The sequence below is a fragment of the Cyanobium sp. Aljojuca 7A6 genome (assembly GCF_024346455.1).
Taxonomy (GTDB): Bacteria; Cyanobacteriota; Cyanobacteriia; order PCC-6307; family Cyanobiaceae; genus Cyanobium.
The window spans coordinates 1-40,461 of record NZ_JAGQCY010000023.1 but is presented as its reverse complement, the minus strand read 5'-3'; the positions used below and the strand labels follow the sequence as shown (position 1 = coordinate 40,461).

The 40,461-nt window shown below is 68.3% G+C and carries 49 protein-coding genes and 1 pseudogene; 20 read left to right on the top strand and 30 right to left on the bottom strand.

All coding sequences use genetic code 11. The features are described 5' to 3' along the window. Positions 1-127: 127 nt before the first annotated feature. Together KBY95_RS15355 and KBY95_RS15345 are read right to left on the bottom strand one after the other, a co-directional pair. Positions 128-394 carry a hypothetical protein gene (locus tag KBY95_RS15355; RefSeq protein ID WP_254966160.1) on the bottom strand — a complete coding sequence of 89 codons (267 nt, stop codon included), beginning with the start codon at positions 392-394 and terminating at the stop codon, positions 128-130. Positions 395-858: 464 nt separating this feature from the next. Next, a complete protein-coding gene (locus tag KBY95_RS15345; protein ID WP_254966158.1) occupies positions 859-1,155 on the bottom strand; it encodes a hypothetical protein in 297 nt (98 codons plus the stop codon). Positions 1,156-1,266: 111 nt separating this feature from the next. Here KBY95_RS15345 and KBY95_RS15340 point away from each other — a divergent pair, with 111 nt between their 5' ends. The 3 genes from KBY95_RS15340 (at position 1,267) to KBY95_RS15330 (ending at position 2,710) form a co-directional block, all read left to right on the top strand. Then, entirely contained in the window at positions 1,267-1,788 is a 522-nt protein-coding gene (locus KBY95_RS15340) for an AbrB family transcriptional regulator (protein ID WP_254966157.1), read from the top strand. Positions 1,789-1,851: 63 nt separating this feature from the next. Then, the gene (locus KBY95_RS15335; protein ID WP_254966156.1) at positions 1,852-2,304 is read left to right on the top strand and encodes a DUF6554 family protein; all 453 of its coding nucleotides are present in this window, start codon (positions 1,852-1,854) and stop codon (positions 2,302-2,304) included. A 100-nt stretch (positions 2,305-2,404) separates the two neighbouring features. Further along, positions 2,405-2,710 carry a hypothetical protein gene (locus tag KBY95_RS15330; protein ID WP_254966155.1) on the top strand — a complete coding sequence of 102 codons (306 nt, stop codon included), beginning with the start codon at positions 2,405-2,407 and terminating at the stop codon, positions 2,708-2,710. Between the two features lie 16 nt (positions 2,711-2,726). Here KBY95_RS15330 and KBY95_RS15325 read toward each other — a convergent pair whose 3' ends face one another. Beyond that, positions 2,727-4,313 (bottom strand): DEAD/DEAH box helicase, encoded by a 1,587-nt coding sequence (locus KBY95_RS15325; RefSeq protein WP_254966166.1) that lies wholly within the window; start codon positions 4,311-4,313, stop codon positions 2,727-2,729. A 96-nt stretch (positions 4,314-4,409) separates the two neighbouring features. On the opposite strand from KBY95_RS15325, the gene KBY95_RS15320 reads away from it, so the two are divergent. Then, positions 4,410-4,847 (top strand): HNH endonuclease, encoded by a 438-nt coding sequence (locus KBY95_RS15320; protein ID WP_254966154.1) that lies wholly within the window; start codon positions 4,410-4,412, stop codon positions 4,845-4,847. Here the strand turns inward: KBY95_RS15320 and KBY95_RS15315 are convergent. Further along, positions 4,793-5,035, bottom strand: coding sequence for a serine protease inhibitor (locus tag KBY95_RS15315; RefSeq protein ID WP_254966153.1), 243 nt, complete (start codon positions 5,033-5,035; stop codon positions 4,793-4,795). The genes KBY95_RS15320 and KBY95_RS15315 overlap by 55 nt on opposite strands. Before the next feature lie 34 nt (positions 5,036-5,069). Between KBY95_RS15315 and KBY95_RS15310 the strand changes: the two genes are divergently transcribed. Continuing rightward, positions 5,070-6,005: an NAD-dependent epimerase/dehydratase family protein gene (locus KBY95_RS15310; RefSeq protein WP_254966152.1), complete on the top strand. Its 936-nt coding sequence runs from the start codon at positions 5,070-5,072 to the stop codon at positions 6,003-6,005. Here KBY95_RS15310 and KBY95_RS15305 read toward each other — a convergent pair. After that, positions 5,963-6,145: a hypothetical protein gene (locus KBY95_RS15305; protein ID WP_254966151.1), complete on the bottom strand. Its 183-nt coding sequence runs from the start codon at positions 6,143-6,145 to the stop codon at positions 5,963-5,965. The genes KBY95_RS15310 and KBY95_RS15305 overlap by 43 nt on opposite strands. A gap of 27 nt (positions 6,146-6,172) precedes the next feature. Here KBY95_RS15305 and pdxA point away from each other — a divergent pair, with 27 nt between their 5' ends. Further along, a complete protein-coding gene (gene pdxA, locus KBY95_RS15300) occupies positions 6,173-7,168 on the top strand; it encodes a 4-hydroxythreonine-4-phosphate dehydrogenase PdxA (protein ID WP_254966150.1) in 996 nt (331 codons plus the stop codon). On the opposite strand, the gene accB is transcribed toward pdxA, so the two are convergent. Then, the gene (gene accB / locus KBY95_RS15295; protein ID WP_254966149.1) at positions 7,165-7,659 is read right to left on the bottom strand and encodes an acetyl-CoA carboxylase biotin carboxyl carrier protein; all 495 of its coding nucleotides are present in this window, start codon (positions 7,657-7,659) and stop codon (positions 7,165-7,167) included. The genes pdxA and accB overlap by 4 nt on opposite strands. Before the next feature lie 5 nt (positions 7,660-7,664). Next, positions 7,665-8,225, bottom strand: coding sequence for an elongation factor P (gene efp, locus KBY95_RS15290; protein WP_254966148.1), 561 nt, complete (start codon positions 8,223-8,225; stop codon positions 7,665-7,667). Between the two features lie 111 nt (positions 8,226-8,336). On the opposite strand from efp, the gene KBY95_RS15285 reads away from it, so the two are divergent. Together KBY95_RS15285 and thiL are read left to right on the top strand one after the other, a co-directional pair. Next, positions 8,337-9,428 carry a peptidylprolyl isomerase gene (locus KBY95_RS15285; protein ID WP_254966147.1) on the top strand — a complete coding sequence of 364 codons (1,092 nt, stop codon included), beginning with the start codon at positions 8,337-8,339 and terminating at the stop codon, positions 9,426-9,428. Beyond that, complete coding sequence (gene thiL / locus KBY95_RS15280) at positions 9,421-10,443, top strand: thiamine-phosphate kinase (protein ID WP_254966146.1); 1,023 nt, start codon at positions 9,421-9,423, stop codon at positions 10,441-10,443. The genes KBY95_RS15285 and thiL overlap by 8 nt, the downstream gene beginning before the upstream one ends. Before the next feature lie 15 nt (positions 10,444-10,458). On the opposite strand, the gene KBY95_RS15275 is transcribed toward thiL, so the two are convergent. After that, on the bottom strand, positions 10,459-11,481 hold the full coding sequence (locus KBY95_RS15275; RefSeq protein WP_254950126.1) for a type I glyceraldehyde-3-phosphate dehydrogenase: 1,023 nt from the start codon (positions 11,479-11,481) through the stop codon (positions 10,459-10,461). Between the two features lie 180 nt (positions 11,482-11,661). Between KBY95_RS15275 and murC the strand changes: the two genes are divergently transcribed. Genes murC through KBY95_RS15260 form a run of 3 tightly spaced genes read left to right on the top strand, consistent with a single transcriptional unit; the run spans position 11,662 to position 14,389 of the window. Then, positions 11,662-13,122, top strand: coding sequence for a UDP-N-acetylmuramate--L-alanine ligase (gene murC, locus KBY95_RS15270; RefSeq protein ID WP_254966165.1), 1,461 nt, complete (start codon positions 11,662-11,664; stop codon positions 13,120-13,122). 4 nt (positions 13,123-13,126) lie between these two features. Then, positions 13,127-14,020 carry a UDP-N-acetylmuramate dehydrogenase gene (gene murB / locus KBY95_RS15265; protein ID WP_254966145.1) on the top strand — a complete coding sequence of 298 codons (894 nt, stop codon included), beginning with the start codon at positions 13,127-13,129 and terminating at the stop codon, positions 14,018-14,020. Positions 14,021-14,047: 27 nt separating this feature from the next. Beyond that, entirely contained in the window at positions 14,048-14,389 is a 342-nt protein-coding gene (locus tag KBY95_RS15260; RefSeq protein WP_254950123.1) for a YbaB/EbfC family nucleoid-associated protein, read from the top strand. Here the strand turns inward: KBY95_RS15260 and rsgA are convergent. From rsgA to grpE, 4 genes are read right to left on the bottom strand one after another with little or no spacing between them, the layout of a single operon-like run. Further along, on the bottom strand, positions 14,364-15,437 hold the full coding sequence (gene rsgA / locus KBY95_RS15255; protein ID WP_254966144.1) for a ribosome small subunit-dependent GTPase A: 1,074 nt from the start codon (positions 15,435-15,437) through the stop codon (positions 14,364-14,366). The two genes, KBY95_RS15260 and rsgA, sit on opposite strands and share 26 nt — an antisense overlap. Continuing rightward, on the bottom strand, positions 15,427-15,672 hold the full coding sequence (locus tag KBY95_RS15250) for a sulfurtransferase TusA family protein (RefSeq protein ID WP_254966143.1): 246 nt from the start codon (positions 15,670-15,672) through the stop codon (positions 15,427-15,429). The genes rsgA and KBY95_RS15250 overlap by 11 nt, the downstream gene beginning before the upstream one ends. After that, positions 15,669-16,793 carry a molecular chaperone DnaJ gene (dnaJ, locus tag KBY95_RS15245; protein ID WP_254966142.1) on the bottom strand — a complete coding sequence of 375 codons (1,125 nt, stop codon included), beginning with the start codon at positions 16,791-16,793 and terminating at the stop codon, positions 15,669-15,671. Before dnaJ ends, KBY95_RS15250 begins: the two co-directional genes overlap by 4 nt. Further along, positions 16,793-17,512, bottom strand: a complete 720-nt coding sequence (grpE, locus tag KBY95_RS15240) for a nucleotide exchange factor GrpE (RefSeq protein ID WP_254966141.1) — start codon at positions 17,510-17,512, stop codon at positions 16,793-16,795. The genes dnaJ and grpE overlap by 1 nt, the downstream gene beginning before the upstream one ends. A 109-nt stretch (positions 17,513-17,621) precedes the next feature. Here grpE and KBY95_RS15235 point away from each other — a divergent pair, with 109 nt between their 5' ends. The 3 genes from KBY95_RS15235 to KBY95_RS15225 are packed head-to-tail and all read left to right on the top strand — an operon-like array spanning position 17,622 to position 21,422. Beyond that, positions 17,622-19,079 carry a GspE/PulE family protein gene (locus KBY95_RS15235; RefSeq protein ID WP_254966140.1) on the top strand — a complete coding sequence of 486 codons (1,458 nt, stop codon included), beginning with the start codon at positions 17,622-17,624 and terminating at the stop codon, positions 19,077-19,079. Positions 19,080-19,083: 4 nt separating this feature from the next. Then, positions 19,084-20,163: a type IV pilus twitching motility protein PilT gene (locus KBY95_RS15230; protein ID WP_315858945.1), complete on the top strand. Its 1,080-nt coding sequence runs from the start codon at positions 19,084-19,086 to the stop codon at positions 20,161-20,163. Between the two features lie 8 nt (positions 20,164-20,171). Further along, a complete protein-coding gene (locus tag KBY95_RS15225; RefSeq protein ID WP_254966138.1) occupies positions 20,172-21,422 on the top strand; it encodes a type II secretion system F family protein in 1,251 nt (416 codons plus the stop codon). On the opposite strand, the gene KBY95_RS15220 is transcribed toward KBY95_RS15225, so the two are convergent. After that, entirely contained in the window at positions 21,404-22,690 is a 1,287-nt protein-coding gene (locus tag KBY95_RS15220) for an NAD(P)/FAD-dependent oxidoreductase (protein ID WP_254966136.1), read from the bottom strand. The two genes, KBY95_RS15225 and KBY95_RS15220, sit on opposite strands and share 19 nt — an antisense overlap. 39 nt (positions 22,691-22,729) lie before the next feature. On the opposite strand from KBY95_RS15220, the gene dusA reads away from it, so the two are divergent. After that, entirely contained in the window at positions 22,730-23,719 is a 990-nt protein-coding gene (dusA, locus tag KBY95_RS15215; RefSeq protein WP_254966134.1) for a tRNA dihydrouridine(20/20a) synthase DusA, read from the top strand. 28 nt (positions 23,720-23,747) lie between these two features. On the opposite strand, the gene KBY95_RS15210 is transcribed toward dusA, so the two are convergent. The 7 genes from KBY95_RS15210 to KBY95_RS15180 form a co-directional block, all read right to left on the bottom strand. Continuing rightward, a complete protein-coding gene (locus KBY95_RS15210; protein WP_254966132.1) occupies positions 23,748-24,278 on the bottom strand; it encodes an RNA-binding protein in 531 nt (176 codons plus the stop codon). Between the two features lie 104 nt (positions 24,279-24,382). Further along, a complete protein-coding gene (gene argH / locus KBY95_RS15205; protein WP_254966131.1) occupies positions 24,383-25,783 on the bottom strand; it encodes an argininosuccinate lyase in 1,401 nt (466 codons plus the stop codon). Between the two features lie 38 nt (positions 25,784-25,821). Beyond that, positions 25,822-27,231: a PP2C family protein-serine/threonine phosphatase gene (locus KBY95_RS15200; protein ID WP_396095036.1), complete on the bottom strand. Its 1,410-nt coding sequence runs from the start codon at positions 27,229-27,231 to the stop codon at positions 25,822-25,824. Between the two features lie 45 nt (positions 27,232-27,276). Further along, entirely contained in the window at positions 27,277-28,821 is a 1,545-nt protein-coding gene (gene ftsY, locus KBY95_RS15195) for a signal recognition particle-docking protein FtsY (protein ID WP_254966130.1), read from the bottom strand. An 11-nt stretch (positions 28,822-28,832) separates the two neighbouring features. Continuing rightward, positions 28,833-29,459, bottom strand: coding sequence for a transcription antitermination factor NusB (nusB, locus tag KBY95_RS15190; protein ID WP_254966129.1), 627 nt, complete (start codon positions 29,457-29,459; stop codon positions 28,833-28,835). Next, positions 29,459-30,190, bottom strand: coding sequence for a DUF502 domain-containing protein (locus tag KBY95_RS15185; protein WP_254966128.1), 732 nt, complete (start codon positions 30,188-30,190; stop codon positions 29,459-29,461). The genes nusB and KBY95_RS15185 overlap by 1 nt, the downstream gene beginning before the upstream one ends. Before the next feature lie 54 nt (positions 30,191-30,244). Further along, positions 30,245-30,895: an HpsJ family protein gene (locus KBY95_RS15180; protein WP_254966127.1), complete on the bottom strand. Its 651-nt coding sequence runs from the start codon at positions 30,893-30,895 to the stop codon at positions 30,245-30,247. 39 nt (positions 30,896-30,934) lie between these two features. Between KBY95_RS15180 and queG the strand changes: the two genes are divergently transcribed. The 3 genes from queG (at position 30,935) to KBY95_RS15165 (ending at position 35,367) form a co-directional block, all read left to right on the top strand. Continuing rightward, complete coding sequence (gene queG, locus KBY95_RS15175) at positions 30,935-31,906, top strand: tRNA epoxyqueuosine(34) reductase QueG (RefSeq protein WP_254966126.1); 972 nt, start codon at positions 30,935-30,937, stop codon at positions 31,904-31,906. 48 nt (positions 31,907-31,954) lie between these two features. After that, entirely contained in the window at positions 31,955-32,836 is an 882-nt protein-coding gene (locus KBY95_RS15170) for a tetratricopeptide repeat protein (protein ID WP_254966125.1), read from the top strand. Between the two features lie 62 nt (positions 32,837-32,898). Continuing rightward, entirely contained in the window at positions 32,899-35,367 is a 2,469-nt protein-coding gene (locus KBY95_RS15165) for a DNA topoisomerase (ATP-hydrolyzing) subunit A (RefSeq protein WP_254966123.1), read from the top strand. A gap of 16 nt (positions 35,368-35,383) precedes the next feature. Here the strand turns inward: KBY95_RS15165 and KBY95_RS15160 are convergent, their stop codons facing one another. The 5 genes from KBY95_RS15160 to KBY95_RS15140 form a co-directional block, all read right to left on the bottom strand. Further along, a complete protein-coding gene (locus KBY95_RS15160) occupies positions 35,384-35,752 on the bottom strand; it encodes a hypothetical protein (protein ID WP_254966119.1) in 369 nt (122 codons plus the stop codon). Then, positions 35,749-36,237 (bottom strand): GNAT family N-acetyltransferase, encoded by a 489-nt coding sequence (locus KBY95_RS15155; protein WP_254966117.1) that lies wholly within the window; start codon positions 36,235-36,237, stop codon positions 35,749-35,751. The genes KBY95_RS15160 and KBY95_RS15155 overlap by 4 nt, the downstream gene beginning before the upstream one ends. A 148-nt stretch (positions 36,238-36,385) precedes the next feature. Continuing rightward, positions 36,386-37,000: an AAA family ATPase gene (locus KBY95_RS15150; protein ID WP_254966115.1), complete on the bottom strand. Its 615-nt coding sequence runs from the start codon at positions 36,998-37,000 to the stop codon at positions 36,386-36,388. A 49-nt stretch (positions 37,001-37,049) separates the two neighbouring features. Beyond that, a complete protein-coding gene (locus KBY95_RS15145) occupies positions 37,050-37,277 on the bottom strand; it encodes a dihydrofolate reductase family protein (protein ID WP_254966113.1) in 228 nt (75 codons plus the stop codon). Further along, positions 37,258-37,749 (bottom strand): AAA family ATPase, encoded by a 492-nt coding sequence (locus KBY95_RS15140; RefSeq protein WP_254966111.1) that lies wholly within the window; start codon positions 37,747-37,749, stop codon positions 37,258-37,260. Before KBY95_RS15140 ends, KBY95_RS15145 begins: the two co-directional genes overlap by 20 nt. Positions 37,750-37,836: 87 nt before the next feature. Between KBY95_RS15140 and KBY95_RS15135 the strand changes: the two genes are divergently transcribed. Then, complete coding sequence (locus KBY95_RS15135) at positions 37,837-38,085, top strand: hypothetical protein (RefSeq protein WP_254966109.1); 249 nt, start codon at positions 37,837-37,839, stop codon at positions 38,083-38,085. Here the strand turns inward: KBY95_RS15135 and KBY95_RS16545 are convergent. The 5 genes and pseudogenes from KBY95_RS16545 to KBY95_RS15110 form a co-directional block, all read right to left on the bottom strand. Beyond that, positions 38,045-38,320 (bottom strand): annotated as a pseudogene (locus KBY95_RS16545) (GNAT family N-acetyltransferase); the annotation flags it as partial. The gene KBY95_RS15135 and the pseudogene KBY95_RS16545 overlap by 41 nt on opposite strands. A gap of 87 nt (positions 38,321-38,407) precedes the next feature. Beyond that, a complete protein-coding gene (locus tag KBY95_RS15125; protein ID WP_396095035.1) occupies positions 38,408-38,761 on the bottom strand; it encodes a cupin domain-containing protein in 354 nt (117 codons plus the stop codon). A gap of 129 nt (positions 38,762-38,890) precedes the next feature. Further along, complete coding sequence (locus KBY95_RS15120; RefSeq protein ID WP_254966161.1) at positions 38,891-39,175, bottom strand: GNAT family N-acetyltransferase; 285 nt, start codon at positions 39,173-39,175, stop codon at positions 38,891-38,893. A gap of 21 nt (positions 39,176-39,196) precedes the next feature. Beyond that, positions 39,197-39,415 carry a hypothetical protein gene (locus KBY95_RS15115; protein WP_254966107.1) on the bottom strand — a complete coding sequence of 73 codons (219 nt, stop codon included), beginning with the start codon at positions 39,413-39,415 and terminating at the stop codon, positions 39,197-39,199. Between the two features lie 346 nt (positions 39,416-39,761). Next, positions 39,762-39,962 carry a hypothetical protein gene (locus tag KBY95_RS15110; RefSeq protein ID WP_254966105.1) on the bottom strand — a complete coding sequence of 67 codons (201 nt, stop codon included), beginning with the start codon at positions 39,960-39,962 and terminating at the stop codon, positions 39,762-39,764. A 93-nt stretch (positions 39,963-40,055) separates the two neighbouring features. Here KBY95_RS15110 and KBY95_RS15105 point away from each other — a divergent pair, with 93 nt between their 5' ends. Beyond that, a complete protein-coding gene (locus KBY95_RS15105; protein WP_254966104.1) occupies positions 40,056-40,352 on the top strand; it encodes a type II toxin-antitoxin system VapC family toxin in 297 nt (98 codons plus the stop codon). The last annotated feature ends 109 nt before the right edge of the window (positions 40,353-40,461 follow it).

Genomic DNA, 40,461 nt, shown 5'->3' with positions numbered 1-40,461 from the left:
GCCTTGGGGATGCGCTCCTCCGTGGAGATGTAGGAGAACAGGGGGCCGGTCCTCTCCTGTTGGCCGCGCATCTGCTCAGTGCCGTTACTCCATTCTCTCGCGGCTGGCCAGGTTTTTCATCAGTCTCTTAGGCCCGGGGTTTGATCAACTGCAGAACCTGCAGACCTAGACCCCCTGCACGCCGTTCGCAGTCGAGCGCCTCAAGGATCGCCCGGGCTGAAACGTCGAGTTCACCTTCCAGGGCCGCCATCCGCGCCTGTTCGTTGAGGGTGGCCGCCTTGAGCAGCAGGCGCTGACGAGCGCTGGGGTCGGACAGCGGCGAGACGCTGGACCTTGGACGTACAGAAGCGTCCAGCGTCAGGGTGACGGGAGCAGAAGGGCTAGAGACAATCATGATCAGCGAGGATTTCGCACTATCGAAAACATTCACAACGGGTCAGTTGGCAACCAACGGATCCCTTCGTTTTGAGATCTTACTCCACAACATATCGATGACGCCCGTTTGGACGGAACTGAGCGTCAAAACGTGAGGAAGGGATGGGATGGCCCCGACTTGTCAGGTGCCGGGTTCCTCGTGATTACCCCCTAGGGCGGCAATCTGGCAGCGCAGCTGGTCCGAGCGCTGCTCGTCACCCCGGGTGAGGGCGACAGCGAGGGCGAACTCAAGTTTCTCGAGCTGATGATCGCCTTCTTCCTGGGAATGGCTGCGTAACTGGCAGTGAGGCGCAGGGCTGGCCGCACGTGAAGCCGAGTTCTGCCCGTGAACGGGGCTGGAAGAGGACTGGTAAGGGGAGGTGGGGAAAGCCATGGCCCGCTTTCTTTTCATTTTGACACCCCTGACCAGGGGGGTGCGTGGACTCAGGCGGCGGAGGGGTAGGGGACGTCGTCGGGGCTTTCATAGACAGGGGGCGCCTCGGAGGGCGCCTCGGAGCTGACGCCGATCTCCAGCAGATGGCGGCAGTCCTGCAGCAGCCGCTCGACGTTGTCGAGGCTGGCCAGTTCTTCCGGCTCCGGGCGGGCCTGGTTTGACGCCTGCAGTTCCACCGCCGCCAGACGCTGCTCCAGGGTCACCAGGCGCTGGGAGAGGGCATGGATGGTTTCGGCGAGATCTTCGGCATTGCGGCTGATGCGGAACGACACCGAGGCGGGGGCCATGACAAGGAGAGCGACTGTTCTGAGCCGCATGACAACACACCCGGGCGAGCCTCTCAAGCACCAGTGGCAGGGATCTCCCAGAGTGGGCCCTGTTGATCAGGCTCAGCGGCGATGAACCATCCCTGGCATCTCTTGCTTTATGTGATGGCGGGACTCACCGGTGGTCTGCTGGCCCTGCGCACCGGCATTCCGGCAGCTCCCCTGGCCGGGGCCCTGCTGGGGGCCGCCCTGGTCAGCGTGACGGGCCGGCTCGAGGTGGCCCAATGGCCGCTCGGGTCCCGCACCCTGCTGGAAATCGGCATCGGCACGGTGATCGGTACCGGCCTCACCGGCACGGCCCTGATGGAGCTGCGTCAGCTGTGGCGGCCCGCCCTCCTGATCACCTTCACCCTGGTGCTCACTGGCCTGGTGGTGGGCCTGGGCTGCAGCCGACTGATGGGCGTTGACCCGGTGGTGGCCCTGCTGGGGGCGGCCCCGGGGGGCATCAGCGGCATGAGCCTCGTGGGGGCGGAGTTCGGCGTGGGGGCGGCCGTGGCCACCCTGCACGCGGTGCGACTGATCACCGTGTTGGTGATCCTGCCGCTGGTGGTGCGGCTGGTGCTCCCCGCCGCTGCCGCTCCACCGGGCGGCTGACCACCCTGGACAGGAGCGCAGGGGTCGATACGTTGGGCCACCTTGTTCTTCCCTTGCGGTCCGATGGCCACTCGCCACTTTCTCCCACGCCGACTGGGCCCCCTCGTCCTGGGGGCGGCAGTCGGCCTGCTGGCCGCCAACGGCACCGCCCAGAGCGCCCACGCCGGCAACAACATTGACGGGCCCGGGGGCAAGGGCGCCCAGGTGTATTGCTTCATGCGCAACAACGGCAATGTCCACGAAGTCAGCTGGACGGCCTCCTACGCCCTGATCAAGCGCCAGAGCGCCGGGATGTTCAAGACATCCCCCGAACATGCCGCGGTGATGATCACCGAGGCGGTGGTCCAGAACCCCAGCACCTTCCCCGATTGCGGCCGGTTCCTCGGGGATCTGTATGCACCGCGCTCCTCCGGCACGACCGCCACCAGCCCCGAACCCAGCCCGACCTCCATCTCGGTCGTCGGCGGTGGTAAGGCTGGTGACAGCGGCATGACCCGGAGTGAGCGTTACAACTGAGCGGCCCGGCCGGAACGCCTCCAACGCACCCCAGCAGAGCCGACGGCCGCCTCTGGTGCTGCTGTTGGCCCTTCTGCTTGCTGGCTGCGTTGAGCAGCCCTTGCCCCAGCGGCCCATCACCCGCGAGGACTGCCTGCGCTCGGTGAACCTGGAGGATCTCCCCAGCGCCCTGCAGCAGTGCGACAAGGTGGTGTCCGCCTTCCCGAAAGATCCCGGCCCGCTGAACGAGCGGTTCCTGCTGCACACCCTGGCCGGTAACACCGCCGCCGCGTGCCGGGACATCGCCCAGGCCATCACCCTGACGGCCGGGGTGCCCAAGACCAACCTGGACCCGATCCTGCGCCAGGACCTGGAAGTTCGGCAGCGCAGCTGCAGCGAAGACGGCCCCGCCGGTCAAGGCGGCTGAGGAGCCGCGGCACGGCCTAGCCGCGCTCGAGCCACTGGCGCACCAGCGCCGGCAGGGCCTGCTGGCGGCGCAGGGCGTCACGACCCTGCAGCAGCAGGGAAATCCGCTCGGCCTTGCTGGCGATCAGATCGTCCACCAGCCGATCGGCGACGCCCAGCTGCAGCCAGTGGCTGGTGAGCGCGGCCCCCATGCCGATCCGGTGGCAGCGGTCCTCGGCCTGCTCGGCGTCGCCCGGGGTCCAGGGTCGCTCCACCAGCACCACGTGCCGGGCCCGGTGCAGGGTGAAGCCCAGGCCCCCGGTGCCATAGGTGGCGATCAGCACGGGGCTGCGGCCCGACTGAAAGGCGTCCACCAGCCTCTGCCGTCGAGCCGGGGGCACGGCGCCGACCAGGGGACCAGCGTCGTCCCCCTGGCCCAGCTGTCGGTGCAGGGCCAGGGCGGTGGCCACGAAGGCCGTGAACACCACCACCGCTTCACCGCCGCCCAGCAGCGCGGCCACCAGCTCGGTGGTGGCCGCCAGCTTGTGATAGGAGGCGATCTGGCGCAGGGCCGTGAACACGGCCAGGGCTTCGGCATCGCGGCGCACCTCGCCGGCCCAGGCCCGGCGGCGGTAGTCGTCGATCCGCTCCTGCAGGGCCCGCTCGAAGGCTTCGGCGGCCTCGGCGTCGAGGCTCACGGGCCGCTCCAGCCGCTGCTTGGGCGGCAGGTCGAGGCACTGCCCCTTGCGCCGATGCAGCACCAAGGGCCGCACCAACCGCTGCAGCTCCTCCAGCTGGCTGGCACCACTGGCCTGCCAGATCCGCCGCCCCCCCTGCTCTCGCCAGTGCCCCTGGCAGTAGCGCTCCTCAAAGTGGCGCTGGTCGGCCCCGAGGGGGTGGCCGATGGCCGCCAGCAGGGGAAACAACTGGACCGGCCGCCCATTCTTCATCGGCGTACCGGTGAGCAGCCAGATCGCCCGCAGGCGCGGATGGCGGGCCAGCCGCAGGAACGCCTGGGTGCGGGCGGCGTGGAGGGTCTGGGCGAAATGGGCCTCATCAGCGATCAGCACCGTGCCGGCGGCCGGCAGCTCGGCGGGCAACCGGGCCCAGCTGTGCACCTCCAGGCGCAGACCCAGCCCCGCCGCCTCCTGCCGCCAGTGGTGGTGCAGCCCCGCCGGGGCCACCACCACCAGCCGGCAGTCGGCCAGGCGCACCAGGGCACGACCGGCCACCAGGGCCGTGAGGGTCTTACCGAGGCCCATCGCATCGGCCAGCACAGCCCCGCGCCGGGCCAGCAACCAGCGCACCGCTTGCCGCTGGTGGCGGAACAGCCGGCGGCCATCGGGCAACGCCTCGTCGGCGGCGGCCGCCGCCACCAGGGCCCGGTGCGGGGGCAGAGGGGGCAGGGGCTGCCCCAGCCAGGTGAACCACTGGTCCAGTTCCGCCGTGACCGGAATGCGACCGGCGCACTGCCGCTGCAGTGCCGCGGCCGCCTCCAGGGGGAACTGCCAGCAGCCACGGCGGCTGAGCCAATGCCCACGGGGGCGGATGGCCCGCAGCTGCGCCTGGGTCACCGCATCGAAGGGGCTGACGACTTCGATCAGACCCGAGGCGCCCAGGCGCATCTGCACCAGGGGGGAGACCAAAGCGGCAAAAAGCAATCAAGAACACATTGACACCCGGGGCGCTGAGGGCAAACTTCCGCCAACCGAGGCGCGCTGATGCAGGCCAGGGATGGAGTCTTTCTCGAAGATCTCTGCCCCAAGCTGCGAGCGCGACGATGGCGACAGTCGCTGCACCGGATGACCGGGCGCCGCTGCCTCTATTGCGGCGAGGCCTCGGAATCCATCGACCACGTGCATCCGCTCAGCCGCGGCGGCGAGAGCATCACCGAAAACTGTGTGCCGGCCTGCCTGGGTTGCAACGGCCGCAAGGGCGACAGCGACGCCTTCACCTGGTACCGGAGCCAGACCTTCTACGACCCACGCCGGGCGATGGCCCTGCGGGCCTGGACCGATGGCGACCTGCGCCTGGCCCTGCGCCTGCTCCAGTGGGTGGCGCCCGTTGAACCGGAGACGGCCACGGCGGCCGAAGCTGAAGTGACTCACCAGACCCGGCAGGCCTCCACGCCGTTGTGGCGGTGGCAGATGGCCTCCTGATCGCGGGGCTGCTCCGGCGCCAGCAACACCGCCCCCAGCACCAGCCCCACGGCCAGCAGCAGGGGGGTGGCGGCCCGCGAGCGAGGCACCGAGGCCAGACGGGGGCTGCCATTGAGGGGGCTGCCGTTGAGAGGTCGCGCCGGTGCGAGGCCGACAGGGAGACTGGCTCCGAATGACGAGGTGGTCACGGGATGGGAAACAGACAGTGATACAGATGTACTGATGACGACGCCAATTGTCAACCCGGTTACCGTTGCCGATCAAATCGATCACCCGGCGCTGCCCGCTGCTGCTGCCTCCATCAGCCGACTTCTGGTGCTCGGCGGGGGCTACACCGGGCGGCGTGTGGCCCAGGCGCTGGAGGCGGCCGGCGTGCCGGTGCTGCTCACCCACCGCCAGCCCTCCCCCAGCGGCCACGACCCGGGCTGGCTGCACTTCGATCCCGACCAGGGGGCGCTGCCCACCCAGGCGGACCTGGCCGGGGTCAGCCATGTGCTGGTGACGATCCCACCCAATGCCGGCGGCCGGGATCCGGTGCTGGAGTCGCTTGAAGCCCAGCTGCGGCGCCTGGAGCCGGCCTGGGTGGGCTACCTCTCCACCACCGGGGTCTACGGCGACACCGGTGGTGCCTGGGTGGACGAAACGAGCCCCACCCAGCCGCTGCTCGAGCGGAGCCGGGCCCGGCTGGCCTGCGAGCAGGCCTGGCGGCGCAGCGGCCTGCCGGTGCAATTGCTGCGGCTGCCGGCCATCTACGGACCGGGCCGCAATCCGATGCTGAGCCTGCGCAACGGCACGGCGCGGCTGATCCACAAACCGGGCCAGGTGTTCTCCCGGGTGCACGTCGACGACATCGTCGGTGCGGTGCTGCACAGCATCGCCCTGGCGCCCCAGGCCCGGCCGGACACCCTGATCCTGGCGGACACCTTCCCGTGCCCCTCCAGCGAGATCCTGGGCCTGGCCGCCCACCTGCTGGGCTGCCGGCTGCCGGAGGTGCAGCGCTACACGGACGTGGAATCCAGCCTGGGATCCATGGCCCGCAGTTTCTGGAGCGAGAATCGACGGGCCAGCAGCCGGCTTCTCCGTGAGGACCTCGGCTACCGCCTCCTCTACCCCACCTACCGGGAGGGCCTGTCGTCCTGCAGCGGCGACTTCTTCTGAGCACCGAACATCTCTGGATCCAGCAGGTTGGAAGCGCCCGTGTCCTTGCCCATCTTCTGCCAGTCCACCACGATCCATTCGTTGCGGAAGGCGACCCCACCACCCAGCAGCAGCGCCCCCAGGATCAGCAAGCGGAACATGGACCGACCCCGACAACGTCCGATGGCATGAAAACTACAGCGGATCGCCTTGTCATCGCCCTGGGGGATCCCGCCGGCATCGGCGCCGAAGTGACCCTCAAGGCCCTCGCCCGGCCGCGCCCCGCCGGCCAGAAGGTAGTGCTGGTGGGTTGTGCCAGCTGGCTGCGCGACTGTCATCGCCAGCTGCTTGCGTGCAGCGACGCCCCCCTGGCCGAGCCCGACGACTTTGCCCTGGAAGATGTCCCCCTGGAGCAGCCGGTCGTCCCCGGGGTCAGCAGTCCCGCCGCCGGCGCTGCCAGCTTCGCCTGGTTGACACGGGCCGTGGAGCTGGTGGGGGCCGGCGGCGGCCGGGCCCTGGTGACCGCCCCGATCGCCAAGGCCAGCTGGCAGGCAGCCGGCCATGCCTATCCCGGCCAGACGGAGCGGCTGGCGGAGCTCACCGGCAGCGCCGACGCCGGCATGCTGTTCACTGCCCTGGCTCCCGGGGGCGGCTGGCGGCTCAACACCCTGCTGGCCACCACCCATATCCCCCTGGCCGAGGTGAGCGGCCGGCTCACAGCGGAGCTGGTGGTTCGTCGGCTGGAGGCCCTGCTGGCCTTCTGCCAGCGGTTTGAGGCCCAGCCGCGGCTGGTGGTAGCGGGCCTCAACCCCCATGCAGGGGAAGGGGGCCATCTGGGCCGAGAGGAGCAGGACTGGCTGATCCCCGCCCTGCGGCACTGGCAGGATCTGCATCCGGAAGTGCGGCTGCAGGGGCCCATGCCCCCGGACACCTGCTGGTTGGAAGCGGCGGCGGCCTGGAGAGGCGAAGGCGAGGGGGCGGACGGCTACCTGGCGCTCTACCACGACCAGGGGCTGATCCCCGTGAAGCTGCTGGCCTTCGACGCCGCCGTCAACACCACCCTGGGGCTGCCTTTCCTGCGCACCTCCCCCGACCACGGCACGGCCTTCGGGATCGCCGGCCGGGGCGTGGCCCGGGCCGACAGCATGGCGGCGGCGATCCGCACCGCCTGGGACCTGGGTTAGCCCGTCTTGATCCGCATCAGCACCTGGCCGAATTCCACCGGGGTGCCGTTCTCCACCAGGATCTCCACCACTTCGCCGCTGAACTCACATTCCAGCTCGTTCATCAGCTTCATCGCCTCAAGGATGCAAATCGGCTGACCGGCGCTGATGCGGCTGCCCACCTCCACGAAGGCGGCTTCGCCCGGTGCCGAGGAGCGGTAGAAGGTGCCCACCATCGGGGCGGTGACGGCCTGCAGGTCGCTGCGCACCGAGGCGGCCGGGGGCGGCGGCGCCGAGGGGCCTGGGACGACGCCGACCGGGGCGGCGGGCCCAGGCTCCAGCGGTGGCGGCCCTGCCGGGGCCTGCACCATGGTCACCGTGGCCGGTGCGGGGGACGGCAGGTTGCGGCGCACCTCCAGACGGAAATCGTCGCCCTCGAGCTTGAGCTCCTGGATGTCGCTCTCGCCGAGAAGGGCCAGCAACTGACGCAGTTGGTCGTGATCGAGCTGCATGGCGATCAGGTCTCCCGGCCCAGGTAGCTGTCGGTGCGGGTGTCGACCTTGATCTTCTCGCCGATGGTGATGAACAGGGGCACCATCACCTGGGCGCCGGTCTCGACGATGGCGGGCTTGGTGCCACCGGTGGCGGTGTCGCCCTTGACGCCGGGGTCGGTCTGGGTGACTTCGAGCACCACCGAATTGGGTAGCTCCACCTCCAGGGGCTTGCCGTTCCAGGAGACGACGCTCACCTCCATTCCTTCCTTGAGGTATTTGCGGCCGTCACCAATCTGCTTGGCGGTCAGACGCGTCTCCTCGTAGGAGGCCATGTCCATGAAGACGTAATCATCACCTTCCATGTAGGTGTGCTGAAGGGTCGCCTTCTCCAGCTGGGCCTGGGGCATGGTCTCCCCGGCGCGGAAGGTCTTCTCCACCACGTTGCCGCTCTGCACGCCCTTGAGTTTGGTGCGCACAAAGGCCGACCCCTTGCCGGGCTTGACATGCAGGAACTCGACAACGCGCCAGACCTGGCCATCCAGTTCGATCGTTGTGCCGGTACGAAAGTCGTTGCTGGAGATCATTCCGGCGGATCGGATCGGGGGATTGTACGTCTGGCTACAGGCCCGCCCTTGCGCCGTGGTGGGGGAGGCCAGGGCCGGTTGTGCCAAAGTCCAGGCAGTCACAAGGGAAGCATGGACCGGCGACGCAGGCCCACCGGGTTCACCACCACGCTGGGGGCCAGCCTGGCCCTCCTGCTGACCCTGCTGCTCGCGGTCCCCGCCGCCTGGGCCTACCTGCCCCAGGGAAACGCCGTCAGTGATCCGACCGCCCTGCTGCGCAATGCCCTGCCCATCGACCAGGGCGATCTTCAGAAGCTGCAGCACCGGCTGGAGGACACCAGCGACGACCTGCGGGCCAAGCGCTGGACCAGCCTGACCGGGTCCGTGCGTCGGGCTGAGTCCCAGCTGGGCAGCAGCCGGGAGAGGATCCTGGCCAGCTTCGATCCCGCCGACCGGGCCAGCGCTGAAGCCCTGCTCACCGACGCCGCGGCGCATCTGCAGGATCTGGCCGCCGCGGGCGAAGCCCAGGACCGGGACCAGTTCCTGGCGGCCCGCCGCGAAGCCCTGGCCGACATCGGCCGCGCCGAAGGTCTGCTGGTGGGCCCCTTCCCCTTCGCGATCCCGCCGGAGTTCGATGCCCTGCCACGGCTGCTCGGCCGCGCCACCGTGCGGCTGACCACCACCAAAGGCGACCTGATCACCGTCGTGGACGGTTACAACGCGCCCCTCACCGCCGGCGCCTTCGTGGATCTGAGCCAACGCGGCTTCTACGACGGCCTGACGTTCAACCGCGCCGAAGACTTTTACGTGCTGCAGACCGGTGATCCCACCGGCCCTTTGACGGGCTACGTGGATCCGGCCACCAAGCAGGAACGCCAGGTACCCCTGGAAATCAAGGTGCCCGGCGAGGAGGCCCCCTTCTACAACCAGACCTTCGAGGATCTGGGCCTGTTCAAGGCCGAGCCGGTGCTGCCCTTCGCCAGCAAGGGCACCCTGGGCTGGGCCCACTCCGACGAGGCCCTGGGCGACGGCTCCTCCCAGTTCTTCCTGTTCCTGTTCGAGCCGGAACTGACCCCCGCCGGCCTCAACCTGATCGACGGGCGCTATGCCGCCTTCGGCTACGTGGTCGAGGGCCTGGACGTGCTCGAGGAGCTCACCGCCGATGACGGCATCGTCAAGGCCACAGTGATCGAAGGGGCCGACAACCTGCGCCCCCATGCCTGAGGGGCCCACCCTGGCGGAACTGGGTGAAACGGAGCTGATCCGGCGGCTCGGCGTCTTCGCCCCCCGGGGCCAGTTCGGCGATGACGCCGCCCTGCTGGGCCCAGCCCTGCTCGGCCCGAGCGGCGGGGGCGATCTCCAGCTTGTGGTCAACACCGACGTGCTCGTGGAGGACGTCCATTTCAGCCCCGCCACGATGGGCGCCAGGGATGTGGGCTGGCGGGCCGCCGCCGCCAACCTCTCCGATCTGGCGGCCATGGGCTGCCGCGACGCCGTGGGGCTGACCGTGGGCCTGGTGGCCCCGGGCCACACCCCCTGGGCCTGGGTGGAGGGGGCCTACGCCGGCCTGACGGAGCTGCTGGGCGCCCATGGGGGCGTGCTGCTGGGGGGAGACTGCAGCGGCGGCCGCCAGCGGCTGCTGGCCATCACCGCCCTTGGCCGGCTGGGCCACGGCTGCGGCGGGCCGATCCGGCGTGGGGACGGACAGCCAGGCGACCAGCTGGTCTGCACCGGTGTCCATGGCCTCAGCCGCCTGGGCCTGGCCCTTCTGCGGGGGGAGCCGCTCCCGGCCCTGGCGCCAGCCATCCAGGAACGAGCGGTCCGCGCCCATCGGCGGCCCGTGCCCCGTTTCGATGCGGTGGCGGCCCTTGGCTCCAGCCGGCCTGAAGCCCTGCCCTGGCGCGTGGCCGGCTGCGACAGCAGCGACGGCCTGGCGGCGGCAGCCACCTGCCTGGCGGTGGCGTGCGGCTGCACAGCCCTGCTGAAGCGCGAAGCACTGCCCCTGGCCGCGGAACTGGAGGGCCTGGCCGCCGCCGAAGACTGGTGCCTCTGGGGAGGTGAAGATTTCGAACTGGTGCTGGCTCTGGAGCCGGCCTGGGCGACAGCCCTGGTGGACAAACTGCCCGGCTGCCACTGCATCGGCTCTCTGGAGGCCCCCCGTGTGGATGGCCCCCTGGCCTGGTCAAACAGGGGAGGAGCCATCGCCCCCCGTTCAGCCAGCTTCCAGCATTTCAACTGAACCCAGCGCGCAGACTCACTTCCAGTTGCGGGCCACCACTTCGGCCAGGTCGACGACACGCTGGCTGTAACCCCACTCGTTGTCGTACCAGGCAATCACCTTCACCATGTTGTCGCCCATCACCAGGGTGAGGTCGGCATCCACGATCGTGGATTCATCGGTGCCGGCGTGATCGGTGGAGACCAGGGGCAGATCGCAGTACTTGATGATCCCCTTCATCCCGTTCATGGAGGATTCCTGAAGAACGGCATTGACTTCTTCCTTGGTGGTGCCGCGGCTCACTTCAAGGACGAGGTCGACCACCGAAACGTTGGGGGTGGGAACGCGCATGGCAATGCCATTGAGCTTGCCCTTCATCGGCGGGTAAACAAGGGCCACAGCCGTGGCGGCGCCGGTGGAGGTGGGGACGATGTTGACGGCGGCCGCACGGGCACGGCGCAGATCGCGATGGCTGGCATCGAGGATGCGCTGGTCACCGGTGTAGCTGTGGGTGGTGGTCATCATGCCCTTGACGATCCCAAAGCTCTGGTCGAGAACTTTCACGATCGGCGCCATGCAGTTGGTGGTGCAACTGGCATTGCTGATGATGTCGAAATCCTCGTGGCGGTACTGATCGGCGTTCACGCCCACCACGAAGGTTCCGACGCCTTCCCCCTTGCCCGGCGCCGTGATCAGCACCTTGCTGGCGCCGGCCTCAATGTGCTTTCCAGCTCCCTTCTGGTCGATAAAGACGCCGGTGGCTTCGATCACCAGATCCACGCCCCACTCCTTCCAGGGAAGGTTGAGGGGATTGCGATCAGAGAAACATTTGATCGGCTTGCCGTTCACGACGATGGTGTCATCGGTGTAGCTCACTTCCGCGTTGCGGATGTGGCCAAGCATCGTGTCGTACTGGAGCAGGTGGGCGTTGGTCTTCGGATCGGACGTGTCGTTCAGACCGACAACTTCGATGCCAGTGTTCTCACCGCGGCTGAGCCAGCAGCGCATGAAGTTCCGACCGATTCGGCCAAATCCATTGATCGCAACGCGCAAGGTCATGGCAGAAAGCGGTGGAATCCGCTAGCAAGGGGGATTTTGGCTGCCGATCATACAGAAATGGGGTCCTGCTCTTTCCCGCAGCCACAGGCCCCGGATCGGACGGTCGGCAAAGCGCAGTATCCCGCAAAGGGGGGAGGGGGGACCTGCCGTTATTTTCGGCAAGGCCTGGAGTCCCCCTTGATCCCAAAGCTTGATCGCCGTCAGCCGCTCCATTTCATCGGGGCCGGTGGGATTGGCATGTCCGCCCTGGCGGGGATCCTGGCGGAACGGGGCTTCCAGGTGAGCGGCTCCGATCCCCGTCCCAGCCCGGTGCTGGAGCGGCTGCGGTCCGCTGGGGTGCGGGTGTTTCAGGAGCAGACCGCCGCCACCATCGCCGCGGTGATGGCTGGGCTGGAGGAGACCCAGGGCGGAGCCGCGTCGGCCCTTCTCGTGGTGATCAGCTCAGCGGTGCCCGCCGCCAATGAGGAACTGGCCGAGGCGCGGCGGCGCGGACTGGTGATCGTGCACCGCTCCGACGTGCTGGCGGCCCTGATCAATGACCAGCCCTCGATTGCCGTGGCCGGCAGCCACGGCAAAACCACCACCAGCACCCTGATCGCCACCTTGCTGGAGGCCGTCGGCGAGGACCCCACCGCCGTGATCGGCGGCATCGTGCCGGCCTTCGGCAGCAACGGCCGCCATGGCCAGGGGCGGTTACTGGTGGCGGAAGCCGACGAATCGGACGGCTCCCTGGTGAAGTTCACCCCCCGGCTCGGGCTGCTCACCAACGTCGAACTCGACCACACCGACCACTACCCGGACCTGGCTTCGCTGGTGGCCACCCTGCAGCGCTTCGCCAGCGGCTGCACGACCCTGCTGGCCAACCGGGACTGCCCGGTGCTGCGGGAGCACTTCCAGGCCGCCAGCTGGTGGTCCACCTGCAGCAACGAGGCGGTGGACTTCGCCGCCATCCCCCTGGAGGAGCGGGGTGACGGCACCCTGGCCACCTGGTATGAGCACGGGGTGACCCTGGGCACCCTGGAGGTTCCCCTGCCTGGCCGCCACAACCTGAGCAACACCGTGGCGGCGATGGCGGCCTGTCGACTTGAGGGCGTGCCCTTCGAGGACCTGCGCCAGGCGGTGGCGAGCCTGCGTCCCCCCGGGCGCCGCTTCGACTGCCGCGGCCTCTGGCAGGACCGGGCGATCGTTGACGACTACGCCCACCATCCCAGCGAAGTGGCGGCCACCCTGGCCATGGCCCGGCTGATGGTGGACAGCGGCCGCAGTCCACTGCCGCTGGTGCCCCGCCGGCTGGTGGCGGTGTTCCAGCCCCATCGGTATACCCGCACCGCCCAGTTCCTGGACGACTTCGCCGCCGCCCTGATCCACGCCGATGCGGTGCTGCTGGCACCCCTCTACGCCGCCGGCGAGGCCCCGATGGCGGGGATCTCCAGCCCGGCCCTCGCCGAGGCGCTGCGGGCCCTCGCCCCCGACCTGCCGGTGGCGGTGGCGGTCAGCATGGAGGGGCTGGCGGAGCTGGTGGCCAGCGGCACCGGCCCGGGCGACCTGGTGCTGGCCATGGGGGCCGGCGACATCAACAGCCTCTGGGAGCGCCTGGGGGCCTTCGATGAGCGCGAACATCCCTCGGCACTGGTGGCCTGAGGGGATGGTCACGGCCCCGTTCAGCCAACCGCGTCCATCGGTCTCCCTGCGGGAGTTCACCACCTGGAAGGTCGGGGGGCCCGCCGCCTGGTTCGCCGAACCCGCCGACCAGGAGGCCCTGATCGCCCACGCCGCCTGGGCGGCGGCCGCGGGCCTGCCCTTCCGCTGCATCGGCGCTGGCTCCAACCTGCTGATTGCCGACAGCGGCCTCGACGGCCTCACCCTGTGCAACCGCCGCCTGCAGGGCAGCCGCCTGGATCCCGGAGAGGGCTGGGTGGAGGCGGAGGCGGGCGAGCCCATCCCCACCCTGGCCCGCAAGGCCGCCCGCAGCGGCCTGCGGGGGCTGGAGTGGGCCGTGGGCATCCCTGGCACGGTGGGTGGGGCCGTGGTGATGAACGCCGGCGCCCAGGGGGGCTGCACCGCTGAATGGCTCGCCTCGGTATGGGTGCTGGATCCGCGCAGGCCCGAGGCCCCCTTCCGCCTGGAGGCCGCCGATCTGGCCTTCGCCTACCGCCACAGCCGTCTGCAGGACGAGCCTCTGCTGGTCCTCTCGGCCCGGTTCAGGCTGGAGCCCGGCCACGACCCGGCGACCCTCACGGCCCGCACCAGCGCCAACCTGCAGAGCCGCACCAGCACCCAGCCCTACCAGCAACCCAGCTGCGGCAGCGTGTTCCGCAACCCGGAGCCGCTCAAGGCGGGGCAGCTGATCGAATCCCTTGGCCTCAAGGGGCTGAGCATCGGCGAGGCCCAGGTGTCGCCGATCCACGCCAACTTCATCGTCAACACCGGCTCCGCCACCGCCGCCGACATCGACGCCCTGATCCGGCTGGTGCAGCAGCGGGTGCTGGAAGGCTGCGGCGTGCGCCTGCATCCAGAAGTCAAACGGCTGGGGTTCTAGCCTGAGCTCCTACGTTGACCCTCTGGCATGGCCGGCTTCGGACTTCCCAACTTCGGACAGCTGACCGAGGCCTTCCGCAAGGCCCAGCAGATTCAGCAGGACGCCCAGAAGCTCCAGGAAGAGCTTGATGCGATGGAGCTGCAGGGCAGCGATCCTGAGGGCCGCGCCAGTGTCTGGCTCACCGGCAACCAGCAGCCCCTGCGGGTGGCGCTGAGCCCCGAACTGCTCGGCGAACCCGCCGAAACCGTGGAAGCGGCCGTGTTGGCGGCCCTCTGCAACGCCTACGAGCTCTCCACCACCACCATGCGTGAACGGATGGAAACCCTCACCGGTGGCCTTGATCTCAATCTTCCCGGTCTGGGGAACTGACGTCCCCATCCAGCGCCGTCAGGTTCTGCTCCAGCGCCTGACGCCGGGTGCTGCGGGAGGAACGGCGCAGCTGGGGATCGAGCAGGGGCTCGAGGCGGTCGCCCCGCTGACGCAGACCGCCATCCCCCGCCCGCGTCTGACCGGCGCGGGAGCGGGCCCCCGCCAAAGCCTCCACCTCCTCCAGGCAGCGGCCGTAAATCGCGTAACGGTCCCAGGTGTCCCCCACGGCACAGCCGGGATCCCCCTGGTGGCGACAGTTGGCGAAACGGCACGGGGAGGCCCTGAGCCGGGCCAGCAGCTCCGGGAAGGCCGCCGCGAGGCTGTGGGGGTCGCCGGGCAGGGCGGGGGTGTTGAAGCCCGGTGAATCGGCGACCAGGGCCCCCGGAGCCAACGCAAACAGTTCGACATGCCGTGTGGTGTGGCGTCCCCGGCGCAGCCGTCCGGACACGGCAGCGACGCGCAGCTCCAGGGCGGGGACCAGGGCATTGAGCAGGCTGCTCTTGCCCACCCCGGAAGGGCCACAGAGCACGGCGATGCCCGGCTGCCCCAGGTGGCTCCGCAGCGCCGACAGGCCAGCCCCGGTGCGCGAGGAGATCGCCACCGTTGCATAGCCCCAGCCCTCCAGCCGGCGACACCAGGCCTGCACCTCGGCCGCCGGCAGCAGGTCGGCCTTGCTCAGCACCACCTGCACCGCCTGGCCGGTGGCCTCCGCGGTGATCAGGAACCGGGTGAGCTGCAGGGGATCGAGACCCGGCTCAGCCACGGCCACCACCACCAACACCCGGCTGACGTTGGCGACCGCCGGCCGCTCCAGCAGATTGTGGCGGGGCTCCAAACCCACCACCGACCCCCGCCGCGCCCGCCAGTCGATGGACGCCACCGTCACCCGGTCTCCGACGCACACCTGCTGGCCGCTTTTGTCGAGCCGGGAGCGGCGGGTGCACAGCAGGCGGCCCTCGTCGCCGAGCTCGGAGGGCCCCTCAAGGGCCACCAGGCAGTAGTTGGCCTGCAGGGCGACCACCCGACCCGGCAGCGGCTCAGCCCCCATCCCGTCGCACCAGAAGCCGAACCCCCTCCCCTGCGGCGAACGGCGAGGGGACGACCGTCTGCACCGTGTGACCCTCAGAGCGCAGACCTTCGGCCACCATCTGCTCCGGTTCACCTGGATCCAGGTCGATCTGGAGCCAGCCCCCCGATGGCAGCGTTTCCAGGGCCAGACGTGCCCGGATAAAGTTGACCGGGCAGGCGGTGCCCCGCAGATCGAGGGCCACCGGGTCGTTCAACCGAAGAGGCCGCCGAACAGGCCGCTCTTGTGGTGGTGGCGTTGGCCCTTGCTGGTGTGGTGGCCGGCGAGTTGCTCGAGCAGTTGTCGCTCCTCACCATTGAGCTTGGTGGGCAGCTGCACCTTGATGGTGAACTGATGATTGCCGCGGGCCACCGGATTGCCCAGGCGCGGAATTCCCTTGCCCTGCATGGTGATCACGGCCCCGGGCTGGGTGCCGGGGGGGATCACCAGCGGCTCCTGACCGTCGACGGTCTCCACCTCGATCGTGTCGCCCAGGATCGCCTGGAGGTAGTTGAGCGACACCTCGGAATGGATCGTGACCCCATCCCGGCGCAGATGGGGGTGGGCCTGGACCGTGAGGAAGACGTAGAGATCACCCGCCGGGCCACCCCGCTGGCCGGCGTTGCCCTCCTGGCCAACCCGCAGCCGGGTGCCCGAGTCGACACCGGCAGGGATGTTGATGCGGAGCTTCTTGCGCACCTGCTGCAGGCCCTGACCGCCGCAGGCGGAACAGGGATCGGCGATCACCTGGCCGGTGCCTTCGCAGGTGGGGCACGGCGCCACCTGGGTGAAGTTGCCAAAGGGTGTCCTGGTGGCCCGTCGCACCTGGCCGGCGCCGCCGCAGGTGCCACAGGTGGTGGGGCCGCTGCCCGCCTTGGCCCCCGAGCCGCTGCAGGTGGTGCAGGTCTCGAGGTGGCGGATCTGGACGTCCTTCTCGCTGCCGAAGACGGCCTCGCTGAAGCTGATGGTGAGATCGAGGCGCAGATCGTCGCCCTGGCGCGGTCCGCGGCGACGTGCGCCACCGGCGGCAGCGCCCCCGGCCCCACCGAAGCCACTGAAAAAGGTTTCGAACAGGTCGGCGAAGCCCCCCATGTCGCCCATGTCGGGCATACCGCCGCCACCGCCCAGGCCGGCCTCGCCGAACTGGTCGTAGCGGGCCCGGGCCTGGGGATCGCTGAGCACTTCATAGGCCCGGCCGATCTCCTTGAAGCGATCCTCTGCCGCCGGATCCTTGTTGACATCCGGGTGGTACTGGCGGGCCAGACGCCGGTACGCCTTCTTGAGGCTGTCGGCATCCACATCCCGGCCGACACCGAGCAGCTCGTAGTAATCGGCCATCAGTCGGACTGCCCCTCACTGGGGGGAGCCGGGACTGCGGCGGGGCCGGTGGCGCCGGAAGGGCCGGGCCCCATCGACACCTTGACCAGGGCGTGCCTGAGCACGCGTCCATCGAGGTGGTAGCCCCGCTGCAGCTCCTCGATCACCACGTCCTCCGGGTGTTGCTCACTGGGTTCGCGCAGCACGGCTTCGTGAAGGCTGGGATCGAAGGGTTCGCCTTCCACCCGCATCGGCGAAACCCCCAGCTGCTTGAACACATCAACCAATTGTTTATAGAGGTTCTGATAGCTGCGATGCAGGTTCTGGGCCTCTTCGCTCTGGGGATTGAGCTGCTGGCGGGCCCGGTCGAAGTTGTCGACCACCGGCAGGATCTCGGTGAGGGTCGTGCAGGTGATGTGCAGGCGCTGATCCTCCTTGTCGCGGCTCTGGCGCTTGCGGAAGTTGTCGAAGTCGGCGGCGATGCGCATGTACTGGCCCCGCAGCGACTCGTTCTCGCTGCGCAGGGCGGCCAGTTCGGCCTCGAGCTGGCCGAGGCGCTCAGAAGGCTCTGCGTCGGGGGATGGCGGGGCCTGGGAACCCTGATCAGCCACCGTCCCGGCGGCTTCGGCGTCGGGGGTCGCCTGCAGGGTCTCGAGGAGCGCCTCCACCCGGGCCGCGTCGACCGCGCCCTCCCGGGGATCGATCTGTTCCTCATGGGGGGGAGTGATGTCGCCGGTCATGCGTTCTGGCAGGGATGTCAGATCCAGTTATGTTGAATGCCGAGGAGCCCTCTCCACAAGCGGTGGAAGCCCGCACCTCGGCCCCAGGCTTCGCTCCCGATCTCCGTCGATGCCATCAGAAGGTCTCACCCAGCGTCCGCAGGTCACCGGCGCGGAGCACACGTCCCTGTTCCGCGATCTCGACCTGGGCCAGGCTGCCACCCCCGGCGGCCAGATCGCACCGGAAACCGAGGACCTCGAAGCCAGCGGCACCGGTGAGGGGATTTCCCCGGTGATGAGCCTGGTGGACCGGATCCTGGTCGAGTCACTCACCACCGGCGCCAGTGACATCCACGTCGAACCGCAGGAAGACGGCCTGCTGATCCGTTTCCGCCAGGACGGCGTCCTGCGCAGCATCGACAAGCTGCCCCGCACCCTGATCCCTGCGGTGACCTCTCGCTTCAAGATCATGGCCGACCTGGACATCGCCGAGCGGCGGATGCCCCAGGACGGCAGGATTCGCCGCACCTTCCGTGAGCGCACGATCGATTTCCGGGTCAGCACGCTGCCGGGCCGTTACGGCGAGAAGGTGGTGCTGCGGCTGCTCGACAGCGGCGCCACCCAGCTGGGCCTGGACAGCCTGATCACCGACGACGAGGCCAGGGAGACCCTGCGGGACATCGGCTCCAAGCCCTTCGGCATGATTCTGGTCACCGGACCCACCGGCTCCGGCAAATCCACCACCCTTTACGCCCTGCTTTCGGAGCGCAACGACCCCACAATCAACATCTCCACGGTCGAAGACCCGATCGAGTACACCCTCCAGGGCATCACCCAGACCCAGGTGAACCGGGAGAAGGGCTACGACTTCAGCCTTGCCCTGCGCGCCTTCATGCGGCAGGACCCCGACGTGCTGCTGGTGGGGGAGACCCGCGACCTGGAAACCGCCCGCACGGCCATTGAGGCGGCCCTGACCGGCCACCTGGTGCTCACCACCCTGCACTGCAACGACGCCGCCAGCGCCTTCGCCAGGCTCGATGAGATGGGGATGGAGCCCTTCCTTGTGAGCGCTTCGCTGCTGGGGGTGGTGTCCCAGCGACTGCTGCGCCGCCTGTGCAGCGAGTGCCGTATCTCTTACCACCCGCACCACGGAGAGCTGGCCCGGTTCGGCCTGGTGGCCTCCGACGAGAGCGACATCACGTTCTACCGCGCCAACACGGTGTTGCCGGGCTCAGAGGGCTGCTGCAGCACCTGCCAGGGGCGGGGCTACAAGGGCCGGGTGGGGGTCTACGAGATCCTGCGCATGAACGAGACCCTCTCCGCCGCCGTGGCCAAGCGGTCGACGACCGAAGAGCTTCGCCGCCTGGCCCTGGAAAGCGGCATGAAAACCCTGCTGGGCTATGGCCTTGACCTGGTGCGGCAGGGGCTGACCACCCTTGAAGAGGTGGAACGGATGCTGCTCACCGACACGGGCCTGGAATCGGAGCGGCGGGCCCGGGCCCTGAGCACCCTCACCTGCCGCAGCTGCGGCGCCGGGCTTGAGGACGAATGGTTGGAATGTCCCTACTGTCTGAGCGTTCGGAGCTGAGCACGTGGACCTTCTGATCGAGGACCTGATGCAGGAACTGGTCAAGGCCGGAGGCAGCGACCTGCATCTGTCCGCAGGCAATCCGCCCTACGGCCGCTTCAGCGGTCAGCTGAGGCCGATCGTCCAGGACACCAAGCTCAGCGAGGAAAGCTGCAACCGGCTGATCTTCTCCCTGCTCAACAACGCCCAGCGCAAGAATCTCGAACAGAACTGGGAGCTGGACTGCTCCTACGGCCTCAAGGGCGTTGCCCGTTTCCGCATCAACGTCTACCGCCAGAGGGGCACCTACGCAGCCTGCCTGCGGGCGCTTGGCAGCTCCATCCCCAGCCTGGAGAAACTCGGGCTACCGCCCATCGTCGAGGAGATCAGCACCAAGCCCAAGGGCCTCGTCCTGGTCACAGGTCCCACCGGTTCCGGCAAGACCACCACCCTGGCCTCATTGATCGAGCACATCAACGCCACCCGTTCGGAGCACATCCTCACCATCGAGGATCCGATCGAATTCACCTACAGGAACAACAAGTCGATCATTCACCAGAGAGAACTCAACGAGGACACCCGCAGTTTCTCCAATGCCCTGCGAGCGGCCCTGCGTGAAGACCCCGACGTGATTCTGGTGGGGGAACTGCGCGACCTGGAGACGATCCAGCTGGCGGTCACCGCCGCCGAAACCGGCCACCTCGTCTTCGCCACCCTGCACACCAGTTCCGCCTCCCAGACCGTGGACAGGATGGTGGATGTGTTCCCAGCCGAGCAGCAGACCCAGATCAGAGTGCAGCTGAGCGGCAGTCTCCTGGCCGTGTTCTCCCAGACCCTCTGCAAGAGCGCCGAGCCCACCTCCAACGGGGCCTTCGGCCGGGTGATGGCCCAGGAGATCATGATCAATACTCCCGCTATCGCCAACCTGATCCGGGAAGGAAAGAGTTCCCAGCTCTATTCCCAGATCCAGACAGGCGCCAGCCAGGGCATGCAGACCCTTGAACGCGCCCTCGCCAATCTGGTGGAGGACGGCAAGGTCAGCCGCGACGAGGCCCTGATGAAAACCACCAAACCCGAGGAGCTCGTGCGGCTTCTCGACCGCTGAGGAACGCCATGACCGCCTTCGTCGTTACCTACACCACCAGGTCCGGCCAGCGCCGGGAGATGACGCTGACGGCGGACAACCCTTCCGTGGCGCGGAGGGAACTGCGCCGCCGCGGCATCCTGCCGAACACCCTGGTGCGCAAGGAGGCACCGAAGATACCCCAGGGGGGCGTCAAGAAAGCGAACTCCTCCTTCAGTGGTCTGGCCGACCTGCTGGAGGGCCCGGTGACGATCCGGGACAAGGCCCTGTTCGCCAACAAGCTCTCCGCCCTGGTTGACGCGGGCGTGCCCATCCTGCGCAGCCTCGACCTGATGCGGATGCAGCAGAAGTCCACCAAGATGCGCCTGGCCCTGGCGGGCATGACCCAGGACGTGAACCAGGGCGACAGCCTGGGTAACTCCATGCGCCGCTGGCCGAAGGTGTTCGACAACCTCAGCATCGCCCTGGTGGAGGCGGGGGAAGCCGGCGGGGTTCTTGACGACACCCTCAAGCGCCTGGCCAAGCTGCTGGAGGACAACGCCAAGCTCCAGAACCAGATCAAGGGGGCCATGAGCTACCCGGTCACCGTGCTGGTGATTGCGATCGCGGTGTTCCTGGGCATGACCATCTTCCTGATCCCGACCTTTTCGAGCGTCTTCGACCAGCTGGGGGCGGAACTGCCCCTGTTCACCCAGATGATGCTCAATCTGAGTAATTTCCTGCGCTCCTGGAAGGCCCTGATCCTGGTCGGAGCCCTGGTGGGCATTGCCTTCTGGGTGGTCGCCACCTACAACACCCCGATCGGCCGCCGTCAGATCGACGGGCTGCTGCTGAAGCTGCCCCTGTTCGGAGAGCTGCTCGTTAAATCGGCCAGTGCCCAGTTCTGCCGCACCCTGAGTTCCTTGTCCAAAGCAGGTGTGCCGATCCTTCTTTCCCTTGAGATCGTGAGGGAAACAGCCACCAACTCCGTGATTTCCGATGCCATCATCTCCTGCAAGAACGAGGTGAGTGAAGGCATGCCGCTCAGTGCCGCCCTGCGGATGAAGAATGTGTTTCCGGAAATGTGCGTGAACATGCTCGCCATCGGAGAGGAAACCGGAGAAATGGACGCCATGCTTTCGAAAGTGGCCGACTTTTACGAAGACGAGGTGAGCACCATGGTGAAGGCCATGACCTCCATGCTGGAGCCGGCCATGATCGTGCTGGTGGGCATCATCGTGGGATCAGTTCTGCTGGCGATGTACCTGCCGATGTTCTCCATCTACGAGCACGTGCGCTGAGCCGCCAGCGCCTGTCCCGCCAGCCAGCCCGAACTCCAGCAGTGCTGGAAGTTGAAGCCGCCGGTGACCCCGTCCACATCCAGCAGCTCCCCCACCAGGAACAGCCCCGGCTGGAGGCGACTTTGCATCGAGGCCAGGTTGACTTCCGCCAGGGGGATGCCACCGGCGGTCACAAACTCCTCGCCGAAGGGCCCCCGGCCTGAGATGCGGTAGCGGCTGTCCCGCAGGGCGGTGATCAGGGCCTGCTCGCTGCGGCGGGGCAGATCGGCCCAGCGCAACGTGGGTTCCACGCCGCCCTGGGCCAGCAGATGCAGCCAGAGGCGGCGGCTGAGGTCGGGCCAGGGGCGCCAGTTGCCGAGCTGACGGCGGGCCTGGTCGCGGCGGGCGGCGGCGAACCACCCCTCCAGCTCCGCCGGCTTGCGGCCACCGGTCCAATCGACCCGGAGCTCGGCGCGGTAGCGGCGCTCCCGCAGGACACGGGCAGCGAAGGCCGTGAGCCGCAGGGTGGCCGGGCCGCTGAGGCCCCAGTGGGTGATCAGCACCGGCCCCCGCTGCCGCAGGGGCTTGGTGGCGTTGGTGGCGGGTCCCGGCAAAGGCGTCAGTAGAAGCTCCAGCTGCACCGGATCCATGGCCACCCCGGCCAGGTCCACCAGGGGGTGGTCGGCCAGGGTGAGGGTGAACAGGGAGGGCACAGGCGCCACCAGGCCATGGCCCAGGGAGGCGGCGATGCGGTGGCCGCTGGGGTGGCTGCCCGTGGCGAGCACCAGGTGCTCGGCCACCACCTCGGCCCCCGAGCGCAACCGCAGCCGGAACCCCCCGCCGGGGAGGGCCTGGGCCGTCTGGCCCGCCTGGGTTGTGTGCAGCACCACCCCTGCGGCGATCGCCGCCTGGCGCAGGGTGTCGACCACCGAGGAGGAGCGATTGGAGCGGGGAAACAGGCGGCCGTCGGCCTCCTCCACCAGCTGGAGGCCATGGGCCTGGAACCAGGCCACGGTGTCGGCGGTGGCGAAGCGCGAGAAGGGCCCCCGCAGGGCCTTACCACCACGGGGGTAATGGTCCACCAGGACGCGCGGATCCCAGCAGGCATGGGTGACATTGCAACGGCCACCGCCGCTGATCAGCACCTTGTGCAGCGGTTCGGGGGTGGACTCCAGCAGCAGCACCCCCCCGGGGAAGCGACCGCCGGCAGCTTCGGCGGCCGCAATGGCGGCCATGAAGCCCGCCGGACCACCTCCCACCACCACCACGGAGGCACGGCTGGGCAGCATGGGGCGATGGAGCACAACTACCGCTTCAGTGTGGCGCCCATGCTGGACTGCACCGATCGGCACTTCCGGGTGCTGATGCGGCAGGTCAGTCGGCACTGCCTGCTCTACTCCGAGATGGTGGTGGCCCGGGCGCTGCACCACATCGCCCAGGACGGCTCCGCCTCCCGGATGGGGGAGCGGCAGCAGCGGCTGGAGCGACTGCTGGGGTTCGATCCGATTGAGCACCCCCTGGCCCTGCAGCTGGGGGGCGACGACCCGGAGCTGCTGGCCGAGGCCGCCCGGATGGGGGCCGCCTGGGGCTACGACGAGATCAACCTCAACCTGGGCTGCCCCAGCGAAAAGGTGCAGCAGGGCCGCTTCGGGGCCTGCCTGATGGCGGAGCCGCAGCGGGTGGCCCGCTGCGTGGCGGCGATGGCGGCGGCCACACCCCTGCCGGTGACGGTCAAGCACCGCATCGGCATCGACGAGCGCGACTCCTACGCCGAACTGCTGGTGTTCGTGGACACCCTGGCCGCGGCCGGCGCCGCCCGCTTCGCCGTCCATGCCCGCAAGGCCTGGCTGAACGGCCTCGATCCGAAGCAGAACCGGACCGTGCCTCCCCTGCGTTGGGATCTGGTGCATCGCCTCAAGCGGGAGCGCCCGGAGCTGCGGATCGAACTGAACGGCGGCCTTGAGGAGCTCGCACCCTGCCGGGAGCAGCTCGCCTGGGTGGATGGTGTGATGGTGGGCAGGGCCGCCTACGCCCACCCGCTGCGCTGGGCGGGGGTGGACGGGCAGATCTTCGGGGATGGGGGCGCCGGGGAGGCCCGAGCCTCGACGGTGCTCAGGGGCGTGCTGCCCCACGCCGAGCGCTGGTGCGCCGCGGGCGGACGGCTATGGCCCATCGCCCGGCACCTGGTGCAGGTGGTGGAAGGGGTCAGCGGAGCGCGCGGCTGGCGCGGCTGGCTGACCAGGGAGGCCGGCCGGGCCGGTGCCGGCCCCGAGGTGCTGGCGGCCGCCGCCCGGCAGCTGGAGGAACGGGGCCTGTGACGCGGATCAGCCCACGGCCCGCCGCTCCTCAGACTTCAGCGCCGCCATAATCACCGCCGCCACCGCCGTACTCACCACCGCCGCCACCGGTGCGGCGCCGGCGGGAACGGCCCGCTTCGAAGGCATCGGGGGCGGCACCACCGCCACTGCCAGCACCGCCGTAGCTGCGGTCCTCCCAGCCCTTGGCACCGGACCCACGGTCGCCACCGCCGCCACCTCCATAGCCGCCGCCACCTCCACCGCCATACCCACCACCGCCACCTCCGCCATAGCCGCCGCCCCGGCGCGGGGCACCGCCGCCACCACCACCGCCACCACTGCGGGGTTCGGCCTTGTTGATGCGCAGGGGACGGCCCATCAGCTCAGCGCCCTGAAGGGCGTCGATCGCCCGCGTTTCCGTATCAGCGTCGGCCATTTCGACAAAAGCGAAACCACGCTTGCGGCCGGTGTCACGCTCCAGCGGCAGGGAGCAGTTGACCACGGCTCCGAAGGGAGCGAACAGTTCAGCCACGTCCTCCTGCTCAGCGCGGAAGGGAAGATTGCCGACGAAAATACTCACTGACCGATGAGGGGGACCGATGGGGCGCTCAGGCGCCTGAGACTCCCCAACGTTAGACGCAGACGTGCGATTCCGAAGCACCTCAAGGGTGCATCAGACGCGCCTCAGGGGGTCGTATCGAGACGCTCCCGGGCCTGCCGCAGTTGCTCGGCCACCCTGTCGAATCCGGTGCCGCCCTCGCTGCGACGGGCCGCCACCACCTGCCGCGGCGCAATCACTTGGTGGATGTCCGCCTCGAAGGAGGGATGCAGCTCCTGCCAGCGCTCCAGGGGCAGATCAGCCAGCAGCCGTTGCTCCCCAAGGCAGGCCTTCACCAGCCCACCGACGAGCTGGTAGGCCTCCCGAAAGGGCACCCCCCGGGCCACCAGATAGTCGGCCACATCGGTGGCATTGGAATAATCGGCGGCCACGGCGGCCTCCAGCCGGGCGGGGCGGAACTCCAGCCCCTCCTCGAACAGCACCGCCATCGCTTCCAGGCAATCGAGGCAGGTGCGCACCCCATCGAACAGGGCTTCCTTGTCTTCCTGGAAGTCCTTGTTGTAGGCAAGGGGCAGACCCTTGATCATCGTCAGAAGTCCCATCAGGTGGCCGAAGACGCGGCCGCTCTTGCCGCGCACCAGTTCGGGCACATCGGGATTCTTCTTCTGCGGCATCAGGCTGCTGCCGGTGGCGCAGCGGTCGGTGAGCCCCACGAAGCCGAACTCCTCGCTGGCCCAGAGGATCACCTCCTCCGCCAGGCGGCTGAGGTGGGCCATCACCAAAGACAGCGCCGCCATTGTCTCGACGGCGAAATCGCGATCGCTCACCGCGTCGAGGCTGTTGGCGTAGATCGCCTCAAAGCCCAGCTCCGCGGCGGTCTGGCGGCGGTCGATCGGCACCGACGTCCCCGCCAGGGCCGCTGCCCCGAGGGGGCAGATGTTGACGCGACGGCGCACGTCGGCCAGGCGCTGCCGGTCCCGTTCGGCCATCTCCACATAGGCCAGCAAGTGATGGGCCAGGCAGACCGGCTGGGCCCGCTGCAGATGGGTGTAGCCGGGGATGAGGGTGTCGGAGTGGGCTTCCGCCTGGGCCAGCAGGGCCCGCTCGAAGCGCACCAGGCCGGCATCGATGTGGTCGATGCGGCGCCGCAGCCACAGGCGCAGATCGGTGCCCACCTGGTCGTTGCGGCTGCGGCCGGTGTGCAGCTTCTTGCCGAGGGAGCCAAGCCGTTCGATCAGCCGCCGTTCCACGGCGAAATGCACGTCCTCCGCCTCAAGCCCCGGCGTGAAGCTGCCGGCGGCCGCCTCGGCCCGGATGGCCTCAAGCCCCTCGATCAGGCGCTCAGCCTCCTCCGGGGTGATCACGCCGCAGCTGCCCAGCATGCGGGCGTGGGCGATGGAGCCGTCGAGGTCCTCCTGAAGCAGGGCGATGTCGAAGCCGATCGAGGCATTGAACCGCTCGATCGCCGGATGCAGACCCTGCTCGAAGCGATCGCTCCAGGTGGTGGGGGAGGGGTCAGCGGCCATCACGGGGTTCCGGGCAGCCCTTCAGCTTGCCATTCGTCTCAGGTCGGGGGCAGGGAGGGCAGCACCACCCCGTCCCGCACCTTCAGCACCACCATCGAGGCATCGTCCTCCAGGCGGCGGTCGCTGCCGACGAAGCGGTCGAGGCGCTGGAACAGCCGATCCAGGATCGTCTGGGCCCCATGGGCCGCCCGGCAGGCCGCATCGAAGGCCCGCACCAGCCGCTCCTCATCGAAGCGCTCGCCGCTGAAGCCACTGGCTTCGGTGACGCCATCGGTGTAATAGAGGATCACATCGCCCGGCTCCAGCTGCAGTTCGCCGCAGCCATACTCCGCCTCGCTCTGCAGACCGATCAACAGGCCGGGGGTGTCGAGCCTCTCCACCCGGCCGGCGTGGCGCCGCCACAGCAGGGGCGGGTTGTGGGCGGCGTTGGCGTAACGCAGCAGGCGGGTGCGGGGGTCGTAGTCGGAATAGAAGAGGGTGACGAAGCGGTGCGAGTGGGCCAGGTCCTCCTGGGCCAGCTGGTTGAGGTCGTAGAGGATGCGATCCGGGGGGAGGCCGCTGAGCACCTCGGCCCGCAGCATGCCCCGCAGCAGGGTCATCAGCAGGCCGGCCGGCACCCCCTTGCCCATGACATCCCCCATCACCAGCGCCCAGGGGGCCTGCTCGCGCCGGTGGCCCGTGAGCTGGGGCTGGGTGGGGATGAAGTCGTAGTAGTCACCGCCCACCTGGAAGGCCGGACGGCAGAGCGCGGCCAGCTCGACGCCGTCGATCACGGGGCAGTGGTCGGGCAGCAGCTGGGACTGGACCTCGGCCCCGATGCTCAGCTGGCGGTCGAGACGCTCATGGCGCCGCCGGTCCTGCTGCAGCACCTCGTTCTCCAGCGCCACGCCGGTGAGGTCGGCCACCAGCTGGAGGTGGCGGCGGCGCACGTCGCTCCAGCTGTAGCCGCGCTGACCGCTGAACACGTACAACCGCCCCCGCTGACGGCTGCGGGCCACCACGGAGGTGGCGACCACCTGCTGGGCCCCGAGCAGGCGCTGAACCAGGGGGTCGAGCTGCACCGCGACAGCCTCATCGCCCTCCTGGTTGTGGAGCTGACCATCGGGCAAGGCCGCCAGCTGGCGCAGCACCTCGGCACTGCGTTCGCCGGCGGTGGCCTGGAGCTGCTCGCGCCAGAGGCGGCCATCGGCATGGAACACCACCAGCAGGCTGCCCTCGGCCTCCACCAGCCGCGCGGCCACCAGGGGCACCAGCTCGAGGAAGCGCTTGAGGTTGGTGTAGCTGCGCAGGGCGAATGACAGCGACGCCAGCAGCTCCTGGTTGCGTCGCTGTTCGCGGCCGAGGCTGTCGAGCAGCTGGCGCAGCGAAGCCGTGACCGACGGCCCCCGATCGGGAATCGGGGGCGCCGTGGAGGTGGAGAGAGGCTGCGGGGGCGGCAGGCTGCTCACCGAGCGGCCGCAAAGGACACGCAAGGTAGCAGCGGCAGGCGAGTCTCAGGAGGCCAGCAGCGCCTCGACAAACTCGAAGCTGTTGAAGGGCCGCAGGTCGCGGATGCCCTCGCCGGCCCCGATGAAGCGGATCGGCAGCCCCGCCTCGGAGGCCACCGCCAGGGCGACGCCGCCGCGGGCGCTGCCATCGAGCTTGGTGAGCACCACCCCGGTGAGACCGGCGGCACTGGCGAAGGCCATGGCCTGGCGCAGGCCGTTCTGGCCCTGGCTGGCATCCAGCACCAGCAGCGACTCCACCACCGCCTCCGGCGCCAGCTTGGTGATGGTGCGCCGCACCTTGCCCAGTTCCTCCATCAGGTTGTGCTTGGTCTGCAGCCGGCCGGCCGTGTCCACCAGCACCAGCTCGGTGCCCTTGGAGCGGGCGGCGCCGATGGCGTCGTAGACGACGGCCGCCGGGTCAGCATTGGCGCTGGGGTTGGCCACCACCGCCACGCCGCTGCGCTCGCCCCAGACGCTCACCTGCTGCACCGCCGCGGCCCGGAAGGTGTCAGCGGCGGCGATCAGACAGCTGTAGCCGCTGCGCACCGCCAGGTTGGCCAGCTTGCCGAGGGTGGTGGTCTTGCCGACCCCGTTGACGCCGACCAGCAACCAGACGTTGAGCTTGTCGCGCTGGGGGGCCAGCATGGCGGTGTCGCCGGCGCGGATGGGGGCGTCCAGCAGGCCGCGCAGCTGCTCCTTGAGAAAGCGAAGGCCTTCGGCAGCATCGACCACCTCCTCGTTGAGGCGGCGGCGCAGGGCTTCGAGCACCTGGTCGGTGGCCTTCACGCCCACATCGGCGCGCAGCAGGGTCGACTCGAGGTCGTCCAGCACCGCCGGGGTGAGTGGATCGTCGCCGAGGTTCTCCAGCAGCTGGGTGACGAAGCCCTTGCGGGTCTTCTCCAGGCCGCGGCGCAGCCGCCCCAGCCAGTCGATCTCCTCGAGGGACACCTCCTCGGCGCGCCGCCCCTGGGCCGCCAGCACCTCGGCCGACCAGGTGAAGGTGGCATCGAAGGCCCCCAGGCTGGGGTCGGCGGCATCGGCGGGGGGGGCCGTGCTGGTGGCCGTGGCGGTGGCCTCGACAGCTGGTGCGGCCGGCGCCGTGGGGGCCGTGACCTCCTGGAGGCGCTGCTGGCGCCGGGCGGCGGCCTGCTCCAGCAGGGACAGGCCCGGACCCGCAGGCGGGGCGGCAGGGGGCTCAGGTTCGGGGGTTGGCGGGGCCGATTCGGGCGTTGGCGGTGCCGGCTCGGACTCGGGCTCGGGCGTGGTTTCGGACGCGGCGACCGGGGTGGCCGCCTCCTGCTGGGCCTTGAGACGGGCATAGGCCTGGCGCGCCCAGGCCAGGGCGTCCTCATCGACGCCAGAGCCGGCCGGAGCTGCAGGGGCCGAGGCGGGAGTGGGAGCCGCCACGGGTTCCTCCACCGGATCTGGCGGGGCCGCCGAAGCCTCAGCAGGAGCCACCGCTTCGGGCTCCGGCTCAAGCTGGGGCTCGGACAGCGGTTCGGGCTCCGGGGCGGGCTGGGCCAGCGTCCGTTTGAACCAATCGAAGACCATCGCGTTCCTGCCTACACCCGGGCGGCGGTGAAGCGCCGCAGCACACCGTTGATCATGCGTCGCCCCTGGTCGTCGCTGTAGCGGTTGGCCAGTTCCACCGCCTCGTTGCACGCCACGGCGGGGGGTGTGGCGAAGTCCTCGAGGTCCACCACCGCCAGCCGCAGGATGTCGCGGTCGACCCGGGGCAGGCGGGTGAGGCGCCAGCCTTCCATCACCGCATCGATGCGGCCGTCGAGGCCCTCCCGGTCGCGCAGCACCGCCCTGGTGCGGGCGATGGCATCGAGCCGCACGGCGTCCTGGTCGGCCAGGAGGAGCAGGCGCGGCAGCTCCAGGCCGGCCGAAAGGCGATTGAGGGCCTGCTCGGCGTGGGTGAGTCCCTCCTGCAGATGGCGCCGCACCGTGGGCAGCTGCTTCTCGCCCTGGTCCTGCAGCTCGCTGTCGAGCAGCCGCTGCTGGGCCTGCTGCAGATCTTCGGCGGAGCGGTCGAGGGCCTCGCGCACGTGCTGGCTGAGGGTGGTGACGGCCTGCTGCAGCAGCACATCGAAAGAGCCGGTGGGGACTTCGGCCCCGGTGCCGCGATCACTCACCTGACCCAGCATCAGCAGGGCCAGTTCACGGGCAAGGGTGCGACTCTGCATCAGGAGGTTTGGGGGGCACGCAGCTGGGCCAGGAGGCTGGCGAAGCTGCGGTTGGAGTTGGGTTCCCGCTCGTCGGGGCTGACGATGCCGGCGGAGATGATCGTGCGGAAGGCATCCTCGACGCTCAGCTCCAGATCCTTCACCAGCCGCTCCGGCACCACCGCGTACCACCCGGTGGTGGGGTTGGGGGCGGTGGGAATGAAGACGCTGAGCATCTTCTCGCCGAAATCGGCCTGGATGGCGGTGCCCAGCACACCGGTGACGAAGCCCACGGCATAGAGCCCTTCGCGGGGATACTCCACCAGCACCACCCGCCGGAAGCGGCTGGAGTTGCCCTGCAGGAAGGTTTCCAGCAGCTGTTTGAGCGTCTTGTAAACGGAGCCCGCCAGGGGGATCCGCAGCAGGGTGCCCTCACCGAATTCGAGCAACCAGCGGCCGACGATGTTGCGGGCCATCAGACCGATCAACAGGATGCCCAGCAGCGGCACCAGCAGGCCCACCCCCAGATTGATCAGGTCCTGGAGGAGGGGGTTGAGGGTGTTGAACGGGTTGAACTGCTTGGGGATCGACGTCAGGAAGGCCAGAACAAAGCGGCTCACCGTGGTGGCGAGCCAGATCGTGGTGGCCAGCGGAATGACCACCAGCAGGCCGGCGATCAGATCGTTCTTGAGATCCTGCTGCAGCCGGTTGCCCAGGGGCTGGTCGGAACTGGGACTACTGGATGGGACCAATGGAAGAAGGGGTCCGGGGGGGCGAAACCCTAACGGTAACGATCCACGGGGGTCTTACAGGACACTGCCGAGGCAAAGGATGGTGAAGGCGATGATCAGCACCACCGCGCCAAGCGATCCGCCATAGCGACGCTGGCTGAGGGTGACCTTGCCGGTCTGCTCGGTCTGCTTGAACTGGGTTTCGAGCTGGTCGAGCTGGCGATCGATGAAGGCCCGGGCCGACTGGGTCTTCTGGGCGTCGGTGGCGCCGGGGGGCACCTGGCCGGTGGCTTCGGCCTGGCGGATCAGCTGCTGCAGCAGGGCGGGATCCTTGCTCTGCTGGCGGGCCATCTCCAGCTGGCCGCGCTTGGCGGCGATCTGCTGGTCGTTCTGCTGCTGCATCTGCTGGTCACCACCGAAGGTGATCGGCAGTGAGGCGGTCAGCAGAACAGCCAGCAGACCACTGATGATGCAGACCGTCCAGAGGACGGGCGTGCGCCCCTCCGACTGGTCTTCCAGGCGGGAGGAGAGGTACATGAGCAGCAGACCGATCAGACCCATGGGGGCCTGGCTGATCAGTCGCTCCACCACCAGCTGGCGGAACGCCTCCTCTTCCCAGTCCCAGAGACTGAGGACGGCGACCAGCTGCAGAACGAGCAACACCACCAGGGTGAGGCCCATCCAACGCAGCAGCGGGCTGAAACGGGAGGAGGAAACGGCAGCCACTCAGGGAGAGTCGGATTCGTGGGACTCTACCGACAGCCCTTGAAAGGCCCCTCCTCCCCTGGCGCCCTGGCGGCGGCCCTGCGGGCCAGGGCCGAGGCCCTCGGCTTCGCTCCGGTGGGCCTGGCGGCGGTGCCGGGGGGCCCCCGGCTGGCGCTGCGCAGTGCCGCCCTGGAACGCTGGCTGGCGGCGGGCCACCAGGCGGGGATGGGCTGGATGAACGACCCGCGCCGCCAGCGGATCGAGGCGCTGCTGCCGGGGGTTCGCAGCGTGCTGGCCGTGGGCTGGAACTACCACGTTGGCCGGGAGCAGGCACCGGGCAGCCTGCGGGTGGCCCGCTACGGCTGGGGGCGCGACTACCACCGGGTGATCGATGGGCGCCTGCGGCAGCTGGGGCGCTGGCTGGAGGAGGCCGCGCCGGGCGCTCGCTGGCGGGCCTGCGTCGACAGTGCGCCCCTGCTCGACAAGGCCTGGGGGGAGGAGGCGGGCCTGGGCTGGATCGGCAAGAACGGCAACCTGATCGATCGCCGCCGGGGCTCCTGGATGCTGCTGGGCCACCTGCTCACCAGCCTCGACCTGCAGCCCGACCGCACGGCCGAACCTCTGTGCGGCGCCTGCACCGCCTGCATCGACGCCTGCCCCACCGGCGCCCTCGACGAGCCCTTCGTGGTGGATGCCCGCCGCTGCCTGGCTTATCACACGATCGAGAACCGCGCCGAGACGCTGCCAGCGGCCATTGCCGGTCGGCTGCAGAGCTGGGTGGCCGGTTGCGACATCTGCCAGGAGGTCTGCCCCTGGAACCACCAGGCCCTGCCCATCGCCACGGACGCGGACGTGCAGCCGCGCCCGTGGCTGCTGGATCTGCGCGGCGAGGAAGCCCTGGACTGGAGCGACGGCGACTGGGACGAACGGCTGCGGGCCTCGGCCCTGCGGCGGATCCGGCCGGCGATGTGGCGGCGCAACATCCGGGCGGCGCTGGCGGGCGATGGGGGACAACGGGGGACGGCTCCCTAGGCTGGGGCGATTCGGGGTGATTGCGTGGGCCGGCGGTTCTGGCGACTGATGTCCTCCCTGTGCCTGGCCTTGCCACTGACGGTGCTCCCCGCTCCGGCCAAGGCGCTGGTGCCGTTCGTGTACCTGCCCCAGGAAAAGGAACTGGAGGGGGCGGGGCTGGGCATCGCCCAGGCGGCGGCTCGGCTGCTGCGCCTCGGCCAGGCGGAGGACGCCGCCCGGCTGGCGGAGCTGACCGTGCGGCTGCTGCCGGACGATCCCCGCGGCTGGGTGCTGCTGGCGGAGGCGGAGCTGCGCAGCAACCAGATGGAGAAGGCGGTGGTGGCCCTGGCCCGGGCCAAGCAGCTGGATCCCAACAACGCCGGCATCTGGTTCGCCGAAGGCTCCCTGGCGCTGCGCAACGGCAAGCCCCAGGAGGCCATCGGCCTGCTGCGCAAAGGGATTGAACTGGACGGCAAGAACGCCGGTGCCTACTTCGATCTGGGCAATGCCCAGATCCTGCTGGGCAACAGCGACGCGGCTCTGGGCTCGTTCGAGAAGGCCGCGGGGCTGCGCAAGGACTTCTGGGAAGCGATCAACAACCAGGGTCTGGTGCTGTTCGAGAGCGGCCGTACCGCCGACGCCATCGGCCGCTGGCAGCGGGTGCTGAAGATCAAGGCCGACATTGCCGAAACCTCCCTGGCCCTGGCGGCGGCCCTGTTCGAGCGCGGCCCGGCGGAGCGGGCCCAGGCCCTGAAGCTGGCCGAAAGCGCCCTGGCCGAGGAGCCCAACTACGTCAAAGACAGTTTCCAGAAGGAGCAGCTGTGGGGGCCGCGGCTGCGGGCGGTGACCTCCCAGCTGCTGGCCCTGCCGGAGCTGAAGGCCGCGGTGGAGCGGGCCCAGGCCAATGCCACCGCCGGTGACGGCAACGGTGGCAGCAGCGACGACTCCTGAGCGGGTTGCCACGGGCACCATCTGTAGGCTGAGCGCCCTGAGCCGCAGACATCAAGGACCGGATGCCGGACGAGCGCGTCCAACCGATCGCCCTGCATCAGGAGATGCAGCGCTCCTACCTCGAGTACGCGATGAGCGTGATCGTGGGGCGAGCCCTGCCGGACGTGCGCGACGGCCTCAAGCCGGTGCAGCGCCGCATCCTGTTCGCGATGCACGAGCTGGGGCTGACCCCGGACCGGCCGTACCGCAAGTGCGCCCGGGTGGTGGGCGACGTGCTGGGCAAATACCACCCCCACGGTGACCAGGCGGTTTACGACGCCCTGGTGCGGCTGGTGCAGACCTTCGCCAGCCGCCACCCGCTGCTGGATGGCCACGGCAACTTCGGCTCGGTGGACGATGATCCACCGGCCGCGATGCGGTACACCGAAACCCGGCTGGCTCCGATCGCCAACGAGGCGATGCTCGATGAGATCGGCAGCGACACGGTCGATTTCGCCTCCAACTTCGATGGCTCCCAGCAGGAGCCGACGGTGCTGCCGGCCCAGCTGCCCTTCCTTCTGCTCAACGGCTGCACCGGCATCGCCGTGGGCATGGCCACCAGCATCCCCCCCCACAACCTGGGCGAGGTGGTGGAGGCGCTGATCGCCCTGATCCGCAAGCCCGATCTGGCAGAAGAAAAGCTGCTGGCGATGGTGCCGGGCCCGGATTTCCCCACCGGCGGTGAGGTGCTGCTGGGCAGCGGCGTGCGCGACACCTACGTGACCGGACGCGGCAGCATCCCGATGCGGGGCGTGGCCCACATTGAGGAGGTGCAGCCCGGCAAGGGGCGCCACCGTCGCGGCGCCGTGGTGGTGACGGAACTGCCGTACCAGTTGAGCAAGGCGGGCTGGATCGAAAAGCTGGCCGAGCAGGTCAACGACGGCAAGATCGGCGGCATCGCCGACATCCGCGACGAAAGCGACCGCGACGGGATGCGGGTGGTGATCGAACTGCGGCGCGATGCCGAGCCCCAGAAGGTGCTGGAGGAACTGCAGCGGCGTACGGCCCTGCAGAGCAATTTCGGCGCCATCCTGCTGACGCTGGTGAACGGCCAGCCCCAGCAACTGAACCTGCGCCAGCTGCTGCTGCGGTTCCTGGAATACCGGGAGCTGACGATCCTGAGGCGCACCAACCATGCCCTGAAACGCTGCGAAGACCGGCTGGAGGTGGTGCAGGGGCTGACCAAGGCCCTCGACGACCTCAAGCGGGTGATCGCGATGATCAGCGAGGCACGGGATGCCGCCACAGCCCGGGCCAGCCTGCAGGTGCACCTGGACCTGAGCGAGCGGCAGGCCGATGCAGTGCTGGCCATGCCGCTGCGGCGGCTCACAGGCCTGGAGCAGGAGGGGCTGCGCAAGGAGGCGACGGAGCTGGAGCAGGAACGCACCCGCCTGCGGCACCTGCTCGACGACCGCGACACCCTGCTCGACACGATGGTGAGCGAGCTCAAGGGGCTGAAGAAGCGCTATGCCACGCCACGCCGCACCCGCCTGGTGGAGGGCGGCGACGCCCTGGTGGCCCAGCGGGCGGCGGCGGTGCGGCCCAACACCGAACTGCAGCGGCAGCAGGCCTTCGAGGCCCTGGCCGGCGATGGCCGGCTGCTGATCCAGACCGATGGCGCCGTGAGGATCGTGACGCCCCAGGTGCTGGGGCGGCTGCACCTCGATGACGCCGCTGAACTGGGGGAGCTGCCGCCACCAGCGCGGCTGATCCTGCCGGTGGCCGAGCAACCGGCCCTGCTGGCCTTCAGTGCCGGCGGCAAGGTGGCGCTGCTGCGCTGGGAATTCGCCGGCCAGCACCCCGGCAAGCTGGAGCGCTTCCTGCCGGACAGCCTGCAGGGGGAGCAGGTGGTGCAGGTGCTGCCGTTGCCGCAGCCCGCCAGCGGCAGCCTGGGGCTGCTGAGCACCGACGGGCGCTTCAAGCGGCTGCCGATCGAGGATTTCCTGGAGCTGTCGGGCCGGCCCGCCACCGTGTTGAAGCTCAAAGAGGGGGTGGCGCTGCAGCGGGTGGTGCCCTGCCAGGAGGGAGAGGATCTGGTGGTGGCCACCAGCACCGGACGGGTGCTGCGGCTGGCGATCAACGACACCAACCTGCCGGTGCTGGGCCGCACGGCCCAGGGGCCGATGCTGCTGCGCCTGCTGCCCGGCGAACGGGTGGTGGGGGCGGCGCGGGCAGCCGCCGGCGGCGATGTGCTGCTGGCCAGCCGCCGCGGCCAGGTGAAACGGCTGCAACTCGAGAGCCTGCGGCCCTGCCAGCGGGGTGCCATGGGCCAGATCGGGCTGCGCTTCCTGGAGCGCGACGACGGCCTGGTGGACCTGCAGGCGGGCGACGCCCCGGTGATCGGTGTGACACTGGAGGGCGGCGATGGCCGCAGCCTGCGGCTGAAGGCCGAGCAGTTGGCCCTGGAAGACTGCGGCGGCTCAGGCACCTTGCTGGCCCTGAAGGCCGGCGATGCGGTGCAACAGCTGGTGCCCTTGATCGGCGGGCCCTAGGCCGGTCGGCGGACGATCAGCACGGGCTCGGTGGCCGTGGCGGCGGGGTTATCCCAGAAGGCCATCGCTTCTCCAGCCGAGCGACCTGTTCGGCCATGCTGACCGTGTGGTCATCAGCGCTGATATCAGCAGCGATGCTGCAGAGATAGGAGGCCGTGATCGCCTCGTCGTAACCGTCAGGGTCGCCCCAGGCCAGGTTGTAGGCCTGGAGGCGCTGCCGCATCTGCTGCAGGGCGCCATCCAGGCCCCGATGGCGAACGTAGTGGACCCCAACGGCAAGATGGGCGCGGTGCGTCCAGTTGGCACGGGGAAGGGACAGGGCTTCGAAATCGCGGACCAGCCGTTCGATCTCGCCGTCGTCGCTGAGGGGGAGCTCCCGTTTCACGCCCCCAGTTCGATCCGCATCTCGACCATGGTCGGGCGCAGTCCGGCGCGCTCGAACAGTTTCCGGGCGGCGACATTCTGCGACGACGCACTGAGCATCAGGCTGCTGGAGCCCAGGGCGAGGGCCTCCTCCTTGGCCGCCTCGAGGAGCCGGCGGCCGATCCCGCCGCTCCTGGCCTGGGGATCCACATAGATGTCGTGCAGCCAGGCTCCGGCACAACGCAGCTCCACCAGGCTCATCGGCTCCATCCGCACGAAGGCGTAGCCAACGGGTTGGGGACCCGCCTCGGCGATCAGCAGCACGACCTCCGGACGCTGGAGCTCCGCCCGGAAGAACGCCGCATAGGCGCCCTCGCCACCGGGCGGCACGGCGAAGCGTTCGCCATCAAAGCCGACATGAAGCTGGCCGAGGGCGAAGCCGAACCGGGCCAGCAGCGACACGTCCGTGTCCGTCGCTCGGCGAACCGTCAGGGGCTGTTCGTGCACACAACCTCACCACAACGGGGGGAGATTCAGTCAGAGACAACCGTAAACGCCTGCGCCCCCGGCCCCAGCGGCGGACTCCCTGGCCATCGCCTGGACCCACGTCTCCAGAGAGGGGATGGCCGCTTGGGGAATGTGATCGCGTCTTCCATCAGGCAGACCTGCGGTCCTGCTGAAGGGCACGGATGGCGTTCTTGAGCTGGTCCAGCCGTTGCTCTGCTGGCCCGATCAAATCGATCAGCCGTGGCGCCTGCTCTTGGGGCATGACATCGAAGCGACCGTCGCGATAAATCTCCTTGAAGATCGCGTCCACGTCGTCACGGTAGGCATGATCCACGGGGCGGATGCCATCTTCCTCCATGGCCACGGGCCAGGTCTCAGATTTCGGTACGAAAGCCAGAATATCGAGATGATCCAGCGACTCCCTCACGGCGGGCACCATCGAGGCCACGAAGGCGTCGTCGATGTCGGTGGTGGCCTGGTTGGCGGTGTATTGCGAATAGGCGAGATAATCGACCGGGGCTCGATCGAAGATCACATCATCAGACCTGCTGGCGTAACGATGGATTCGAGAGATGTTGTAGTACAGCTGAATGCCGTTCTGAAGCCTGGTTGAGGCTTCTCGGAACTTGATCTCATAAGGGCCGAAGAGGCCCAGAGCGCGATAGGGCTCTTCTTCCCTGCGAAAACCTGGCTGAGAGGCGACCCAGTCGTTGACCACGGTGGATTTACCCAGGGAGTGGGATCCGGAAATCGCGATACGCATGGGAGATCAAGCCTGGCATCATTCAACTCCCTTAGTATGCACCTTGACTTCAAAGGAGCTGCGATGATGCCATCGAGATCTGCATCGGGATGACGGTGATCGTCAGCTCGGTGATCAGGCCAGCCCTCAGGAAGGCCTGGATGGCTCGTCCGCCATCGATGTAGAGATGGCGGTGGCCTACTTGCGCGGTTTGCGACACGAGCTCATGGGGCGTGGCATGGAGCACCTGGTGGACATAAGAAAGCTGCTGGGAATCGTCACCAGTTGACAGATTCATACGCTTCAGGATGGCACAATTCCCGCTTCTTCCCTTCAAAGGATTCATACAGTGTCCGGTGCCTGGCAAGGCCATAGTCATCGGCACGGGTGTCGTAGGAGCCAACCCACTGCAGGAGGTTGTCGAGATTCTCATCCTGTTCCTGGCGGGAGCTGAACTTTTCGGGCTCCCAGGGTCTTGAGCGGCAGTGGGCCATGCAGGCAGCGACCCCAGGATTCAGAAAGATGAGTTCATCGGCACAGCCCAGGACGGGCTCCAGGATGTCCGCGTAACAGCCTTCGATGATCCAGCTGTCCTGCTCCGAGATCCAACGTTTCACAGCCTCGACACTGTCCTGAAGGGGACGGCGTTCGGTTCCACTCTGAAATGCGACCTCATCCAGCGATAACCGGGCGGCCGGCTGCCTGGCGATCAGCTTCCTGGCCAGGGTGCTCTTTCCGGCCCCGGCGTTACCAAGAATGATGACCTTCATGAATCAGACCTCCTTGAAACGCTTGTCATCGCATGCGCCTGAAGAGAACGGTGCAGCAGCCAGACGGGGCTCACCAGTTTGCCGGCTTTGGCCACCAATTCCCTTTCCACGGCGAATCCCTGCCGCTCCCAGTCGGCGGTGGCGGCCGGCATCGGCGGCCGTCTCTACTGGCTGGGGCTGACGGTGGGCCGTTTCGGTTTCGGCGGGCTGATCCCGCGGCGCCAGCGCTGGTGCGGTTGCCGTGCCTACCTCGCTGGGCTGGATGGGGAGGATTGGCAGCAACTGCGGATGGCCCTACCGCAGGGTCATCGCCGTAGTCCGCCTGCACGAAGATGACGTAGAGGCCGCGCTGCTGGGCGATGCGCTTGATGGTGTTGATCAGTTCGGTGGCGATGCCCTGGCGCCTGAACTCCGCCGCGACCGCTAAATCGTAGATGAAGAACTCGCTGCGCTCCTGCTCAAACTTGGGAAGGACGTAACCGGTCAGGCCGCCGACAACCTGGCCTGCCGCGAAGCGGCAACAGCGATGGAGGCGTCGCTGAAGAGCCCCAGCATCTGGCGGAGCGCTGGAGCGTCAGTGGAGCCGGGGACACGGATCGACCATGCGGAGATCACGGGTTTCGTTGTGGTTGATGTTAGGCATCTTGCTCATAATGAACTACACCGGCTGGAAGCCCGATGCTGCGGGAGAGACGACGGACACGAAGACAAGCGGTTCTTGCCCGGTGTTAAGAACACCGTGAACGTCTCGGCGATGGGCAACCAGCACATCTCCCTTGGCTATGGCAATCGACTCCCCGTTAGAACTGAGGCGGTACTCGCCGCAACCTGAAAGAATGGTCCACGTATCTTGGCCATCAGGATGCACATGAGCCGAGATATGCTGGCCGGGCTTGACATACCAAGCAACGACCACGGCATCAGCCGACTCGGTGATGACTGAGCGAATGGGCTCACCGTCTGCGGGTCGGAGGAAATCTGTGACCTTGAATAAACGCTCCGGGCTCATCATGGTCTCGATGGAACGGGGTTTGGCGAGTTTTAGCAACAATGGCAGCCCAGCTGTTCTTGGAGGCCGACCACTTGGCGGGTAAACGCTACGCGAGTCAGCCGATTCTCAGTTCAATCTTGATGTTGAGCATCACTGAACGGTATCAAGGGTATCCAGATCCATCATGAAGATCACGCGGTCTTCACTCTCCCCGTCATAGCCCACAGCGACGGGCAGGCCGTCGACCTTGTCGTCGGAGTCAAGGAGAGAGAAGCCGATGCGACGATGGAAGGCGATCGATTGGCGATTGACCGGAGCGGTCAAGCATTGAGCAGTGCGGCAGCCAACCGAGGCAGCCGTGGCAAAGAAATGCTCATAGAGGAGGCGCCCCAACCCCTCTCCACGACGCGCGGGATGCACGCCGATGAAGTGGATGTAGGCCTGGTCGGGAAAGGTCTACGAAACGAACCCGATGAGGAACCCAACGATCTGGCCATCCTCTACGGCGGAGAAACTGGTGGAGCTGAAGTGGACGAAGAAGAGTCTGGGGAGCCTTGCGGCCATCGGCCGACCACCCCACCATTCATCAAGAACCGAGATGATCGGTGGATAGTCGTCCAGCTCTAGATGTCTGATGACGACCTCGCTCATCGCCTCCTCCTCAGCAGACAGCATGCCAAACGCTCAAGATCAGCGGCGGGCGATAGCTCGTTGCATTGAACAGGCATGCTTGGCTCCCCGACCGATGCATCTTGATGTTAGGCCTTCAAACGAAGCAATTGATCATACTCAGCATGACTACCAATCCAGACCCAGATCAAGTCTTGGCTGCTTGCTTCAACAGCTAAAGCTTTGAAACGAAGTCCAACTCTGGCCGACCAAAACTTGCCGATCTTCTTGAAAGGGAGCGAAGGATGACGTGGCTCGGCTTTGAGCAATTCGAAGCAGCGATCAGCCTGGAGTTTCACCTCTGAAGGAAGTGAGTTATAGCAAGCCCAGCAGCGTGGGCTGGCCCGATGCCTCATAATTCAGAACATCGACCAGCCTTGCTGTCGCTGATTGCCTCGTTGGCTAGCCATTCCAAGTTGCCTGCAGTCATGTCATCCTCCATCTGCTGGTCCCAGTCCGTTGCGTCGAACGACTGGAACCAAGCCCGGAACTCGGCCCGCTTGGCCGGCGGCAGCTGCTGAACTGCAGCCTCAATCTCTTCCAGGGTGCTCATGAGTTCCGTTATAGCTGAGTTCTCCAGCTGAGACGCGACATCCACCTGATAGGCCTAACAAGCTGCTGATCAGCGAAACCTGGCTCCGATCAGATGCAGCACGCGATCACGGAGGCAGAGGTGATGGCGGGCATGGCCCGCCGGCAGCGCGAGGTCCCCGGCGACGCCGAGATGCTCGATCAGGGCCGCGCGCAACTGATCCAGAGCTGGCCGCACTGCGCGATCGTCGAGGTCAGCCAGAGCCTTGTCGAAACAGCCGGGCGGTTTGCTGATGCCTTCGCCTTGCGTGGCTACGACAGTGTGCAGCTGGCAGCTGCCCATGAACTGCATCACAACAGTGAACAGCCGCTGACCTTCGCCTGCTTCGATCGCCTGTTCGGCGACGATTAGATAGGCGGGACCGCGCAACTACATAGGCGGGTCTCAGGACGCGACAACAGGGCTCCGATGCTGGTCTGGAGCCCCGCGATGCCCGCCCCTCTGTCGTTGCGGATCAAGG

Bases quoted from the DNA above. Each gene is read 5' to 3' on its own strand.
- KBY95_RS15340 (WP_254966157.1), top strand. From the start codon at position 1,267: ATGAACCATCCCTGGCATCTCTTGCTTTATGTGATGGCGGGACTCACC.
- thiL (WP_254966146.1), top strand. From the start codon at position 9,421: ATGCCTGAGGGGCCCACCCTGGCGGAACTGGGTGAAACGGAGCTGATC.
- pdxA (WP_254966150.1), top strand. From the start codon at position 6,173: ATGAAAACTACAGCGGATCGCCTTGTCATCGCCCTGGGGGATCCCGCC.
- KBY95_RS15275 (WP_254950126.1), bottom strand. From the start codon at position 11,481: ATGACCTTGCGCGTTGCGATCAATGGATTTGGCCGAATCGGTCGGAAC.
- KBY95_RS15220 (WP_254966136.1), bottom strand. From the start codon at position 22,690: ATGCTGCCCAGCCGTGCCTCCGTGGTGGTGGTGGGAGGTGGTCCGGCG.
- KBY95_RS15115 (WP_254966107.1), bottom strand. From the start codon at position 39,415: ATGCTGTCTGCTGAGGAGGAGGCGATGAGCGAGGTCGTCATCAGACAT.
- KBY95_RS15335 (WP_254966156.1), top strand. From the start codon at position 1,852: ATGGCCACTCGCCACTTTCTCCCACGCCGACTGGGCCCCCTCGTCCTG.
- dusA (WP_254966134.1), top strand. From the start codon at position 22,730: ATGCTGGACTGCACCGATCGGCACTTCCGGGTGCTGATGCGGCAGGTC.
- KBY95_RS15260 (WP_254950123.1), top strand. From the start codon at position 14,048: ATGGCCGGCTTCGGACTTCCCAACTTCGGACAGCTGACCGAGGCCTTC.
- murB (WP_254966145.1), top strand. From the start codon at position 13,127: ATGGTCACGGCCCCGTTCAGCCAACCGCGTCCATCGGTCTCCCTGCGG.
- KBY95_RS15235 (WP_254966140.1), top strand. From the start codon at position 17,622: ATGCCATCAGAAGGTCTCACCCAGCGTCCGCAGGTCACCGGCGCGGAG.
- KBY95_RS15110 (WP_254966105.1), bottom strand. From the start codon at position 39,962: ATGAGCACCCTGGAAGAGATTGAGGCTGCAGTTCAGCAGCTGCCGCCG.
- KBY95_RS15345 (WP_254966158.1), bottom strand. From the start codon at position 1,155: ATGGCCCCCGCCTCGGTGTCGTTCCGCATCAGCCGCAATGCCGAAGAT.
- KBY95_RS15225 (WP_254966138.1), top strand. From the start codon at position 20,172: ATGACCGCCTTCGTCGTTACCTACACCACCAGGTCCGGCCAGCGCCGG.
- KBY95_RS15310 (WP_254966152.1), top strand. From the start codon at position 5,070: ATGACGACGCCAATTGTCAACCCGGTTACCGTTGCCGATCAAATCGAT.
- KBY95_RS15145 (WP_254966113.1), bottom strand. From the start codon at position 37,277: ATGAATCTGTCAACTGGTGACGATTCCCAGCAGCTTTCTTATGTCCAC.
- efp (WP_254966148.1), bottom strand. From the start codon at position 8,225: ATGATCTCCAGCAACGACTTTCGTACCGGCACAACGATCGAACTGGAT.
- KBY95_RS15355 (WP_254966160.1), bottom strand. From the start codon at position 394: ATGATTGTCTCTAGCCCTTCTGCTCCCGTCACCCTGACGCTGGACGCT.
- rsgA (WP_254966144.1), bottom strand. From the start codon at position 15,437: ATGGGGGCTGAGCCGCTGCCGGGTCGGGTGGTCGCCCTGCAGGCCAAC.
- KBY95_RS15150 (WP_254966115.1), bottom strand. From the start codon at position 37,000: ATGCGTATCGCGATTTCCGGATCCCACTCCCTGGGTAAATCCACCGTG.
- nusB (WP_254966129.1), bottom strand. From the start codon at position 29,459: ATGCAGAGTCGCACCCTTGCCCGTGAACTGGCCCTGCTGATGCTGGGT.
- KBY95_RS15170 (WP_254966125.1), top strand. From the start codon at position 31,955: ATGTCCTCCCTGTGCCTGGCCTTGCCACTGACGGTGCTCCCCGCTCCG.
- argH (WP_254966131.1), bottom strand. From the start codon at position 25,783: ATGGCCGCTGACCCCTCCCCCACCACCTGGAGCGATCGCTTCGAGCAG.
- grpE (WP_254966141.1), bottom strand. From the start codon at position 17,512: ATGACCGGCGACATCACTCCCCCCCATGAGGAACAGATCGATCCCCGG.
- KBY95_RS15325 (WP_254966166.1), bottom strand. From the start codon at position 4,313: ATGCGCCTGGGCGCCTCGGGTCTGATCGAAGTCGTCAGCCCCTTCGAT.
- KBY95_RS15165 (WP_254966123.1), top strand. From the start codon at position 32,899: ATGCCGGACGAGCGCGTCCAACCGATCGCCCTGCATCAGGAGATGCAG.
- KBY95_RS15140 (WP_254966111.1), bottom strand. From the start codon at position 37,749: ATGAAGGTCATCATTCTTGGTAACGCCGGGGCCGGAAAGAGCACCCTG.
- KBY95_RS15105 (WP_254966104.1), top strand. From the start codon at position 40,056: ATGCAGCACGCGATCACGGAGGCAGAGGTGATGGCGGGCATGGCCCGC.
- KBY95_RS15305 (WP_254966151.1), bottom strand. From the start codon at position 6,145: ATGTTCCGCTTGCTGATCCTGGGGGCGCTGCTGCTGGGTGGTGGGGTC.
- ftsY (WP_254966130.1), bottom strand. From the start codon at position 28,821: ATGGTCTTCGATTGGTTCAAACGGACGCTGGCCCAGCCCGCCCCGGAG.
- KBY95_RS15320 (WP_254966154.1), top strand. From the start codon at position 4,410: ATGCAGGCCAGGGATGGAGTCTTTCTCGAAGATCTCTGCCCCAAGCTG.
- accB (WP_254966149.1), bottom strand. From the start codon at position 7,659: ATGCAGCTCGATCACGACCAACTGCGTCAGTTGCTGGCCCTTCTCGGC.
- KBY95_RS15285 (WP_254966147.1), top strand. From the start codon at position 8,337: ATGGACCGGCGACGCAGGCCCACCGGGTTCACCACCACGCTGGGGGCC.
- dnaJ (WP_254966142.1), bottom strand. From the start codon at position 16,793: ATGGCCGATTACTACGAGCTGCTCGGTGTCGGCCGGGATGTGGATGCC.
- KBY95_RS15125 (WP_396095035.1), bottom strand. From the start codon at position 38,761: ATGATGAGCCCGGAGCGTTTATTCAAGGTCACAGATTTCCTCCGACCC.